Below are 57,474 nucleotides of genomic sequence, written 5' to 3'. Positions count from 1 at the left end.
GTACATCACCACCATGCTGCCGGTCGAGGAATACACCGAAGGTCACTTCATCTTCATGGCCACTGCCAAAGGCACCGTGAAGAAGACCCCGCTGGAATCCTTCAGCCGTCAACGCAGCGTCGGCCTGATCGCGCTGGAGCTGGACGAAGGTGACGTACTGATTTCTGCCGCCATTACCGATGGCGAACGCGAAGTCATGCTGTTCTCCGACGGCGGCAAGGTCACTCGGTTCAAGGAAACCGACGTTCGCGCCATGGGCCGTACCGCTCGCGGTGTCCGCGGCATGCGTCTGCCGGAAGGCCAGAAGCTGATTTCCATGCTGATCCCGGAAGAAGGCAGCGAGATCCTCACCGCTTCGGCCCGTGGTTTCGGCAAGCGCACGGCGATCTCCGAGTTCCCTGAGTACAAGCGTGGCGGTCAGGGCGTTATCGCCATGGTCAGCAACGACCGTAACGGCCGTCTGGTCGGCGCGGTCCAGGTGCTTGATGGCGAGGAAATCATGCTGATTTCCGATCAGGGCACCCTGGTGCGTACCCGTGTCGACGAAGTCTCCAGTCTGGGTCGTAACACCCAGGGTGTAACCCTGATCAAACTCGCCAGTGATGAAACGCTGGTCGGTCTGGAGCGGGTTCAGGAGCCGTCGGAAGTCGAGGGCGAAGAGCTTGAGGGTGAAGAGGGTGCGGTGTTCGACGGCGAAGTCGTGATCGACGACGTTGTTGAAGATCAGCAACTCGACGCCGCTGCTGACGAAGAGCCACAAGAGTAAGTGGACAAACAGGGGGCGGATGAAAATTCGCCCCCTTGTTGTTTGTCCGGACGAAAAATTCGAAATCGGTGGAGATCCCCTTGTGGGAGCGAGCCTGCTCGCGATGCAGGCGCTGCGGTACCTCTAAAACACCGCGGTGATGCATTCGCGAGCAGGCTCGCTCCCACAGATGTTTTGCTTTATCAGGGATCTGTGTCGATTGATGTTGTGATTTATTGCGTGATTACCACCAAATCAGAGCGAGATTGGATGTGAGCAAGAGAGCCTATAACTTCTGTGCCGGTCCTGCGGCACTTCCCGAAGCTGTCCTGCAGCGCGCCCAGGGTGAACTCCTTGATTGGCACGGCAAGGGCCTGTCGGTCATGGAAATGAGCCATCGCAGTGATGAGTTCGTGTCCATCGCCACCAAGGCCGAGCAGGATCTGCGTGATCTGCTGAATATCCCTTCGAACTATAAAGTGCTGTTTCTGCAAGGCGGCGCCAGCCAGCAATTTGCTCAGATCCCTCTGAACCTGTTGCCGGAAGGTGGCACGGCCGACTATATCGACACCGGTATCTGGTCGCAGAAAGCCATCGAAGAAGCTTCGCGCTACGGAAACGTCAACGTTGCCGCTACCGCCAAGCCTTACGACTATTTCGCCATTCCCGGTCAGAACGAATGGAGCCTGTCGAAAGACGCGGCCTACGTTCACTACGCGCCGAACGAAACCATTGGCGGTCTGGAATTCAATTGGGTTCCGGAAACCGGTGACGTTCCGCTGGTCGCCGACATGTCCTCGGACATCCTCTCGCGTCCGATCGATGTTTCGCGCTTCGGCATGATCTACGCCGGCGCACAGAAAAACATCGGCCCGAGCGGCATCGTCGTCAACATCGTTCGTGAAGACCTGTTGGGTCACGCCCGTTCCCTGTGCCCGACCATGCTCAACTACAAGGTCGCGGCCGATAACGGTTCGATGTACAACACCCCGCCAACCTTGGCCTGGTATCTGTCCGGTCTGGTATTCGAGTGGCTGAAAGAGCAGGGTGGTGTTGAAGCCATCGGCAAGCTCAACGAAGTGAAGCAGCGCACGCTGTACGACTTCATTGACGCCAGCGGTTTGTACAGCAACCCGATCAACAAGTCGGATCGCTCGTGGATGAACGTGCCGTTCCGCCTGGCTGACGATCGTCTCGACAAGCCATTCCTGGTCGGTGCCGAGGAGCGTGGCCTGCTGAACCTCAAGGGTCACCGTTCCGTGGGTGGCATGCGTGCCTCCATCTATAACGCCGTCGACATCGTTGCGGTCAACGCACTGGTTTCGTACATGGCAGAGTTCGAGAAGGAACACGGCTAATGTCTGAGCAAGAACTCAAGGCACTGCGCGTTCGCATTGATGCCCTGGACACCAAAGTCCTGGAGCTGATCAGCGAGCGCGCACGCTGCGCCCAGGAAGTTGCGCGAGTAAAGATGGCCTCGCTGGCCGAAGGCGAAGTGCCGGTGTTCTATCGTCCTGAGCGTGAAGCTCAGGTGCTCAAGCGCGTGATGGAGCGCAACCAGGGGCCGCTGGGCAACGAAGAGATGGCGCGCTTGTTCCGCGAAATCATGTCCTCGTGCCTGGCCCTCGAACAGCCGCTGAAAGTGGCTTATCTCGGTCCTGAAGGCACCTTCACCCAAGCCGCAGCCATGAAACACTTCGGTCACGCCGTGATCAGCAAGCCGATGGCTGCAATCGACGAAGTGTTCCGTGAAGTGGCGGCCGGTGCGGTGAATTTTGGCGTGGTTCCGGTAGAAAACTCCACCGAAGGCGCGGTCAACCACACACTCGACAGCTTCCTCGAACACGACATGGTCATCTGTGGCGAAGTCGAGTTGCGGATTCACCACCACTTGCTGGTGGGTGAAAACACCAAGACCGACAGCATCAGCCGCATCTACTCCCACGCCCAGTCCCTGGCCCAGTGCCGCAAGTGGCTGGACGCGCACTACCCGAATGTCGAGCGCGTGGCGGTTTCGAGCAACGCCGAAGCGGCCAAGCGGGTCAAGGGTGAGTGGAACTCGGCGGCGATTGCCGGCGACATGGCGGCAGGCCTGTACGGGCTGACCCGTCTGGCCGAAAAAATCGAGGATCGCCCGGACAACTCCACGCGCTTCCTGATGATCGGCAGCCAGGAAGTGCCGCCGACCGGCGACGACAAGACCTCGATCATCGTCTCCATGAGCAACAAGCCCGGTGCGCTCCACGAGTTGCTGGTGCCGTTCCACGACAACGGCATCGACCTGACGCGAATCGAGACGCGTCCTTCGCGCAGCGGTAAATGGACCTACGTGTTCTTCATCGACTTCGTCGGCCACCACCGTGATCCGTTGATCAAAGGTGTATTGGAAAAGATCAGTCAGGAAGCAGTAGCACTCAAAGTGCTGGGTTCCTACCCGAAAGCAGTTCTTTAAGGGGTAGCAAATGAGTGGTGACTTCCTCGCTCTGGCACAGCCGGGCGTGCAACAACTTTCGCCTTATGTTCCGGGCAAGCCCGTGGACGAACTGGCGCGCGAGCTGAACATCGATCCGGCCAAAATCATCAAGCTGGCCAGCAATGAAAACCCGTTGGGCGCCAGTCCGAAGGCGCTGGCGGCCATTCGCGAAGAACTGGCCGAGCTGACCCGTTATCCGGACGGCAACGGTTTCGCGCTCAAAACCTTGCTGGCCGATCAGTGCCGCGTCGAGCTGAATCAGGTGACGCTGGGCAACGGTTCCAACGACATTCTGGAGCTGGTGGCGCGCGCTTATCTGGCGCCCGGCCTGAACGCAGTGTTCAGCGAGCATGCCTTTGCGGTCTATCCGATCGTCACGCAAGCCGTCGGCGCTACGGCCAAAGTGATCCCGGCCAAAAACTGGGGTCATGATCTGTCGGCCATGCTGGCCGCGATCGATGCCGATACCCGTGTGGTGTTCATCGCCAACCCGAACAACCCGACCGGAACCTGGTTCGGTGCCGAAGCGCTGGACGAATTCCTGCAGGACGTGCCGGAACACGTGCTGGTGGTGCTGGACGAGGCCTACATCGAATACGCCGAAGGTGGCGACTTGCCGGATGGCCTGGACTTCCTGGCGGCGTACCCGAACCTGCTGGTCTCGCGCACGTTCTCCAAGGCTTATGGCCTGGCAGCGCTGCGGGTTGGTTACGGCTTGTCCACCGCCGTGGTCGCCGATGTGCTGAACCGCGTACGTCAGCCGTTCAACGTGAACAGCCTGGCCCTGGCCGCTGCGTGCGCTGCACTGCAAGACACCGATTACCTGGCTGAAAGCCGCCGCCTGAACGAATCCGGCATGCAGCAACTGGAAGCGGGTTTCCGTGAGCTGGGGCTGAGCTGGATTCCGTCCAAGGGCAACTTCATCTGCGTCGATATGGGGCAGGTGGCTGCGCCGATCTTCCAGGGGTTGCTGCGCGAAGGCGTGATCGTGCGTCCGGTGGCCAACTACGGCATGCCGAACCATCTGCGCATCACCATCGGTTTGCCGGCTGAAAACAGCCGCTTCCTTGAGGCGCTGACCAAGGTTCTGGCACGTGGTTGATGTCACTGCACTGCAATCTGCTGAACCTATGATCGGTCGCCTGGTGGTGGTCGGTCTGGGGTTGATCGGCGGTTCGTTTGCCAAGGGACTGCGTGAAAGTGGCCTGTGTCGCGAAGTGGTCGGGGTCGATCTCGACCCGCAATCGCGCAAGCTGGCGGTTGAGCTGGGCGTGGTGGATCGTTGCGAAGAAGACCTGGCGGTTGCTTGCCAGGGCGCGGACGTGATTCAACTCGCCGTGCCGATTCTCGCCATGGAAAAAATGCTTGGCCGATTGGCCGGCATGGACCTGGGGCAAGCGATTCTGACCGACGTCGGCAGTGCCAAAGGTAATGTGGTGCGTGCCGCGACCGAAGCGTTTGGCGGTATGCCGGCGCGATTCGTGCCGGGCCATCCGATTGCCGGTTCCGAGCAGAGCGGGGTGGAAGCCTCCAATGCCGAACTGTTCCGTCGCCATAAAGTGATATTGACGCCGCTGGATCAAACCGATCCGGCTGCGCTGGCCGTGGTCGACCGTTTGTGGCGCGAATTGGGTGCCGATGTCGAGCACATGCAGGTCGAGCGTCACGACGAAGTGTTGGCGGCGACCAGCCATTTGCCGCACTTGTTGGCGTTCGGTCTGGTCGATTCACTGGCCAAACGCAATGAAAACCTTGAGATCTTCCGTTACGCTGCCGGCGGTTTCCGCGACTTCACAAGAATCGCGGGTAGCGACCCGGTCATGTGGCACGACATCTTCCTCGCCAACCGCGAAGCTGTCCTGCGCACACTCGATACATTTCGCAGCGACCTCGACGCCTTGCGCGACGCGGTCGATGCAGGGGATGGGCACCAATTGTTGGGCGTTTTCACTCGCGCCCGGGTTGCCCGCGAACATTTCAGTAAAATCCTGGCACGCCGGGCTTATGTGGACGCTATGAACTCCAACGACCTGATTTTCCTGGCACAACCTGGTGGCCGCCTGACTGGGCGGATTCGCGTACCGGGCGATAAATCGATTTCCCACCGTTCGATCATGCTCGGCTCCCTGGCCGAAGGCGTCACTGAAGTGGAAGGTTTCCTTGAGGGCGAAGACGCTCTGGCAACCTTGCAAGCCTTCCGTGACATGGGCGTTGTGATCGAAGGTCCGCACCATGGTCGCGTGACCATTCACGGCGTCGGCCTGCATGGCCTGAAGCCTGCGCCGGGCCCGATCTATCTGGGCAACTCCGGCACCTCGATGCGCCTGCTGTCGGGCCTGCTGGCTGCGCAGGACTTCGACAGCACGCTGACCGGCGATGCTTCGCTGTCCAAGCGTCCGATGAATCGCGTGGCCAATCCGCTGCGTGAAATGGGCGCCGTGATCGAGACCGCCGCCGAAGGTCGTCCGCCGATGATCATCCGTGGCGGCAACAAGCTCAAAGGCCTGACTTACACCATGCCGATGGCCAGTGCTCAGGTTAAATCCTGCCTGCTGCTGGCCGGCCTGTACGCCGAAGGCAAGACCACCGTCACCGAGCCGGCTCCGACTCGCGATCACACCGAGCGCATGCTGCGTGGCTTCGGCTACCCGGTCACTGTCAATGGTGCTACCGCGTCGGTCGAGTCCGGCCACAAGCTGACGGCGACTCACATTGAAGTACCGGGCGATATCTCGTCTTCTGCCTTCTTCCTAGTCGCCGCGTCGATCGCCGAAGGTTCGGAGTTGGTGCTTGAGCACGTCGGCATCAACCCGACCCGTACCGGCGTGATCGACATTCTACGTCTGATGGGCGCTGACATCACCCTGGAAAACCAGCGTGAAGTCGGCGGCGAGCCTGTGGCTGATCTGCGCGTACGTGCAGCTAAACTCAAAGGTATCGAGATTCCCGAGGCGCTGGTTCCGCTGGCCATCGACGAGTTCCCGGTGCTGTTCGTGGCCGCGGCCTGTGCCGAAGGGCGCACCGTGTTGCGCGGCGCCGAAGAGCTGCGAGTCAAGGAGTCGGACCGTATCCAGGTCATGGCTGATGGCTTGTTGGCGCTGGGCGTCAAATGCGAACCGACCCCGGACGGCATCATCATCGACGGCGGCCTGATTGGCGGCGGCGAAGTGCATGGTCACGGCGATCACCGGATTGCCATGGCCTTCAGCGTGGCTTCGCTGCGCGCCACCGCACCGATCCGCATCCATGACTGTGCCAACGTCGCGACGTCGTTCCCGAACTTCCTCGCGCTGTGCGCGCAGGTCGGTATCCGTGTTGCACAAGAGGCTCAGTCGTGAATATCAAGCCACCGGTCATCACCATCGACGGGCCTAGCGGCTCGGGCAAGGGCACCATCGCCGGGATTCTGGCCAAGCGATTGGGCTGGTGCCTGCTGGATTCCGGTGCGCTGTACCGTCTGCTGGCCTTCGCTGCACGTAACCATGGTGTCGATCTGACCAATGAAGAGTCGCTCAAGCTGCTGGCCGCTCATCTGGACGTGCAGTTCGTCGGAGCGACCGAAGGTCATCCACAGCGAATCATCCTCGAAGGTGACGATGTCACCGACGATTTGCGCAATGAACAGGTTGGCGCCTGGGCTTCCCAGGTGGCTGCCTTGCCGGCCGTTCGTGATGCCTTGCTTCAGCGCCAGCGGGCGTTTCAGGAGCCTCCGGGTCTGGTCGCCGATGGTCGCGACATGGGCACGGTGGTTTTTCCGGATGCGCCGCTGAAGATATTCCTCACTGCCAGTGCCGAGGAGCGTGCGCGCCGTCGATACTTGCAGTTGAAGGGCAAAGTCGATGGTGTTAGTCTGTCGAGTCTGCTAGATGAGATACGTGCACGCGATGAGCGTGACACCCAGCGAGCGGTAGCCCCGCTCAAGCCGGCGGCTGACGCCATACAGCTGGATTCCACGGAATTATCCATCGATCAGGTGTTGGAACGCATCATGAGCGAGATCGCACTCCGCGATATCGCCGGGTGACCAAGAGACTTCGCAGGGGACCAGTCATAGTCCTGCGCTGTTTCTTTAAATGAACGTAACCCACGTCGTCTGGGATGTGGAGATGGGCGTATTCTTCGCCCTTATCATCAGGAATTAAAATGAGCGAAAGCTTTGCGGAACTCTTTGAAGAAAGCCTAAAAACCCTGAACCTTCAGGCAGGCTCCATCATCACCGGTGTTATCGTTGATATCGATTACCAAGCTCGCTGGGTAACCGTTCACGCTGGCCTGAAGTCTGAAGCACTCATCCCGCTTGAGCAGTTCTACAACGATGCTGGCGAACTGACTATCAACGTCGGTGACGAAGTTCACGTTGCTCTGGACTCGGTTGAAGACGGCTTTGGCGAAACCAAGCTGTCCCGTGAAAAAGCCAAGCGCGCTGAATGCTGGATTGTTCTGGAAGCAGCCTTCGCAGCCGAAGAAGTGGTCAAGGGCGTTATCAACGGTAAGGTTAAAGGCGGCTTCACTGTCGACGTTAACGGCATCCGTGCGTTCCTGCCAGGTTCTCTGGTTGACGTCCGTCCTGTGCGCGACACCACGCACCTGGAAGGCAAAGAGCTGGAATTCAAGGTCATCAAGCTTGACCAGAAACGCAACAACGTTGTCGTTTCCCGTCGTAGCGTCCTCGAAGCCGAGAACTCCGCCGAGCGTGAAGCTCTGCTGGAATCCCTGCAGGAAGGCCAACAAGTCAAAGGTATCGTCAAGAACCTCACCGATTACGGCGCATTCGTCGATCTGGGTGGCGTCGATGGCCTGCTGCACATTACCGACATGGCTTGGAAGCGTATCAAGCATCCTTCCGAAATCGTCAACGTTGGCGACGAGATCGATGTCAAGGTTCTGAAGTACGATCGCGAACGCAATCGTGTTTCCCTGGGCCTCAAGCAACTGGGCGAAGATCCATGGGTTGCTATCAAAGCCCGTTACCCAGAAAGCACTCGCGTTACCGCTCGTGTAACCAACCTGACCGACTACGGCTGCTTCGCTGAGCTGGAAGAAGGCGTTGAAGGCCTGGTACACGTTTCCGAAATGGACTGGACCAACAAGAACATCCACCCTTCGAAAGTCGTACAAGTCGGCGACGAAGTGGAAGTTATGGTTCTGGACATCGACGAAGAGCGTCGTCGTATCTCCCTCGGCATCAAGCAGTGCAAATCTAACCCATGGGAAGATTTCTCTGGCCAGTTCAACAAGGGCGATAAAATCTCCGGCACCATCAAGTCGATCACCGATTTCGGTATCTTCATTGGTCTGGACGGCGGCATCGACGGTCTGGTTCACCTGTCCGACATCTCCTGGAACGAAGTGGGCGAAGAAGCCGTTCGCCGCTTCAAGAAGGGCGACGAGCTGGACACCGTTATCCTGTCGGTTGACCCAGAGCGCGAGCGTATCTCCCTGGGTATCAAGCAACTGGAAAGCGATCCGTTCTCCGAGTACGTTCAAGAGAACGACAAAGGCGCAATCGTTAAAGGCATCGTGAAAGAAGTTGACGCTAAAGGCGCCATCATCACTCTGGCTGACGATATCGAAGCGACTCTGAAAGCCTCCGAAATCAGCCGTGACCGCGTTGAAGACGCGCGCAACGTTCTGAAAGAAGGCCAGGAAGTAGAAGCCAAGATCATCAGCGTTGACCGCAAGAGCCGTGTAATCCAGCTCTCCATCAAGTCGAAAGACGATGCTGAAGAGAAAGAAGCAATCCAAAGCCTGCGCGACAAGCCAGCTTCGGATACCGCTGCTCCTGGTCCTACCACTCTGGGCGACCTGTTGCGTGCACAAATGGAAAAACAGAACTAAGTTCTGTCAGACCATAGAAAAAGGGCGACTTCGGTCGCCCTTTTTTGTGGGCGCGTTTTGACAAGCCTGACGTCGAAGGCCATACCAAACCCATCCCGTAGGAGTTGCGGAAGGCTGCGATCTCCTGATCTTCCAATCTTCCGCTTCATCACCAATCACACCCAACGCTGAACCATTCCCCCTCAATAACTGTCCCTTTCTTTAACAGGATCAAACGCTTAATTGCAGCTAATCTATAGCCTGAAGCAAATGCCAGTCGGGCAAAGCGTCCGGCATAAGGAAGTGAATGAACAAGCTCATTGTCACATTGGTTTTACTGACATTGGCGGGCTGTGCCACAGGTGCCAAAACTCACGCAGTACGCGGGGTCAGTGGTATTGAGGTTGATTGTTCAGGCTTGGGCTCAGGATGGGAGAAGTGCCAGAAGCGCGCAGCCAAGGAGTGCAGGGGAGCAGGTTACAAGGTGTTGGCAAGATCCGATGATGCGAATGATGAAGGCGAATACCCATTCGGCTTTAACCCCGCGGGCCTGGTAACGCGCACTATGTTGGTCATTTGCAGATAAAAATGGCGCGAGATTCACAATTCATTGCCCTGGAACTGGGCAGCGCAACGCTGGCGATGGCGTGGGAAAACTCGGACTGTTCAAAATCATCCGGTCATGCTAAAACCTTGGTAGCGATTTTCCTAGCTGCTTGAAAAAGAAGGGAAAAATATGACGAAGTCGGAGTTGATCGAACGAATTGTCACCCATCAAGGGCTGCTCTCATCAAAGGATGTGGAGCTAGCCATCAAGACCATGCTTGAACAAATGTCCCAATGCTTGGCCACCGGGGATCGGATTGAGATTCGTGGGTTCGGTAGTTTTTCATTGCATTACCGGGCGCCGCGGGTCGGGCGTAACCCTAAGACAGGGCAGTCTGTGAGCCTTGACGGGAAATTCGTTCCGCATTTCAAGCCGGGGAAAGAGCTGAGAGATCGGGTGAATGAGGAAGAAGACGATGTCATCTAAAATTAGGACTGAGGTTTAGGTGAGTAAGCTAAAAAAAGTAGTCAGTCTGACACTGATATTTCTACTGCTTTTCTTTGTAGTCATATTTATGTTGGAAAATAACGAAAAAATAGCACTTGTTCTTTTGGGGTGGTCTACTCCACCACTATCGCTTTCTATATATATAGTTATAGCGGTGCTAGTGGGGTTGGGGCTGGGTGTTTTGCTGGGCTGGCTTAACCGCACCCGAAAACCCAAGAAGATCTGAGGTGGAAGAAATGCTATTGAAATCCAGTTGTTTATAACTGTTGATTCTGATTTTAGGGTGGCCAGATTTGTTCGCAGGTTGATAATAATTTGTAGTGACGAATTGAATCAATCTCAATGCTGAATAGCAGCTAAAACAATTAATTTTAAGAGCGGTCAAGTATGCGAAGTGATGAGAGTGGTGAAATTCGTGCTAACGAAATCGACCTGGCAAGAGTCGTCAATGTAATTTGGTTGCAAAAGTGGCTGATTTTCATCATTACGCTAGTAGTTGCATCAATTTTTGCGCTTTATGCATTTTTAGCTACACCTACTTACGAGGCAAAGTTTTACATATCGCCTCCCACGCTGGATGATGTCGCCAATTTGAATTATGGTCGCAACGGTGAGCTAAAACCATTCACGGTTGATGACGTTTATAAGGTTTTTTTGAGAAATCTTCAATCACAAACTTTGCGGCAGTCATTTTATCGCGAAGTGTATTTGCCAAATTTCAAAGTCAGCAATTCTGCCGAATCCGCTCCTGAATCCTACGACCGGTTTTCTAATCGCGTGAGCGTCGCTTCTCTTGATAAAGATCCAATGGGGCGCTGGTCTTTATCCATTCAGGATAGTAGCCCTGAAATCGTAACCAGTTGGGTGAGTTTGTACGCAGCCAGGGCAGAGAAGCTAGCTCAGCGCGAAGTTGTCAGTAACGCTACCAAGGAAGCATCCGTAATAGCGCGTAACCTGAAGCTGCAAATCAACTCGTTACGAGAGGCCGGGAAACAATTACGGGAAGATACAATATTTCGATTGAGTGAGGCGCTGGCAGTTGCCAAGGCTACTGGATTAGAAAAGTCAGTTGTGTTTGTGGGCGAGCGCTCTTCAGAACTGGCGGGAGATATGGTGGGCGGTTCTGCCTATATGCGGGGCACCAAAGCGCTTGAGGCGGAATTGGAAAACCTGAAAGCTCGGGGATCAAACGATCCATTTATTCCTGGTCTTCGACAGTTGCAAACCAGCTACGAATTTTATAAGGGCATCGAATTAGATGAGTATAAGGTTTCTGTATACCGTCAAGACGGTGACGTTCAAGAGCCAGTTAGTCCTATAAAACCTAAAAAAATAATGCTTATTGTCTTAGGTATCATGCTGGGTGGACTGCTCGGGATAGTGGTAGCGCTGGCACGTGGGTATCGTACCGAGCGATTCATCAAGTAGAGCCGAGAGCTTTTTTGGGTGAGGTAAGTACGATTAGAGGTACTTACCAAGCCACAGCTTTAAGACAATGTATTATTGGATTTAATTATAGCTTGTGCATCGATAGTATGTATCTATTTCATATCCGTCCGTTTGCATTCGCTAAACTAGCTAATGATACCGACAGGAGCTTTGTGCAGGCTATGGGGTGCCATCAGATTCTCGGGCAGGCTCAAAAACGTGCTGGCGAAAGCCTATAACCGGTAACCATACGGTCAATTCCATGAAGCCAAAACGTTTCATTGCAGGCATAATGCGGGCTTTAGGCGGGCTTGGCTGAGGCTTGGGATGCAGAGCTCCCACAGCCGCTTCTGCTGAAGGCGCTAAAGTCATCAGTACACGGACTTTTTTGCATGATTTACGATAAAGCGCAATTTGCTGTACATGGAATTCTAAACAGCATGGCGCACGTCGGTAGGGTGTTGCGCATTCTGCTGGGGTCTAGCGGCACAGACGGCTTGGCGTCGTCATCTGTAGCGACCCCGCTCTCATTGGGAGCTTTTTATTGAGTGCGAGGATGTATTTCATGAGGCGAGCTTGGCCTTGCGCTTTCGTCTCTGCAGAAACGAGACCTACCAAACCATTTTTCAAATTATTGCTCACCGTTGAGCTGGAGCCAGATTGATGTCGCAGCAAATGAAGACCAGTATCGCAAAGTTTAAGAACAAGGAAGCCCTGATTGGTATCGTCGGTTTAGGCTACGTCGGCCTGCCGTTAATGCTGCGTTACAACGCCATCGGTTTTCGCGTACTAGGGATTGATATTGATGCGAGCAAGGTTTCGAAGCTGAATGCTGGCGAGAGCTATATTGAACATATCGCAGAAGATAAAATCAAAAGTGCGCTAACTTCTGGGTTTGAGGCGACCACTGAATTCAGTCGCGCAGCTGAGTGTGATGCTTTAATACTTTGTGTTCCGACTCCGCTCAATAAGTACCGTGAACCGGATATGAGCTTTGTGATCAACACCACAGATGCTTTGAAAGGATATATGCGTGCGGGCCAGGTGATCTCGCTGGAAAGCACTACGTATCCGGGCACAACTCAAGAAGAGCTCTTGCCCCGAGTGCAAGAAAGTGGCTTGGTGGTGGGAACAGACATCTTTCTTGTTTACTCGCCGGAGCGTGAAGATCCAGGTAATCCTGATTTCGAAACCCGTACGATCCCCAAAATCATTGGCGGAGACACCTCGGCTTGCCTCGAGGTCGGAATAGCACTGTATGAGCAAGCCATTGATCAGGTTGTATCGGTAAGTTCGACCAAGGCAGCTGAAATGACGAAGCTGCTAGAGAATATTCACCGTGCGGTGAATATTGGTCTTGTCAACGAGATGAAGATCGTCGCTGACCGAATGGGTATAGATATTTTTGAGGTGGTGGACGCTGCTGCGACCAAGCCTTTTGGTTTCACGCCGTATTATCCAGGTCCAGGCCTCGGCGGGCATTGCATACCCATTGATCCGTTCTATCTGACTTGGAAAGCCCGGGAGTACGGTCTCCATACACGTTTTATTGAGTTGTCTGGTGAAGTCAATCAGGCCATGCCGGAGTACGTACTAGGAAAATTGATGGATGGGCTGAATGATTCAGGGAAAGCGTTGAAGGGCAGCAAAATTCTTGTTTTGGGTATTGCCTACAAGAAAAATGTCGACGATATGCGTGAGTCTCCGTCCGTAGAAATCATGGAGTTAATTGAGGCAAAAGGTGGGGTGGTTGCTTATTGCGATCCTCACGTGCCTGTATTCCCCAAAATGCGTGAACATCATTTTGATCTGAGCAGCGAAATCCTGTCTGCGGATAATATTGCAAGTTTTGATGCGTTAGTACTCGCTACGGATCATGATAAGTTTGATTATGAACTTATCAAGCAACACGCTAAGTTAATAGTTGATAGCCGTGGTAAGTACAGAGCGCCGGCAAGTCATATTATCAAGGCTTAAGATTGTTTGGTTGCGTCCTATTCGAGATATTATTGCATTCAAGAGGTCTCATGAAAAATTTTGCTCTAATCGGTGCTGCAGGTTATATTGCTCCACGCCACATGCGTGCGATCAAGGATACAGGTAACTCCCTGGTGTCTGCCTATGATATAAACGACTCTGTGGGTATCATTGATAGCATCTCACCGCAAAGCGAATTCTTTACCCAATTTGAACGCTTTGTAGAGCATGCGCACCAATTGAAGCGCGACCCCGCGACTGCACTGGATTACGTTGCGGTTTGCTCACCTAACTACTTGCATCATTCGCACATTGCAGCCGGATTACGTCTTGGTTGTGACGTTATCTGTGAAAAGCCACTTGTTCCAACGTCGGCGATTCTGGATGAGCTTGCGCGTGTAGAAAAGGAAACGGGTAAACGTGTCTACAATATTTTGCAGTTGCGCCATCATAAGGCGATTCTTGATCTAAAAGAGAAGGTCGCGCAGGAAAATAACACTGATAAGTATGACGTCGAGTTGACATACATTACGTCGCGCGGAAATTGGTATTCTGAAAGTTGGAAGGGTGATCCGCGTAAATCCTTTGGTTTAGCAACTAATATCGGCGTTCACTTCTACGACATGTTGCACTTTATTTTCGGAAAGTTGCAGCGCAATGTCGTTCATTTTACGTCGGAGCATAAAGCTGCGGGTTATTTGGAGTATGAGAAAGCCCGCGTTAAATGGTTCTTGTCAATCGATGCGAATGATCTTCCTCCAGCGGTAAAGGGTAAGAAACCCACTTATCGCTCCATTACAGTAGACGGGACGGAGATGGAATTTTCGGAAGGGTTTACCGATCTGCATACCGTCAGTTATCAGGAGATTCTGGCTGGACGTGGCTATGGCATTGAAGATGCCAGACATTGTGTAGAGACGGTTGAATATATTCGTGCAGCTCCGCAGGAGCCGGCCGCCCCGGGAGAGGGGCACCCGATTCTAACTCAGTTGATCAATTGATTTGACATGGCTGGGCGGCGCTCGACGCCGCCCAGATATTAGTGCCTGCGCTTGAGTCACGAGCTGTGAATCTAAATTTATCAAATACAGAAGTGGCGCAAGCAAAGCAGTCGTTAGAGAACGACCGGCCGGCAAAATTTCGTAACGATATTCAAGGCCTAAGGGCCATCGCGGCTCTGGCGGTCATCCTCTATCACCTCAACAGAAACTGGCTTCCAGCCGGATTCTTGGGTGTAGATGTGTTTTGCGTTGTTTCTGGATTCATCGTTACCACAATCGCTTTTGAGCGCGGAAGAATCCGCTTTTTTCGATCATTCTATCTCGGACGAATACGCAGAATCGTTCCGGTCTATCTGGTGCTTTTGCTGTTTTCCTGTCTTGCTGCGTCGGTGCTGCTCGTCCCAGCGGATTTTAAGTATTTTCAGGAAAGCCTAGAGTCAGCGTTACTCTTTCTTAGCAACTCTTACTTTTCAAACTTCGGAAGTTATTTGGTCGCCTGTTTCTTGCTAGTCGAAGCAGACCATTTTCCAGGAACAATCGCAATTTTACCGTGTGTGGCGACAGTTCTACTCATCGTGGGGTACAAAAGCAGTGTAGATAGCTGGCTATCTAATCCTGTCTTGGTTTGGATTGCAAGAGTGTGGCAATGGCAGAGTCAAAGAGATGCATTCCTGAAAGTTCTTGCTGAATTCGCAAAGACGCTATTTGCCCAAGGCAAGCGTGTCATTGTACTAGCCCAATTGCCGATGTTTGAAGAAAATGTACAACGAATGCAGCGCTTTGCGTTACTAGGTATGGAAATAGCACCTGAGCAAAGTGCGAATTGGGTATCAGGAAACAGTAAGGTTGCTGAACGGCGATCGGGAACTGATAATGTCTTTTTCGTAGGTCTCTCGCAGATACCTTTTTTTCAGCATGCTCCTTATGGACATGGTGTGCTTATCTATCAGGACAATCATCATTTGAATGAGCGGGGAGCTCGTCGCTATGGCGAACTGGCTGCTCCGGTCCTGGCGAAACTAATTTTCCCGCTACATTGATCGCGGAGGAGCTACATGCAGCATACTCAACATCCCAGCGCAATCGTCGACCCAGGTGCGCAGATTGGTGAAGGTTCAAGGATCTGGCATTTCGTCCATGTCTGTGCCGGCGCGAAGATAGGGAAAGGTGTTTCGCTGGGTCAGAATGTATTTGTCGGTAACAAAGTTGTAATTGGTGACAATTGCAAAATTCAGAACAATGTCTCGGTCTACGATAACGTCATCCTTGAAGAGGGTGTGTTTTGTGGGCCTAGCATGGTGTTTACCAACGTCTACAACCCCCGATCACTGATTGAGCGCAAGAGCGAATATCGGGACACGTTGGTTCGTCGCGGTGCAACCCTGGGGGCCAACTGCACGATTGTATGCGGCATCACTATTGGTGAGTTCGCTTTCATCGGAGCAGGCGCAGTGGTGAATAAAGACGTTCCCGCTTATGCGCTTATGGTGGGCGTGCCTGCTCGTCAGATCGGCTGGATGAGTGAGTACGGTGAACAACTGGAGCTTTCCCTAGCAGGCAATGGAGAAGTCTCCTGTGCTCATTCAAATGCCCGCTACGTACTGACTGATGGCCTTGTTATCAAGATAGGAAACTGACCGTGATTGAATTCATTGACTTGAAAGCTCAACAACTGAGAATAAAAGACAAACTGAACGATGCGATTCAGCGTGTACTTACACATGGTCAGTATATTCTTGGGCCTGAAGTTGCAGAGTTGGAATCCCGGCTCGCAAATTTCGTTGGTGCGAAGTTTTGCATCACTTGTGCTAATGGCACCGATGCGCTCCAGATTGTGCAGATGGCTCTCGGCGTCGGCCCCGGCGACGAGGTTATCACTCCAGGCTTTACATATATCGCGACAGCCGAAACGGTAGCTCTCTTGGGGGCTAAGCCGGTGTATGTTGATGTAAATCCGCAAACTTATAATTTGGATCCTGAGTTGCTCGAAGCGGCAATCACTCCCCGCACCAAGGCGATCATCCCAGTTTCATTGTATGGTCAATGTGCGGATTTTGATGCAATCAATGCCATCGCGCAGCGTCATGGCATTCCGGTAATTGAGGATGCTGCTCAGAGTTTTGGTGCAAGTTATAAGGGGCGGCGCTCGTGCAATCTCAGCGCTGTCGCATGTACCAGTTTCTTTCCGAGCAAACCCTTGGGTTGCTATGGGGATGGCGGTGCTATTTTTACCAATGACGCGGCTTTAGCCGTCGTGATCCGGCAGATAGCCCGGCACGGGCAGGATCGTCGATACCACCACGTTCGTGTGGGCGTAAACAGCCGGCTAGACACTTTGCAGGCAGCGATTTTGCTGGAGAAGCTCGCCATCTTCGAGGAGGAGATTGAGCTTCGTCAGCAAGTAGCTTTGGAATATGACCGCTTGCTTTCTGCCGCTGGGCTGGCGATCCCTTTTGTTGAGCCGACGAATAAAAGCGTTTATGCGCAATATACATTGCAAGTAGAAAATCGTGACGTGTTTCAGCAGCTGCTCACCGCTGCGGGCGTGCCGACAGTTGTACACTATCCGATCCCTTTGAATCGCCAGCCCGCGGTTGCAGATGATAACCAGAGCTTGCCCGTGGGTGACAGAGTTGCGGAGCAAGTAGTCAGTCTGCCCATGCACCCCTACCTGAGCAAGTCACAGCAGGCTTTCATTGTCGAGCAGATCGTGAGCGGTTCGCTGTGATCACAAGGTTTTTTCCAAAATCTGCATTTGCACGAAATGTCCTCACCTTAATGACAGGGACGACATTAGCGCAGGCGATTCCTGTAATGATCAGCCCAATTCTGACTCGACTTTACACTCCGCAGGAGTTCGGGGTATTCGCATTCTATCTGGCTCTAGTCTCGGTGTTGTCAGTGTTAGCAACTGGTCGATACGAACTAGCTATTATGGTGCCCAGGAAGGAGCGAGGCGCTGCTGCTGTTACCGTGATAGCACTGTGCGCCTCGATTCTAACGGGCGGGATATTGTTCTTGGTAGTTGCACTGTTTGGCCGCGAAATTGCCAATCTGTTCAATATGTCCGAGCATTATCAGCTATTTTACTGGATGCCGTTGAGTGTCGTTTTATTGGCGGGTTATCAGGCATTGAATTACTGGTGCAATCGACGCTCCTATTATCGGCCAATGGCAACGGCGCGAATGTCGCAGAGTGTCTCGATGTCGGCTGCTCAAGTGGGCTCAGGGTATGCGGGCGTGGGTGTTTTCGGCTTGGTGGGTGGTGCTATCGCTGGTCACTTTTCAGCCTTCCTCTTTCTGCTGGTGCGAGTACTCAAGAGTGACAAGCAAGCGTTTGGACGCCTGAATTTTTCAATTCTGCGGGCAATGGCGAGGCGATATATCGACTTCCCTAAGTACCTGATCGCGGCGCATAGTTTAAATATGGCATCTTTTCAGGCGCCGATAATCGCTTTGGGTTCAATGTTCGGAAGTAGTGTTTCTGGCTTTTTCATGTTGACCCAGCGCGTGATTGGCGCACCGATGAGCATTGTTGCCAGCGCCATCGGTGATGTGTTCCGGCAGGAAGCAGGTCGCGCTTATTCGGAAACGGGACAGTGTAAAGAAATTTATGAGAAAACTTTTTTACGTTTGTTGTGTATAGCGGTTCCGGCTTTTCCAGTTTTTTTCTTCATTGCACCAGATGTATTTGCCCTGATATTTGGGGAGAGTTGGCGCGTGTCAGGTGAGTATGCGAGAATCTTGACGCCCATGTTTTTTTTGCAGTTTCTCACGACTCCGCTTAGTTCAATGTATATGTTGGCACAGAAACAGCGTCTGGACTTGATCTGGCAGTTTTCTCTTTTTCTACTGATCATCTCCTCTTTCGCCCTGGCGCATCTGCTAGAGAGTATTACGGCAGGACTGTATTTTTATTCTCTAAGTTACAGCATTATGTACGTCATCAACGGCATATTGTCTTATCGCTTGGCGCGTGGGGCAGCTTGAAGATGGAAGTATTCTCATGATGGGAGCAAAAATGCCCAGTCGTTTGGCAACGTTATTGAAAGAGCTTAAAACGAGCCTTTCCTTTACTCCGGTAGCCGACATGGTGAGTGGGGAAGTGTTGATCCGAGGTTTCAAGCTTCGGGATCTACGTCAAGTACGGCAGCTTTATTTTGATTTAAATCCAGTGGGAAGTCTGTCTCTGGCTCGCTTCCTGTGGGGCGCGATCGGTTACCGGCGCCTACTGATAGTCGCCGAAGAGAGCCGAACCAAATCTTTGGTAGGGTTGGACTTGTTTTACTTCAATAGCAGGGATCTGCAAGAATCAACTGTGCATGAGGGATTTGTCGGTGTTGTACCTGATTACAGGGGAAAAGGCCTTGCCACAGAAATGCGCATCACGGCTAAAAAACACTTCCAACGAAATGGTCTGGACGGAATTTCTACAAGAATTTCTCAGCATAATCAACCATCGCTTATATCGGCGTTGAAGTTGGGTTTCGAGATAGTTGAAACCCGTCATTCGGCCACAGATGGCGATAATTATTACATGGTGTGTAAGTTGGAGGATTTCAAGTGACATCGACGCGCGAAAGGTATCGTCAACTCTGTGCGTTGGAGACTTCCATCCCTTTGTTCAGTCAGGCATGGTGGCTCGACGCGGTGGCGCCAGATGCGTGGGATGTCGTGCTGTGCGAGAAGAAGGGAAATATACTCGCTAGCATGCCTTTCGTAATGAAGAAAAAGCTCGGTCTGAACTTGTTAGCCATGCCCATGTTGACTCAGCATCTAGGACCTTGGATAAGACCTACTACGGGTAAGATGTCCAAGCGACTGGGGTACGAGAAAGATGTTCTGACGGAGCTCGCCTCTCTTATTCTTGCGCGCCGGTTTGATCACTTCGATTCCAATTGGCCTTACACTCGGAGCAATTGGCTGCCTTTTTACTGGGCCGGGTTTAAGCAGAGTACCCGATACACTTACGCTTTAGACGATCTAAATTGCCACGATACATTGTGGTCGCAATTCCAAGAAAATATCCGAGGAGATATACGCAAGGCGGAAAGTCGGTTTACATTAAAAGTTCGAACAGATCTGACAGCTGAAGACTTTTTTAAACTGAACAACCTTGTATTTGAGCGCCAAGGTTTGGCCATTCCTTATTCTTTGGAACTGGTGAAGCGTATCGATGCCGCCTGCTCTGAACGTAACTCGCGGGCTATCCTCATCGCTGAAGACGAACAGGGGCGCAGGCATGCTGGAGTCTACATAGTCTGGGATGAGCACAGCGCCTACTATCTCATGGGCGGTGGTGACCCGGAGTTAAGAAATAGTGGTGCAACCAGTTTGTGCATGTGGGAAGCGATCAAGTTGGCTTCTACGGTCACCACTCGTTTTGACTTCGAAGGTTCAATGCTGGAGCCGGTAGAGCGGTTTTTCCGAGCTTTTGGTGCGAGCCAAATTCCTTACTTCACCGTGACCAAAACTCCTTCCAAGTTGCTCAAGAGCTATTTTTTCCTCAATGATCTGCGAGGTCGTAGCTGATGGCGAATAACGGATGGCCGAATACCGCGATATTCGGATGGCTGCAGACTCTGCTGTTCGAACGTTATGGCGTGCATTTCGATCTCCTGTTGATAGACGGTGCTGGGCTGCGTATGTCCGTGGCCTTGCAAAGTGGCTGCATAGAGTTTCCTGTCGACTCCGCCGCATTCAATCGACGTGATTCTGATTTGCCTTGCGCGCTTTGGTTTGCACGTACCGAGGGATGGCACCCTGTGTACCAGGATGTCCTCCCTGCACCGGGTCTGAAGTCGATACCGGGTGTACTGATCGAGGAAAGCGGCTCGGGCTACAAGGTTCACTACGATCTGTTCGGGTTCGTATATTGGATGCTGGCTCGCTGCGAGGAACTGTCGCCGGCAAAACTCGATGAGCATGGGCGTTTTCCTGCATCACAGTCCCATTCTGTGAAACATGGCTATCTTGATCGGCCTTTGGTCGATGAATGGCTTGCGCTGCTGGGAGAAGTGATTTCAAGGCAATGGCCTAACCTGAATTTGAAAACACCCGTGTTTTCGATGAAGGTGTCACATGATGTGGATGAGCCCAGTCGGTACGCATTCCGCTCGTTCAAAGGCTTAGTCCGTGCAGCGGGTGGTGATCTGCTCAAGCGGGGTGACTTCCTTGCAGCCCTGCGTGCGCCCTTGGTTAAATTGGGCAGTCGCAAAAGGATTAGTACAAGGGATCCTAGCAACACCTTCGATTGGTTGATGACTGAGTCCGAACGACACGGTCTAACTAGCGCGTTCTATTTCATATGTGGGCGTACCGATCCGGCCAAGGATGGAGATTACGAGATCGAGCATCCTGCCATCCGCGCGTTGTTGCGCACGATTCATGAGCGTGGACACGAGATCGGCTTGCATCCGAGTTACAATACCTTCCTTTCAGAGGAGGGCGTGGCACAAGAGGCACAGCGCCTGAAGAACGTATGTCGCGAAGAAGGCATCGACCAACATCTTATGGGTGGTCGCATGCATTATTTGCGCTGGCGACATCCAATTACTCTAGAGGCTTGGGAGAAGGCCGGAATGGCTTACGACAGCACGTTTGGCTATGCCGAGCTCCCTGGATTCCGCTGTGGCACATGCCACGAGTACACAGCGTTTGATCCGTTTGCACAGAAGATGCTAAAGCTGCGAATACGGCCTTTGATTGTCATGGATGTGACTTTGATTAGCTCCAGCTACATGGGGCTGGAACCGGGTGAGGAAGCTAGAGCATTAGTGGAAAAATTGAAATCTGCATGTCGGGCTGTCGGTGGGACATTTACACTACTTTGGCATAACTCCAATTTCCTTCGTGTTGAAGAGCGTGCGTTCTACTCCACAATATTGGAGCGAGTCTAGCGTGAATTACGTTGCCCCAAACCTGGCCATATCTAAGTGGAATCATACCGTTCCGCGTGCGCGTGTATTGCTCATCTTTTCAGTGCTGCTTTATGTTGCCGCACTGACGTTGGGGCATGAACGCTACCTTGCGGTAGAACATATCTTCTGGGGGTTTAATCAACCTTATTATGATCCGCTAGCACTGTTTGTTATGGTGGTATTTGCGATTGTCCCGGCGTCGGTTATGCCCCTTTATTTCAATAGGCCATCAACGCTGTTTATTTATGCTCTAACCTTCTTCGTCTATATGCCAGCATTGGTGATTGCGATGTTGAATCGTGTGGATGCACTAGATGCATATTTCTGGCTGTTTTTCAATTTTTGCCTGGGGCTAGTAATTTGCTCGATTCTAGTTCGCTCGGCTGGAGGAGCATCGCTGGAAGAAAAGGCTCCGTCGCGCTTCTTGATTAATTTCAATTTGTGTGGTGCGGTGGTTTGCTTCATCGTTCTCTTCTTCACCTATCGAGATATTTTGTCGTTTTCAGGGCTTAATGAAGTCTATTTACAGAGGGAGAGGGGCGCTGCAACGTCTCTATTTATAGGTTATTGTCAGGTCTATCTGGCTTATTTTTTCTCCCCAGTGCTTTTCGTTTCCGGTGTCCTTTATAAGCGAACCCTGTTGGCATTGTTGGGCTTTTCAGGATTCATCTTTATTTACATGATTACCGCAGAGCGTACTGTTGTACTTTTGCCGTTCATCCTGTTGGTGGTTGCCGTAGCCTTCAAGATGCGCGGCTTTGGCGCTCGTAACGGGTATGGTCTTTTCCTTGCCGGGGCCGTATTTATAGCGCTGATTTCCCTGCTGTTCGAACAATCGCAGATTATCAGTCAGCTCGGAATTTACTTCTTCATGAGGTTGATCGCTATCCCCGGTCTTTTCGTGAGTCAGTACTACGATCTTTTTTCTGTTCAAGGCTTTACACACTGGTCACACGTCTCTGTAATTGGCAATCTTTTCGAAGTGCCCAGTGCCTATGCCACAGATGAAAAGTGGCCTGCACTTGGAAAAATCCTGGCAGAGCGGGTGCTTGGCATCCAAAGCCAATCCAATGCTGGTTTTGTGGCAACCGATGGAGTCGCTGCCTTTGGCAGTATAGGTGTACTTATTATTTGCTTGCTCTATAGCGTTTGGCTGCTGGTACTTGATCACGTTGCGCGAGGATGGAACCTTCTGTTCCTGATGACTGTTCTTTTCCCGTTGGCGTTCATCACGACCAACGGTTCTCTGTTTACCGTTCTAACGTCTTTTGGCGGGGCGCTGTGGATTGTCCTGCTCTGGATTGATAAATACAGATTCCGTTTAATGCGGGGGGCAAGCGAATGATTGGATACATATTCTCGCGTATTGTGAAGAAGGCGAGGGGCGCTGCGATCATCGACTCCTCTATACCGGCAACTTCAAAAGTCGAGTCGGGTTGTACGCTCATCTCAAGCGAGTTCGGCGAGCATTCGTTCTGCGGGTATGACTGTTCGTTTATCCGAGTGACAGTAGGACGCTTCTGTTCGATCGCTAACCGCGTGATTGTGGGCGGGGCCCGTCACCCTATCGAATATGTCTCAACCAGCCCTGTGTTTTTGTCGCACAAGGAAAGTATCAAAACGAAATTTTCAAAGCATGATTACAGTTGGGAGCCCAAGACTTCCATCGGTCACGATGTCTGGATTGGAGAAGGAGTGTATGTCAAAGGAGGGGTCACCGTCGGCGTCGGTGCGGTGATTGGTATGGGGAGCGTAGTGACTAAAGATATTCCGCCTTACGCTATCTATGCAGGCAATCCGGCTCGACTGATTCGGTTTAGATTCTCAGAAGCTGTAATTGATGCGCTCCTGAAAAGTAGATGGTGGGAACTTTCCGACGAAGAATTGCGAGAAGTCGCGCCCGATTTCAATGACCCTGAAGCGTTTCTGCGAGGACAAGGGTTATTATGAGAATCGCTCATTTATGCCTGTCTTGCTTCTATATTGACAATTATCGATACCAAGAAAATGAACTTGTCCGTGAACATGTTGGAGCAGGACATGAGGTCCTGGTTGTCGCTTCCACCGAGACTTATGTCGATAACCTTTCTCTAGGATATACGTCACCGGGCGAATATGTTGGAAGTGATGGTGCGAAGGTGATCAGGCTTCCATATGCCGGTGCACTACCTTTCTTCTTGAAGAAAAAGCTGCGAATGCACTCGGGTGTTGATGCCATACTGAAAGAATTCCTGCCAGACGTTATCGTGTTTCATGGTTTGTGCGGTTGGGAACTACTGTCCGCTGTGCGCTACAAGCGTGCCAACCCAAGCGTCCGGCTTTATGTAGACAGTCATGAGGATTTCAACAATAGCGCTACCGGGTTTTTGTCAAGTATTTTGCACCGCTTTTACTATCGTCCGATCATTCGCCGGTCTCTGCCCTGGATGGACAAGGTCCTTTGCATCTCATTGGAAACCATGGAATTCTGTAAGGCAATGTATGGGTTACCTTCGGAAATCTTAGAATTTTTTCCGTTGGGTGGGTATATTGCCGACGACGCTTCTTATCAGGAATTCCGTTGCTCAGCCCGGCTTGAGTACGGGATTGACGAGCTTCAGACAGTGTTTCTTCAGTCAGGAAAATTCGACGCAAAGAAAAAACTTGCGGACAGCCTCAGGGCCTTCTCGCGGGTCAAAGCTGATCATTTTTCCTTTCTCATCGTAGGACAGGTTCACGAGTCGATACAGTCAGAGATAAATCAGCTAGTGTCTGCTGATTCCCGCATTCGTTATCTGGGCTGGAAAACAGCTGATGAGTTGTACCAGTTGCTTTGCGCCTCCGATGTGTACATTCAGCCAGGAAGTCAGTCTGCAACGATGCAAATGAGTTTGTGCGCGCGTTGCGCTGTCATGATTGCTGACGTTCCGAGTCATCAGCCATTCGTCCATGGCAATGGCTGGAAGGTAAAATCCGCTGCGGACCAACTGGCTGCGTTTGAACAGATAGAAAGTAACCCCGATTTGCTGCAAGGGATGTCTATTCGATCTTTTGAGATCGCATCCGAGCTTTTAGACTATCGACGTATGGCGAAACGCCTGCTGATTTAATACGGAATTTTTATGGCGAATTATCAGATTTGTACGCAGTGCATCATGGACACGAGTGATCCTAGAATCGTCTTTGACGATCATGGGGTCTGCGAGTACTGCAACAATTTCAAGACTGCCATTGCGCCGAACTGGCATACGGACCAGCGTGGCGAGGCTGAGTTAATGGCATTGGCTGATAAGATCAAAGCCCATGGCAAAGGCAAAGACTTCGATTGCATCATTGGCTTGAGCGGTGGACTGGATAGCTCCTACGCTGCATATGTGGCGAAAGTCAAGATGGGTTTGCGCCCACTTCTTTTTCATGTTGACGCAGGGTGGAATACCGATCAAGCGGTAGGCAACATCGAAAAGCTGGTAGACGGTCTGGGACTTGATCTTTACACGGACGTCATCAATTGGGAGGAGATGAAAGATCTTCAAACGGCTTTTTTCCGTTCCCAGATTGCTGACCAGGATTTGCCGCAAGACGCAGCTTTTTTCTCGGGTCTATACAAATTTGCTCGTGAAAACCGCATCAAATACGTATTGACCGGTGCGAACTTTTCCACGGAGTGTTGCCGTGAGCCAGAGGAGTGGGGCGGCTATCCTGGCATCGATAAAACTCTGTTCAAGGATATTCATCGTCGATTCGGCAAGCGAAAACTCAGCAGTTTTCCACTGACTGACATTCTGATTTACAAAATTTTGTACCAGCGCCTCCTGGGCATGGAGGTCGTCAAGCCTCTCAACCTCGTTCCTTACATCAAAAAGGATGCGGAGGCGACACTTGAGAGCCTGTTCGGCTGGAAAAAATTTCAGCACAAGCACCATGAGTCCCGTTTCACGCGCTTTTACGAAGACTATTGGATGCCTCGAAAATTTGGCTATGAGAAGCGTCGTGCACACTTCTCCAGCCTGGTCATGACTGGCCAGATGACCCGTGATGGGGCGCTTGAGCGTATCTCCAAACCCGAACTGGATGAGCAGTTCCTGAAGGGCGAGTTTGAGTACGTCGCCAACAAGCTGGATCTGTCTGTCGAGCAACTCCAGGAGATTTTCGAGGGCGAGAACAAGACCTACCATGACTATCGCAATAAGCGCTTCCTCATTGGCGTAGGTTCGCGTGTAATGAGCGCCTTGGGGTTGGAGAGAAGACTTTTCAGATGATCACTATCATCGATTACGGACTGGGTAACATCCAGGCGTTTGTCAACGTTTACAAGCGATTGAATATCCCGGTGACGGTTGCCACGCAACCGGCAGATCTGTTGACGGCGACGCGTTTGATCCTTCCAGGTGTCGGTGCGTTCGATCACGCGATGGAGCGTCTGGATGCATCAGGTATGCGTCCGACGCTGGAAAAGCTTGTGCGCGAGCAAAAGATTCCGGTACTTGGGATATGCGTGGGTATGCAAATCCTGGCTTCTGCCAGTGACGAAGGTCGACTCCCAGGGCTTGGATGGGTCAGAGGACGAGTGAGAGCATTCGCTGACGTTCCTGAGCTCAAGGGAATCCCTTTACCGCATATGGGTTGGAATGACATACAGCCTCGGCCTGACGTGCCCTTGTTCAAGGGTCTGGAAGAGGATGCGAGATTTTATTTTCTGCATTCATTCTTTTTCGATTGCGAAGACGGGGCTGGAGGCATTGCGTCCGCTTCCTACGGGCAAGATTTTGTCTGTGCAGTCGCTGAGGGTAATGTCTATGGCGTTCAGTTCCATCCCGAAAAGAGTCACCATTTTGGGGCGGCTCTTCTGAAAAACTTCGCGGAATTTTAAGATGCTCAGGCCCAGAATCATTCCATGTTTGTTGATTCAGGATAGTGGTCTGGTGAAAACCGTCCGCTTCAAAGACCCCAAATATGTCGGGGATCCTATCAACGCGGTAAAGATCTTCAATGAGAAAGAGGCGGATGAACTGATCGTCTTGGACATCGACGCCTCGGTTAAAGGCGTTGAGCCCAATTACAAGCAGATCGCCAATCTAGCCGCCGAGTGCCGAATGCCCTTGTGTTACGGCGGGGGTATACGCACGGCTGAACAGGCAAAAAGGATCATCAGTCTAGGTGTCGAGAAGGTCGCTATCAGTTCGGCTGCCTTGGCAGATCCAATGTTGATTACCCGGATAGCTGAAGAAATCGGGCGCCAGAGTGTCGTTGTGGTTTTAGACCATAAACATCGGCTGCTGAGCAAAAGCCAGGATGTCTGGACCCACAACGGTACCCGCAATACCAAACGCAGCGTTCTGGAAGTTGCGATGGAAATGCAGGAGCTAGGCGCTGGTGAGATTGTTATCAACTCAATCGACAACGACGGTCGGATGAAGGGTTATGACGTCGCTCTGGCTGCGAAGCTGCGCGAGACAGTATCGATACCCATCACCGTGCTTGGCGGTGGGGGATCTCTGGAAGACATGCGCGACGTCGTCGCCCAATGCGGCGTGGTTGGCGTTTCGGCCGGCAGTTTCTTCGTTTTCAAAGGCCCTTACAGAGCCGTACTCATTAGTTACCCTAGCGATCAGCAGAAGGCTGATGTCGTCTATTCAGCTCTGCAACCGAGCTGATCTCGCTTGCTCCGGATTCAGGACTCATTATGTTCAGTGGAAAAAAACTTCTCATCTCTGGTGGCACCGGTTCCTTTGGAAACGCCGTACTGAAGCGCTTTCTCGATACGGATATTGCTGAAATCAGAATATTCAGTCGCGACGAGAAAAAGCAAGACGACATGCGCAAGCGCTACGCCAATAGCAAGCTGAAATTTTATATTGGCGATGTGCGTGACTATCAGAGCATTCTGAATGCGACGCGAGGAGTCGATTACATATTCCATGCTGCTGCATTGAAGCAGGTGCCATCCTGCGAATTCCACCCGATGGAGGCGGTCAAGACAAATGTTATCGGCACCGACAATGTCTTGGAAGCGGCCATTCAGAATGGTGTCAGCCGTGTCGTTTGCTTGAGTACGGACAAAGCGGTCTATCCCATCAATGCGATGGGGATTTCAAAAGCCATGATGGAGAAGGTCATGGTCGCGAAGTCTCGAAATGTCGATGAGACCAAAACCGTTATCTGCGGAACCCGCTATGGCAACGTAATGGCGTCCCGCGGTTCGGTCATTCCTCTGTTCATCGAACAGATCCGTGCGGGCATTGCGCTGTCGATCACCGATCCGAATATGACTCGCTTCATGATGACGCTAGCCGATGCCGTCGATCTGGTGCTCTACGCCTTCGAGAATGGCAACAATGGCGACCTGTTCGTACAAAAAGCACCAGCAGCTACAGTCGAAACCTTGGCTAAGGCATTGACTCAGTTGCTCGGTCAACCGGAACACCCGATCCAGGTTATTGGCACTCGACACGGCGAAAAACTTTACGAGGCTCTTCTTAGCCGCGAGGAAATGGCCTGTGCCGAAGATATGGGCGAATACTTCCGTATTCCGCCTGATCTTCGTGATCTGAATTACAGCAAATTTGTTGAACAGGGCGAGGAAAAAATTTCTCGTACTGAAGATTACAATTCGCATAACACTGAGCGACTTGATGTCGCAGGTATGCAAAAGTTGTTGCTCAAACTTGAGTTTATCCAGGCAATCCAGCGTGGTGAATATGCTACGCCGGAGGAATGATCATGAAGGTTCTGATTACCGGTATAAACGGATTTATAGGTAAAAATCTCGAGGCTCATTTGCGCGAGCGAAGCGACGTCGAGATTTTGCGTTTCAGCAGGGATGATGGTGGTGAATTGCTCAAGCAGCTAGCTGCTCAGGCCGATTGCGTCTTCCATTTGGCCGGGGTTAACCGTCCACAGGATCCAGCAGAATTCAAAAGCGGCAACAGCGACTTGACGCAGTTGCTCTGTGATGCGGTCGCGGCCAGCGGGCGCAAGCCAAAAATTGTTTACACATCTTCAACTCAGGCTGATCGTGACAATCCCTACGGTGTGAGCAAACTGGCGGCAGAGCAAGCCCTAAACGAGCTAGCCGACAGGCATTCTGTTGATCTGCATGTATTCCGCCTTCCCAACGTCTTTGGGAAGTGGGCAAAGCCAAATTACAACTCTGCCGTGGCGACTTTTTGTCACAATATTGCTCGTAATTTGCCCATATCCATTCATGACAGGAATGCTGCGCTTACGCTGGTGTATGTCGATGACGTGATACGGCATTTCATGGAAATCATGGACGGTAAGGCTGCACCTGATAGCAATGCGAAGGTTGATCCGGTGTACTCCAGCACTGTTGGTGAAGTCGCTGATCAGATCACTGCTTTTCGTGAAAGTCGCTCGACATTGATCAGTGAGGCAGTGGGCACAGGGCTGACCCGAGCTTTGTACTCGACCTACCTGAGCTATTTGCCGCCTGAATCTTTTACCTACGAGGTGCCCAAATATGGCGATCCTCGTGGCGTGTTCGTGGAAATGTTGAAAACGCCGGACGCCGGTCAGTTCTCTTACTTTACCGCTCACCCTGGGATTACTCGGGGTGGCCATTATCATCATTCCAAGACTGAAAAGTTTCTTGTCATAAAGGGAAGCGCGCTTTTTCGCTTTCGCCATATTATGTCAGGCGAATTTTATGAGTTGAAAACGACAGGTGAACAACCGGTGATTGTTGAAACCGTCCCGGGCTGGACGCATGACATCACCAATATCGGAGATGATGAGTTGATTGTCATGCTGTGGGCCAATGAGATTTTCGATCGTGAGCGTCCAGATACATTCGCGCTGCCATTGAGCTCTTGAGCCAATCGATAAGGTAAAGGATTGTCATGAAAAAATTGAAAGTAGTTACTGTCGTTGGCACGCGTCCTGAAATCATCCGTCTATCACGAGTTATCTCGGCCCTGGATGAGCACTGTGACCATGTTCTGGTCCACACAGGGCAGAATTACGATTACGAGTTGAATGAAATCTTCTTTCAGGACCTCGGCATTCGTAAACCGGATCATTTTCTTAACGCGGCTGGCGCAACCGGTGCGGAAACTATCGGTAATGTGATCATCTCGGTAGACCGGGTCCTTGGTGAAATCTCGCCTGAGGCCCTCCTTGTCTTGGGAGACACCAACAGCTGCATGGCGGTGATTCCAGCTAAACGCCGTAAAATTCCAACGTTCCACATGGAAGCGGGCAACCGGTGTTTCGATATGCGGGTGCCGGAAGAGATCAACCGTCGCATTGTCGATCACACCGCGGATATCAATCTGACTTACAGCACCATTGCTCGGGATTACCTCCTGCGCGAAGGGCTCTCGCCGGACATGATCATCAAAACCGGCAGTCCGATGTTCGAAGTGCTCACTCATTACCGTGCTGGTATTGATGCCTCGGACGTACTTGAGCGACTCGGTTTGAAGGCGGGACAATTTTTTGTCGTCAGTGCGCATCGAGAAGAAAACATCGACAGCGACCAAAATTTTCTGAAGTTGGTTGAGGTTTTGAACACGGTGGCGCAGGACTATAATCTTCCAGTGATTGTTTCCACGCATCCACGCACGCAAAAAAGGGTAGATGCCCTCGGTATCGTTTTCCACGCTAATGTTCGGTTGCTGAAACCGCTCGGCTTCATGGATTACAACAAGCTGCAGCTTTCGTCGAAGGCCGCACTGTCCGACAGCGGCACTATCAATGAAGAATCATCAATTCTTAATTTCCCCGCGTTGAACCTGCGAGAGGCGCACGAACGCCCTGAAGGCATGGAAGAGGCTGCGGTCATGATGGTCGGGCTGGAAACCGAACGAGTCCTTCAGGCACTTCAGTTGCTTGAAAGCCAAGCGCGTGATGAAGAGCGTACTTTGCGGCTTGTCGCGGACTACAGCATGCCGAATGTATCGGAGAAAGTGGTGCGGATTATCCATAGTTATCGCGATTACGTCATGCGTACGGTCTGGAGAAGGTACTAATACGGATGGCTACTCGGGTTCTGTTAATGACGCAATGGTTTGACCCTGAACCTACCTTCAAGGGCCTGGTTTTTGCTCGAGAGTTGGTGGCTCAGGGTTTTGAGGTCGAGGTGGTCACCGGATTTCCTAATTATCCAGGAGGGAAGGTCTATGCCGGCTACAAAATCAAGCCGTTGCAGCGTGAAGTTATTGATGGCGTTCAGATAACGCGCGTTCCCCTTTACCCGAGTCATGGGCAAAGTGGCGTAGGTCGGGTACTTAACTACATCAGTTTTGCAGCCAGTCTTCTTTTTTACAGTCTTTTCCGCGCAAAAAAGCCGGATGTGATATACGCCTATCATCCTCCGTTAACGGTCGGTATCGCCGCGGCTCTAGTTCGTTTCTTCCGGCGTGTTCCGGTGGTTTATGACATTCAGGACATGTGGCCAGACACACTCAGAGCGACAGGGATGTTCTCCAACGAGAAGATTCTTAAGGTGGTATCTCGAGTTTGCGATTGGGTATACGGCAGCGTAAATCAAATTGTTGTGCTGTCGCCGGGTTTTAAGCGTTTGTTGGTTGAGCGCGGCGTGCCTTCGCAAAAAATCGACGTAATCTTTAACTGGTGCGCTGAGGATATGATGCGGGCGTCTTCCAGTCTTCCACCACCCAATTTTCCAGACTCTTCGAAATTCAGAATTCTGTTTGCTGGGAATATGGGCAAAGCGCAGTCGCTGGACACTGTCATCACAGCGGCTCAGTTACTTCAAGAGCAAGCTAATCAGGTGGCGTTCGTTTTTCTCGGTGGGGGAGTGGAAGTTTCCCGGCTGGAGGCCCTCGCAAAAAGCAAAGGGCTCGATAATGTCGTCTTCCTCCCGGGTGTTCCTATGCAGGAAGTTGGAGTTTATCTGTCCAGCGCCGACGCCTTGCTCGTCCACTTGAAAAAGGACCCATTGTTTTCCATCACCATTCCGTCGAAAACCCAAGCCTACATGGCAGCAGGCAAACCGATTGTGATGGCCGTAGATGGCGACGCCGCTGATCTGGTGCGCGATGCCGGATGTGGTGTTGCCAGTGAGTCTGACAATCCCCAAGCGCTGGCCGATGCCGTGCTTTCGTTGCTACGGATGACTGTCGAAGAGCGTGAGCAAATGGCAGAGAATGGCCGAGTGTTTTATCAGAAGGAGCTTTCGTTGCGCGTCGGTGTCGAGCGTTTCGGTGAGCACTTCAAACGGTTGGCGAAGTGATTCTCCGCGCTAGTTTATCCCAACGAAAAAATCAGCTTGTTGCAAGGACCTCCGATGTCTAAACGCTTATTCGATATTGTGGCTGCCGCGATGGGATTGATCGTGTTGTCTCCCGTAATAGCTGTAGTTGCATACTTGATTCGCAAGCGATTGGGATCGCCGGTCCTGTTTCGTCAAGTCCGGCCAGGTCTCGATGGTAAACCGTTTGAGATGGTCAAGTTCCGGACAATGCGAGATGCGGTGGATGCCGACGGTAAACCGTTACCTGATTCTGAGCGCATGACGGATTTTGGCCGGTTTCTGCGCTCCAGCAGTCTGGATGAGTTGCCCGAGCTCTGGAATGTAATCAAGGGAGAGATGAGCCTGGTCGGGCCGCGACCTTTGTTGATGGAGTACTTGCCTCTTTACGATGCAGAGCAACTACGTCGACATGAAGTGCGGCCGGGTGTAACCGGTTGGGCTCAAATAAACGGTCGTAATGCTTTGTCTTGGGATGAGAAGTTCAAACTTGATGTTTGGTATGTGAACCATCAATCCTTCTGGCTTGATCTAAAGATCATTCTACTTACCATCAAGAAGGTATTGATCAAGGACGGTATCAGCGCTGAAGGTGAAGTGACGATGTCGAAATTCACCGGTTCGAAAAAATGAAGAGGCTGGCAATCATTGGGGCAAGTGGCCACGGTAAAGTCGTCGCGGACACTGCCGAATGTTGTGGTTGGCAGGTCATTGAATTTTTTGACGACGCTTGGCCCCAAGTGTCGTCCATCGGCGGCTGGCCTGTTATAGGGAAAACTGACGACTTGCTCGGCCGGGTGGCTGAGTATGAGGGAGTTTTGGTGGCCATCGGCAATAACAGTGTCCGCCAAAACAAACTGCAACAGTTGAAAAGTGCAGGCGCTCATCTACCCGTTCTTGTCCATCCTTCAGCAGTGATAAGCCGCTACGCCAATATCGGACCGGGGACTGTGGTTTTCGCGTCCGCCGTGGTCAACGCATATGCCGTGATAGGTGAAGGCGCTATCCTGAACACGGGTTGCAGTGTCGATCACGACTGCGTTCTGGGAAGTTGCGTGCACATAAGCCCGGGCGCCCGATTGGCAGGCACCGTGAGCGTAGGCGACGGGAGCTGGATTGGTATCGGGGCATGCGTCAGACAGATGATCACTATTGGTGCTAACGTGGTGATCGGTGCTGGCGCAGCAGTGGTCTGCAATATCTCTGATAACATGAGTGCTACTGGAGTGCCCGCTCGAGCGGTTGTCCGATTTTGAGCGTCTGGCAGACGGCCACTCTTGGCTGTTCGATTGTCAAATAATTATGGATGGCAGGTAAAAACCGTGTTGAATACCCCCTTTTCTCCGTGGCCTTCGTTCACTGCAGAAGAAGCTGACGCTGTTCGCGACGTAATCCTTTCCAATAAAGTCAATTATTGGACCGGGCAGGAATGCCGTGAATTTGAGAAGGAATTTTCCGCGTGGGCCGGTACCGAGTACTCCGTGGCCCTTGCCAATGGCACTGTGGCACTTGATCTTGCTTTGCAAGCTTTGGGAATCGGTCCTGGAGATGAAGTCATTGTCACGCCCCGCACGTTCCTTGCTTCAGTATCCAGTGTCGTCAATGCCGGTGCGATACCGGTCTTTGCCGAGGTCGACCGCGACACACAAAACATTACGGCTGAAACAATCCAGGCAGTACTCACCCCCCGTACCCGGGGCGTAATCTGCGTGCATCTGGCCGGGTGGCCATGTGATATGGATCCAATCATGGATCTTGCCGCTCTTCATGATCTCAAGGTAATCGAAGACTGTGCCCAGGCACATGGTGCGAAGTACAAGGGACGTCCCGTGGGCTCCATTGGTCATATCGGCGCCTGGTCGTTTTGTCAGGACAAGATCATGACCACCGGAGGCGAGGGCGGGATGGTCACGACGAATGACCGAAGCCTCTGGTTAAAAATGTGGTCGTTCAAGGATCATGGCAAAAGCTGGGAGGCCATCTACGAGCGCGAGCATCAACCGGGTTTCCGTTGGTTGCATGAAAGCTTTGGTACGAACTGGCGGATGCTGGAAGTGCAAGGTGTCATTGGTCGGATTCAGCTTCGGCGCATGGCCGAGTGGCGTGCCAGCCGAATCAATTATGCAGAACGTATTTGGTCGCATGCTCGCGAGCTTAAAGGCTTGCGCGTTCCAGTGGTTCCCGAAAGCTGCGCTCACGCTGCTTATAAATGTTATGTGTTCGTAGATCCGCAGCAGTTGAAGGCAGACTGGAGCCGTGACCGTATTCTGTCCGAGATTTCCGCACTTGGCGTTCCATGTTTTTCGGGTTCTTGCTCTGAGGTTTACCTCGAAAAAGCATTCGACGATACGGGCTGGCGTCCAGAGGTGCGACTGCCTGTCGCGAAAGAGCTGGGTGAGACGAGTTTGATGTTCCTGGTACATCCGACGCTGACTGAGACTGAAATCGAAAAGACCTGCGAAGTGATTCGAAGGGTCATGCAACAAGCCGTCAAACCCTAGGCCGATTACGGCCCTGTGATATGGGAGGCCGGGGCTTCATGCTGGCTTGGGAGAAGCGGTAACAGTGCGATAAACCGCTTCATCTCCTGAGTCTCGATTCTGACCTCTCCCTATCTCGTAAATCCAGCCGAAAATATCGGGCCAGATGACAGTTACGCGCGAGAGGTCACTGAAGGGCCTTGAGTTATAGTCCGTATTTTTGGGATATCTCGTCGATGGCGTTATGGTTGTCGTTACCGGTTATAGCAAGCGTTTCGTTGGTGCTCACGGGTGCCTTGCGTCGTTATGCGCTGGCTCGGAGCCTGATGGATATTCCCAACGGTCGTAGTTCGCATTCCATGCCTACGCCTCGCGCTGGTGGTTTGGCAATTGCGTTCAGTTTTCTCATGGCGCTACCGGTTTTCGGCTTTCTTGGAGTCCTCGACTGGAACTTTGTTTTTGCGTTACTGGGGGCTGGGGCTGGAATTTCGCTGCTAGGTTGGTTGGATGACTATAGTCACGTCCCCGTGCGGTGGCGGTTACTAGGCCATTTCGCGGGTGCCGCCTGGGCCTTGTTTTGGCTCGGTGGTCTACCCTTGCTGAATGTATTTGATATCTCGTTGGATCTCGGTTGGCTCGGGCATATTTTGGCCGCAATCTACCTCGTGTGGATGCTGAATTTGTACAACTTCATGGATGGCATAGATGGTATCGCGGGTGTTGAGGCGGTGACTGTCTGCCTTTGTGCATGTCTGCTTTACTGGGTAAGCGGGTTTCAGAGCCTGATGTGGGTTCCGGCGATGCTGGCCATGGCAACTGCCGGATTCCTGATCTGGAACTTTCCCCCCGCGCGCATTTTCATGGGGGATGCCGGAAGCGGATTTCTAGGCATGGTGTTTGGTGTGATCTCGATCCAGGCGGCTTGGGTTTCGCAGCAGCTGTTCTGGGCCTGGTTAATATTGTTGGGCGTTTTCATCGTTGATGCGACCTTCACTCTGTTCCGCCGCCTGATTCGTGGCGATAAGGTCTATGAAGCTCATCGCAGCCATGCATATCAATTTGCTGCGCGTAGAGTCAACAAGCATCTGCCGGTCACTCTCGCGGTGGGAGCAATCAATATTGCATGGTTGTTACCCATTGCCCTTTGCGTTGCCTTTTTCGACTTGGACGGGGCGCTTGGCCTGCTCATTGCTTACACCCCTCTTCTAGTTCTCGCTGTAAAATTCCATGCGGGTGAAATCGAAGAAAAACAGACAATCAGCAGCTGATTCAGGTTTTTTAAAGTGACGAGTGCGTCAGGAGACGTACACTCGTTACATACGGTCAATAGGGGAGCGGTTCGAGGTGTACGACGGAGTTATGGATAAGTTACGCACATTTTTGCTAGGCCTCCCACGCCGCCAGAAACGACTCATTCAGGTTTCGGCAGATGTCCTTTTAGTATGGGCAGCATTGTGGCTGGCGTTTTTGGTACGCCTCGGCATTGATGATATGGTCAATCCACTTATTGCACATACGTGGCTGTTTCTGAGTGCGCCAATAGTCGCCATCCCTTTGTTTATTCGCTTCGGCATGTACCGTGCGGTGATGCGTTATTTCGGGAATGATGCGCTGATCGCAATTATCAAGGCAGTCAGCTTGTCGTCTTTGATTCTTGGCGTAATCGTCTACTGGTACAGCAACCATCAGAATATCGTCCCTCGCTCCATCATTTTTAACTACTGGTGGTTGAGTCTGATAATGGTCGGTGGGTTGCGTCTGGCCATGCGTCAATATTTTCTGGGTGACTGGTTTGCCGCTGCACAGCATGTGCCCTTCACGAATCGGGACGACGGCCTGCCTAGAGTCGCCATTTTTGGTGCTGGCGCTGCTGGGAACCAGCTTGTTGCAGCGTTGCGTATGGGCCGAATCATGCGCCCGGTAGCCTTTATTGACGACGATAAAAGCATTGCTGACCGTGTCATTTCCGGACTCCAGGTTTACAAGCCCAAGCACATCCAGCAGATGATCGATGAAACCGGCGCGCAAGAAATTCTATTGGCAATTCCTTCTGCAACACGCGGCCGTCGCCGCGAAATTCTCGGTTTCCTTGAAGGTTTCCCGCTTCACGTTCGAAGCGTCCCGGGTTTCATGGACCTGGCCAGTGGTAGGGTCAAAGTCGACGACATTCAGGAAGTAGACATCGCTGATCTTTTGGGCCGTGATGCTGTTCCGGCTCAGGAAGACTTGCTTGAGCATTGCATCAAGGGCCAGTCGGTTCTGGTGACGGGGGCCGGAGGGTCCATTGGGTCCGAGTTGTGCCGTCAGATTCTGTCTCTGCATCCGACCACGCTTTTGCTCTTTGAGCACAGTGAGTTCAATCTTTACAGCATCTTGTCCGAACTTGAGCAGCGGATCGCCCGAGAATCCCTGTCGATTCGACTTTTGCCGATTCTTGGCTCTGTACGTAATCAGGATAAGTTGCTGGATGTGATGAAAACCTGGCGTGTGGATACGGTTTATCACGCGGCAGCTTACAAGCACGTGCCGATGGTCGAACACAACATCGCCGAAGGTGTGCTTAATAATGTAATCGGTACGCTTAATACCGCCCAAGCAGCGCTGAAGGCGGGTGTAGACAACTTTGTATTGATCTCCACAGACAAGGCGGTGCGTCCTACCAACGTTATGGGTAGCACTAAACGCCTCGCCGAGTTGACGCTGCAGGCGCTAAGTCAAGAACTCGCCCCGGTGTTGTTTGGCGACAAGACCAATGTTTCCCGGGTCAACAAGACGCGATTTACCATGGTGCGTTTCGGTAATGTCCTGGGGTCCTCCGGCTCGGTCATTCCGTTATTTCACAAACAGATCAAATCTGGTGGTCCGCTGACCGTTACCCATCCAAAAATCACTCGTTATTTCATGACTATTCCTGAGGCTGCCCAGCTTGTAATCCAGGCTGGGTCAATGGGGCTGGGTGGTGATGTGTTCGTGCTGGACATGGGGGAACCGGTAAAAATTGTCGAGCTGGCCGAAAAGATGATTCATCTCTCCGGCTTGAGTGTACGGTCGGAAAAGAACGTTCATGGCGACATCTCCATCGAGTTTACCGGTCTGCGTCCTGGTGAAAAGCTCTATGAAGAGTTGCTGATCGGTGACAATGTAGCCGCCACTCAGCATCCGATGATCATGAGCGCTAATGAAGATCATCTGGCTTGGGATGTACTCAAGGTCAAGCTGACGGAATTGCTCAACGCTGTGGAGCAGGATGACTACGCGCGCGTCCGCCAACTCCTGCGCGACACCGTCAGCGGCTACACCCCCGACGGAGAAATCGTTGACTGGATCTACCAACAACGACGCCTCGAACCCTAATTGTTTCACATCCCGTAACAGACACACTTTTGACAGCTCCACTACATCGCCTAAGTTTGGGGAGCAGCTTCGGAAAAGCTGCTTTCTCAATCGATGTCATGGAGCTTCAATTATGCGTACTGGCTATTTCTACTCTCTGGTTTTTGCCCTGCTCACCAGCGCCTCTATTGCAGCTATTGCTGCGCCAACGGTCACTTCAGATTCTACCACCCCTTCTCTCGTGCGGGACGTGGTCCAGCCGATGCAAACTGGCAAGGTCGATCTGAACAGTGCCGATGCGACGACCTTGCAACGTGAACTTGCTGGAGTGGGTGAAGCGAAAGCAAAAGCGATTGTTGCTTATCGGGACAGTAATGGTCCGTTTGCATCTCTGGATGAGTTACTGGAAGTAAAGGGAATCGGAAAAGCGATTCTGGAGAGAAATCGCGAGAAACTTGAAGTCAATTAAGCGCGCGGATGTGCGTTAATGGCCGGTCGTTGACCGGCCTTCTAACAGTAGGAAAGTGTTGAGCCGAGGGCTGCATCGCTGCAGCCTGCAGGTGTTCATCAAATAAAGCTGGGTACTCGCGGGAGTTATCGAAGTTTATACCGTGACGTTAATGCGGTTTGCCTGAAACGATGGAAAAAGTCGTCGAAGCAAAGCTACCGCAATACCAAGCGCCAACCCAAACAATATCCCGGCTCCAACGATTTTTGTTTTCTTTGGATAAACAGCTGACTGTGGTTCCAACGCTGCTTTATCAATATGCACGAGCTCAAATTGATCGAAACTGATATTCAGATTTTTTAATCGAGTGAGGTCTGCACGAATATCTCCGATACCGTCCAAAAACAATTCGGCGTTTTCACGCTCCATCAAGGCTCCAACCTTGCGGTTAACGGCGAGAAGGCTGAGCTCCTTCTGAATTTCATCAATGCGCGGTTCAGTGAAATCATCCGAGCGACGGGAAACCAAAGTGGAACGCTCCGCTTCCAAAGCCGACTGTCCCATAAAGTACAGCGGGATCTGCTGATTGGTTACTTCCGTGCGTATCATGTTTCCTTCGCGTGTTTGCCCCATATCAGCTAAAGACGAAGGCGTAGTAGGTTTGACAATGCCAAGTTGTTTCGCAATCACTATGGCTTCATCGAGCTCTTTAATCCGGTTTTGTCTGCGGCTTTGCAGTTGTTGACGCAGGGCTTTGAGTTCATCTTGAAGCGTCTGCTTTTTAATATTATCTTTTTCCAAGAGGCCCGCGATACTGGAGCTTGTAGTTGCTGCATAAGCTGATTTTTTAGAATCAAGATTTTGTTCTATTTTTTCGATTCTATTAGAAACCAAAGTTTTAACGTTTGATTTGATTTTTTCTTTTTCGCTGTTGACTACAAACGCGGTGAAGTCTTTCACGATACCTACACCATCGACACCTTTTGGATATTTAAGTGTGAGGTTAATTGTAGAAGATAGGCTTGCGCTCTTTTTTGGATCAGTTTGTGTCAGCGTGAATGCTCTGCCGTTAAACGATTCGAATGATTGTTCAATAGATTCTCCCGGGGCTTGCAATGGCGTCAAATACTGCGGATAAGCTTTGAAGAAGCTTAGCCGAACATCGTAAGATTCCATTAAAGAGCCAATTCGGTGTAATGCGGCTTCCGGAAGAATTTTATAAACGCCAGATTCATTTAGTTCGTCAAGGTCTGTATTGCTGACCGGTCTAATCGATGTGTTTACTTCGTATTCCGGAGTGGCAAGCGTCACATAGGTAATGGCAGCAACAAATCCGAGTCCAGAAAAAAGCAGGACAATGGCTCGTTGTTTCCATACACTTTTCAGAATTTCCCCTATATCTATTTCAGTTTGTTCAGGGCCACGCGGTATTGTTGCTGGAGTGTTCATAGTGCGCTCAAGAATAAAAGACAATACCTCCAAGAATGCTTGGAGATTATGTCTGAATTGGTTTGGAAATTAACACTCTGTTACGTTTTCTATTTTTACGCATCGGCCGATAAACAGCAAGGGTGGGACGGTCCCAAAACCCTTGGAATAGATGCATCAGCTGGAAATTTTTTTGGCTCTCCGCGCCGGGTTGCGGACCCAGTAAAATTTATTTTTCTCGCGCAATATTGCCCCCTAAGGAACATTTTGTTTCCGAACCTCGTTCACACATCGACTAACCTTATCTCTGTCGTTCTGTGAAGCTTTTATTACCAGAACTCACCTTGATTGACTGTTTTACTGGCTCCACTGCATAAGGTGGATGAGCTGTACTTCCGCTCGGATTCCATGAGGCAGCCATTTGTCAGGATGGAAAATTATGGTTGTCATATTTACTTTAAATTATGCCTATAATGTCCGAAATCCACACTGGAGCGCTGTAGGCCAAGCGCTCAACATCCTTCGCGCATCAATCCAAGGAGCACAGTCATGAATTCCACCCAGACCCAAGGAACCGCCCTCGTCACCGGTGCCTCCTCCGGAATCGGCGCCATCTACGCTGAGCGCTTGGCGGCGCGTGGTTTTGATTTGTTGCTGGTCGCTCGCGACGAGGAACGGTTGCAGGCGGCGGCGAGCAAGTTGCGCGCCGAACATGGTGTGCAGGTCGAAGTACTCAAGGCAGACCTCACACAAAAAGACGATGTTCTGAAGATTGAACAGCGTCTGCGTAGCGATTCAAGTATCAGCCTGCTGCTAAACAACGCCGGTGTCGCGGCCGATGGTCTGTTGGCGAATTCCGACATGGACCAGATGGAAAAACTAATTCAACTAAACGTCACCACCGTCACACGCCTGGCATCGGCAGCGGCTGCCAGCTTCGCCAAAGCAGGCCGGGGTTCGATCATCAATATCGCCTCGGTTGTGGCCTTGTTTCCTGAGCGATTCAATGCGACTTACAGCGCAAGCAAGGCTTATGTGTTAAGCCTGACGCAGTCGTTGAACGCAGAACTGGACGGTACTGGAGTCAAGGTCCAGGCGGTGTTGCCAGGCGTAACACGCACCGAAATTTGGGAACGCTCCGGTATCGACGCTTCCCAGATTCCCGCAGAAATGGTGATGGAAGCAGGTGAAATGGTCGATGCGGCGCTGTCCGGCCTAAATCAGGGGGAGCTGATCACCATTCCATCGTTGCCGAACGCCTCCGACTGGGACGACTTTGTAAAGGCTCGCCTGGTCATGGCGCCGAATCTTTCCAAAAGTACGGCCGCCGCACGTTACAAGTGAGGCGTCTTCAATCGGCTTGAGGTAATTGCGGTATGAGTGATCGTCGAGTGGTTGTAACGGGCATGGGCCTGGTGTCTCCGCTGGGTAGCGGTGTTGAGGCGGTCTGGGAGCGTCTGTTGGCCGGGCGCTCCGGGTTGCGTAATTTGCCTGACGAAGTGGTCGCCGATCTGCCGGCCAAGGTCGGTGGCGCAGTGCTCAGCGTGGCGGAAGATCCCGAGGCGGGGTTTGACCCGGATCGGGCGACGCCGCCCAAAGAGCAGAAGAAGATGGACCGCTTCATTATGTTTGCCATGGAGGCCGCGCGCCAGGCGCTGGAGCAGGCCGGTTGGCAAGCGCTGGACGCCAAGACCCAGGAACGCACCGCGACGATTATCGGCTCGGGCGTGGGTGGCTTCGGTGCGATTGCCGATGCAGTTCGGACCACGGACACCCGCGGCCCGCGACGTTTGTCGCCATTCACCATTCCTTCGTTTCTGGTCAACCTCGCGGCCGGTCATGTGTCGATCAAGCATGGTTTCAAAGGCCCGTTGGGTGCTCCGGTGACGGCGTGCGCGGCTGGGGTCCAAGCGATTGGCGACGCCGCACGGCTGATTCGTTGTGGTGAGGCGGATATCGCCGTGTGCGGTGGCGCGGAGGCTGCGATCGATCGGGTCAGTCTGGCCGGGTTTGCGGCGGCGCGCGCCTTGTCCAGCGGTTACAACGAAACCCCAGAGCGCGCCTCACGGCCGTTCGACAGTGGCCGTGATGGCTTCGTGATGGGCGAGGGGGCGGGTCTTCTGGTGATCGAATCGCTGGAGCATGCCCTTGCCCGTGGCGCTCAACCCTTGGCCGAGCTGGTCGGATATGGCACCAGTGCCGATGCCTATCACCTGACTGCCGGCCCCGAAGATGGCGGCGGTGCGCGCCGGGCGATGTCGCTGGCATTGGCCCAGGCAGGCATCTCTGCAGCGCAGGTGCAGCATCTCAATGCTCACGCGACTTCGACCCCGGTCGGGGATCTGGGCGAGTTGGCCGCCATCAAGTCATTGTTCGGTTCAGACAACAAGATCGCAGTGACGTCGACCAAGTCCGCCACCGGGCATTTGCTGGGTGCGGCGGGCGGGATCGAGGCGATCTTCACGCTGTTGGCAATCCGCGATCAGGTGGTGCCACCTACGCTCAATTTCGAAAACCCGGATCCGGCGGCGCAAGGTGTAGACATCGTCCACGGTCAGGCGCGGCCGATGGCGATCGAGTACGCACTGTCCAACGGCTTCGGGTTTGGCGGGGTCAATGCCAGCGTGCTGTTCAAGCGCTGGCAGGATTAGTCCTGGGGCTGTTTGAGAAATTCGCGTGTCACGTCGAGGATCCGCTGGGCCAATTCTGGGTTCTCGACACTGCGCGATAGCAGCAACGCCCCGACCAGGGCGGACATAATGAAGATGCTGCGGTCGGCGGCATCTTCGCCTTCAAGCGTGCCTTGCACTTGTTCAAGCCTTGCATTGAGCACCCCATCAGAGGTCGGACTGGGCTGCCCACGCAGGCCCAATTCCGATGACATGGTCGGCAGCGGGCAACCCTCATCCGGTGAAGTCTGGTGCCATTCGGACAGATAGGTATCGATGAACGTTTCCAATGGGCGATCCTGAGAGAAGAGCTCGGCGCAGGTGGCGTCGCACTGCTCGGCTGCGGCTTGCAGGGCCTTTTCTACCAGTTCGTCCTTGGACTTGAAATGCGAGTAGAAACCGCCGTGGGTCAAGCCCAATGCTTTCATCAGGGGTTGCAAGCCGGTCGCGCCGATACCGTCGCGGCGAAATCGCGCTGAGGCTTCCTTGATGATGCGTTGATGTGTCTGGGCTTTATGGTCCTGCGAGTAACGCATCTGGAATCTCCGCAACAATGCGCCATCTTAACCAATGAAAATGGGATGGTGACTGTACTTCTACTTCTAAAAAGCATGCAGATGCGTCCATTGTCGTCCTGCCGCGCCGAATGAACTGGCACGAATAGTGATTACTTGTCAGTTGACGATTGTTGAACAATCACGAGGCGATGAGCATGAACAGTGGACTGTCCCTGGCCGACCACATCACGTTGGAGATACGCGCCGACATCATTGGCGGTCGCCTATTGCCTGGCATGGCGTTGGTGGAAAACGATCTGGTGTCTGCCTACAACGCCTCTCGCAACACCATTCGCGAAGCGTTGCACCGGCTGGGGCAGGATGGTCTGACGCGTTACGTGCGCAACAAGGGCGTGATGGTACGCCGGCTGGGCGTGGATGATGTGCGGGATCTGTTCAAGGTTCGGCGCACCCTGGAGTTGCAGGCCATCAACGTCAGCCAGCCACTTCGCGATGACCAGTCCGAGCGGATGCTCGAGGGGCTGGAGGCCACCGAGTTGGCCCGGGAGCGCGAGGACTGGCGCGCCGTCGGCACCCACAGCCTGGCGTTTCATCAACACATCGTTGGGTTGCTGCGCAGCCCATTGTTCGATGAGTTTTTCACCAACGTTGTTGCACAACTGCGTCTGGCGTTCTGCACCGCTCCCGATGAATCACGGTTTCAGGCGCCTTGGCTGGCTCGCGACCGTCAAATTCATGATCTGCTGGCCGAGGGCGACAAAACCGCGGCCGAGGACGCCATGAGCCTTTATCTGGACGATTCCGAACACCTCCTGTTGCAGACGCTTGCACCGATTTCCCGTCACTGATCGAGGATTCTTGCCATGTACAAAGACTATCCGGCGGCCTATCAAGTCAGCAAAGGCTCGGCCTTGCAGGTGGACAAAGCCTTCTACGAACGGATCCGCGACACGAAGGAGGGGCGGACGCTGATCGAGCAATTCGAAGTGCCGATCCGCACCGGTCGGGCCTGGAACGTGCCGGCCGGGCACGTGTTCCGCGTCACTACACCGGTCGGCCCGCAAGTCGGCGACTTCAACGTCTGGAATGCCAACGACCCCCGCGAGCGGCTATGGGCGGCGCGGACCCGGCAGCTGCAGGGCGCGCATGTCAGCACCCACGACCGGCTCTGGTCGAACCTGCCTTTTTTGCGGCCGTTGGTGACCATCACCGACGATAGCCTGGCCGGGTACGGCATCGACGAACATGGCGGTCGTTTGCACGATTTGCTCGGCACTCGCTGCGATCCTTATGTGAACAAAATGCTCACCGGTGAGGACTTCCATCATCACTGCCACTCGAACCTGACGCGCGCCGTGTTGCCCCATGGCCTGACCGAATTTGACGTGCACGACGTGCTGAACATTTTCCAGTGCACGGGCCTGAACCATGACGACATGTACTTCATGAAAGCGTGTCCGGCGCAGAAGGGCGATTACCTGGAGTTCTTTGCCGAGATCGATTTGCTGTGTGCGCTGTCGACCTGTCCGGGCGGTGATCTGTCGCTGGCCATGTGGGGGCCGGATGCGCAGGACCCGCTGAGCGTTTGTCGTCCGCTGGGGGTGGAAATTTATCAGTTGGAGGATTCGTTGCTCAAGGGCTGGAGCCAGCCGGAACGTGCAGCGTACAAAGGGCTGCATGGCTTGCACATCGCCAAGGCGGATTGGGAAAAGTAGAAACGCCAAACCCTGTCATTCATTAAGAATGACAGGGTTTATTTTTCAGCGGTCCTGCGCATCCTTGGCGTCCGCTTCCGCGTTGCGTTCAGCGACGCGTTTACGTTGCTCTTCGGTGAGGTCGACCTTGTTGGCGGTGTCACGCAGCATCATCAAACCACCAACGATCGAGCCGATTGCAACGACCAGAATCAACCAGGCATACCAGGGCATAGGGCTCTCCTTGAGGGCAGGCCGATTGACGGGTTTCGCCAATCGATCGTGCATACCACTTTGAGCGATTTCGTTTCGCAGTGGTTCCATTCTATGCCTGATCTGTCGGTAACGCCTGAGGCCATTTAGAGTCCGGTCAACATCGCATCCGCCGGCGCATCCGCGCGCAACTGCGCCGTGAGCATGAAGTACACGAAGCCCACCGCCATGAAGCCGAGGAAGATCAACCCGATCAACGTGTTGAACCAGACCATCGCCACCAGGCACACCACGGCCAATACCAGCGCAATCAACGGCACCAATGGGTAGCACGGCGCGCGGAAGGTGCGCTCCAGGTTCGGTTCTGTTTTACGCAGCTTGAACAGGCTGAGCATGCTCATGATGTACATCACGATCGCGCCGAACACCGCCATGGTGATCATCGCCGCGGTCAGCGTCATGCCGCCGAGGTTGATCAACCCGTCGCTGTAGATCGCTGCGATGCCAATGACACCGCCGGCAATGATGGCCCGGTGCGGGGTCTGGAAACGCGAGAGTTTGGCCAGTGATGCCGGCAGGTAACCGGCGCGGGCGAGGGCGAAAAACTGCCGCGAGTACCCGAGGATGATCCCGTGGAAACTCGCCACCAGACCGAACAGGCCGATCCAAACCAGCATGTGCAACCAGCCCGAACTTTCGCCGACCACGGTTTTCATGGCTTGTGGCAGTGGGTCGTTGATGTTCGAGAGGGTGCGCCAGTCGCCGACGCCGCCGGCAAAGAACATCACGCCCATGGCCAGCAATACCAGGGTCAGAATGCCGCTGATGTAAGCCTTCGGGATCGTACGTTTCGGGTCCTTGGCTTCCTCGGCCGCCATCGCTGCGCCCTCGATGGCGAGAAAGAACCAGATGGCAAACGGGATCGCCGCGAACATCCCGGCAATCGCCGGCGCCCCAAACACATCGGAACCGGCCCAGCCATTGAGCGCGAAGTTACTGAAGCTGAACGCTGGGGCGACCACGCCCATGAACACCAGCAGTTCCGCTACGGCCAATACGCAGACAATCAATTCAAAGGTTGCGGCCAGTTTCACCCCGAGTATGTTCAGGCCCATGAACACGATGTAAGCCCCGACTGCTGCGTGTTTCGGGTCGAGGGCGGGGAATTGCACATTCAGATAAGCGCCGATTGCCAACGCAATCGCCGGCGGGGCGAAGACGAATTCGATCAGCGTCGCCAGCCCGGCGATCAATCCGCCTTTCTCGCCAAAGGCGCGGCGGCTGTAGGCAAAGGGGCCGCCGGCATGGGGAATCGCCGTCGTCAGCTCGGTGAAACTGAAGATAAAGCAGGTGTACATCGTGGCAACCATGAACGAGGTCACCAGAAAACCGAGTGTGCCGGCCACGCCCCAGCCGTAACTCCAGCCGAAATACTCACCGGAAATCACCAGCCCGACCGCAATGCCCCACAAGTGCAACGTGCCCAGCGTGGGTTTGAGTTGTGTGTTCATGCGTTTGCTCCCTGAACGGTTTGGACAGCTTCGGGGGGAGGGCGTTTGCAGTGGGCGTGCCAGTGTTGTGATGGCAGTCGTAAAGCGTAAAAAGGCGTCGTTGCGGGGATGTTCGGTGGTGGATGGGCACTTTTTGTGCGCCAGTTCGGAGCGTTGTTGCCTGTGATGCCGCCTTCGCGGGCAAGCCTCGCTCCTACAGGAATCGTGGCGCTTGTGACCTTGTAGGAGCGAGGCTTGCCCGCGAAGGGGCCCGCCCGGACATCGCTGTAACGCCGGCATAAACCCACTCTTTACGCTTTCTTTATGCCCAGCCAACCCCCTCGATCTCGCTCCTTTACAGCCTCCCTGCCGACAATCACTCCACACGCGGCAATACGCCGTAACACGGAGAACTTCCATGAGCGTTCTGGACGGGGTGTCACTGCTACTCGCAGTGGGGCTGTTCATTTATCTGTTGGTTGCGCTGTTGCGCGCGGACCGGAACTAGGAGCGGCTATGCACAGTTATGACTATTGGCTGATCCTGGCCTTCTTCGCCGTGGTGCTGATCCCGGCACCGTTTCTCGGGCGGTTCTACTACAAGGTAATGGAAGGTCAGCGCACTTGGCTGACCCCGATCCTGGGACCTGTGGAGCGTGGCTGTTATCGGGTGGCTGGCGTTGATCCGCAGGCCGAACAGAGCTGGCAGAAATACACCCTGGCCTTACTCGCCTTCAACCTTGCGGGTTTCTTGCTGTTGTTCGTGATCCTGTTGTTCCAGGACCACTTGCCTCTGAACCCGCAAAATCTGCCGGGGCAGGAGTGGACGCTGGCGTTCAACACCGCCATCAGTTTCATGACCAACACCAACTGGCAGGCCTACAGCGGTGAAGCATCCCTGAGCTACCTGAGTCAGATGGTCGGCCTCACCGTGCAAAACTTCGTCAGCGCCGCCACCGGCCTGGCGGTATTGGTTGCGCTTTGTCGCGGTATCGGTCGCAAATCGACCAAGACCCTCGGCAACTTCTGGGTCGACATGACCCGCGCCACCCTCTACGGCCTGTTGCCGCTGTGCCTGCTGCTGGCGCTGTATCTGGTCTGGCAGGGCGTGCCGCAAACCTTCGCGCAATACGTGAATGCCGTGACCCTGCAAGGCGTCGATCAGGTGATTCCACTGGGCCCGGCCGCCAGCCAGATTGCGATCAAACAACTGGGCACCAATGGTGGTGGGTTCTTCGGCGTCAACTCGGCGCACCCGTTCGAGAACCCGACGGCGTGGAGCAACCTGTTCGAGATGACCTCGATCATCCTGATCCCGGTCGCCCTGGTCTTCACCTTCGGCCACTACGTGAAGGACCTGCGTCAGAGCCGCGCGATCATCGCCTGCATGCTGGCGCTGTTCCTGATCGGTGGCGCGACCTCGTTGTGGGCCGAATACCAACCCAACCCGACCCTGAACAACGTTGCCGTCGAACAGACCGCGCCGCTGGAAGGCAAGGAAGCGCGGTTCGGCACCACCGCCACCGTGCTGTGGTCGGTGACCACCACGGCGGCGTCCAACGGTTCGGTCAACGGCATGCACGACAGCCTCAATCCGCTGAGCGGCATGGTCGCGCTGGTCAACATGATGGTCGGCGAAGTGATCTTCGGCGGCGTCGGCGCCGGGCTCTACGGCATGTTGCTCAACGTGCTGATCGCGGTGTTCCTCGCCGGCCTGATGATCGGCCGCACACCGGAATACCTCGGCAAGAAACTGCAGGCGAAGGAAGTGCAACTGCTGGTAGTGACCTTGCTGGTGATGCCGGTCGGCGTGTTGGTGCTTGGTGCGATTGCCGCGAGCCTGCCTGGTCCGGTTGCTGCGGTGAGTAACCCCGGTGCCCACGGTTTCAGTCAGTTGCTCTACGCCTACACCTCGGCCAGTGCCAACAACGGTTCGGCGTTCGGCGGCTTCGGTGCCAACACCGCGTTCCACAACCTGATGCTCGGTCTTGGCATGTTGATCGGTCGATTCGGTTACATCCTCCCGGTACTGGCGTTGGCCGGCAGCCTGGCGATGAAGAAAACCGCGCCGATCGGCCAGAACAGCTTCCCGACCCACGGCCCGCTGTTCGTGACTTTGCTGACCGTGACCATTTTGCTGGTGGGTGGTTTGACCTTCCTGCCAACGCTGGCACTGGGTCCGATTGCTGAACACCTGAGCATGGGATTCTGAGGACTACATGATGAATATGCCTGTAACTAAAACCGCCACCGTCAAGGCGCCGGAACAACCAAAAACCGCGATCTCGGCCCTCTGGCGCCCGGCGCTGGTGCAAGCCTTCGTCAAGCTCGACCCACGGCAGTTGCAGCGTGCGCCGGTGATGCTGGTGGTCGAACTGACCGCCGTCCTGACCACCGTGCTGTGCTTCATTCCCGACAGCACCGTGCCGACCTTCGTCGCTGCGCAAATCGCATTGTGGTTGTGGTTCACCGTGCTCTTCGCCAACTTCGCCGAAGCCCTGGCCGAAGGTCGCGGCAAGGCCCGCGCCGACAGCCTCAAGGCCGGCAGCGAAGGCTTGAGCGCACGCCGCAAAACCAGCAACGGCACCTTTCAAGTGGTGCCGGCGACCAGCCTGCGCAAAGGCGATGTGGTGCGCGTCGAAGCCGGGGAAATGATCCCCGGCGACGGCGAGGTCATCGAAGGTATTGCAGCCGTCAACGAAGCGGCGATTACCGGTGAATCCGCGCCGGTGATTCGTGAGTCCGGGGGCGACCGTTCGGCCGTCACCGGCAACACCCGCCTGGTCTCCGACTGGCTGTTGGTGCGCATCACCGCTAACCCGGGCGAGTCGACACTGGACCGCATGATCGCCCTGGTCGAAGGCGCAAAACGCCAGAAAACTCCGAACGAGGTCGCGCTCGACATCCTGCTGATCGGCCTGACCCTGATCTTCCTGCTGGTGGTCGTGACCCTGCAACCGTTCGCCCACTTCGCCAACGGCAGCCTTCCGCTGGTGTTCCTGGTGGCGTTATTGGTCACGCTGATTCCGACCACCATTGGCGGTTTGTTGTCGGCCATCGGTATCGCCGGGATGGACCGTCTGGTGCGCCTGAACGTGATCGCAAAATCCGGTCGCGCCGTGGAAGCGGCGGGGGACGTTCACGTCCTGCTGCTGGACAAGACCGGCACCATCACCTTCGGTAACCGTCGCTGCACCGCTGTTTATGCAGCGCCCGGCGTGACCGCGAAGGAGTTGGCCGAAGGTGCGTTGTTCGCTTCGCTGGCCGATGACACAGCTGAAGGCAAGTCGATCGTTGAGTATCTGCGCGGGACTCATCCGCAACCTGAGCCCTCCGCTGACGTGTTGACCGCTGTGCCGTTCAGCGCCGAAACCCGCTTGTCGGGTGTCGACTATCAAGGCCGCGTTTATCGCAAGGGCGCGGTGGATTCGCTGCTGGCTTTCGTTGGTCTGAAACGCGCCGATCTGGCCCCGGCACTGTCCCGGGAAATTGACAAGATCGCACAGAGCGGCGGCACGCCGTTGCTGGTCTGCGCCGAGGGTAAATTGCTCGGTGCGATCCACCTCAAGGACGTGGTCAAGCCCGGCATCCGCGAGCGTTTCGCCGAGCTGCGCAAACTGGGGATCCGCACGGTCATGGTGACCGGCGACAACCCGCTGACCGCCGCGGCCATTGCCGCCGAAGCGGGCGTCGATGACGTGCTGGCCGAAGCCACGCCAGAGAAAAAACTGGCGCGCATTCGCCACGAACAGAACGACGGTCGCCTGGTCGCCATGTGCGGCGACGGTGCTAACGATGCCCCGGCCCTGGCCCAGGCTGACGTCGGCATGGCGATGAACGACGGCACGCAAGCAGCGCGTGAGGCGGCGAACATGGTCGACCTCGACAGCGACCCGACCAAGTTGCTGGACGTGGTGCAAATCGGCAAGGAATTGCTGGTGACCCGTGGTGCGCTGACGACGTTCTCCATCGCCAACGACGTGGCCAAGTACTTCGCCATCCTGCCGGCGTTGTTTGCCTCGATCTACCCGCAATTGGGCGTGCTCAACGTCATGCACCTGACCAGTCCGCAGAGCGCGATTCTGTCGGCGATCGTGTTCAACGCCTTGATCATCGTGGTGCTGATTCCGCTGGCGCTGCGTGGTGTGCGAGTGCACGCGGCCAGTGCGGCGGCGTTGTTGCGACGCAACCTGCTGATCTATGGATTGGGCGGGATTCTGGTGCCGTTTGTGGGGATCAAGGCGATCGACATGCTATTGACGGCGTTGCATCTGGTTTGAGGCTGAAATCGCCCCCCTCACCCTAACCCTCTCCCGGGGGGGAGAGGGGACTGATCTCGGATGTCTTGCGAAATTTAGCGACCTGAGAGACCGAGTCGAACTCAGGTTTTGAAAGGCACAAAGATCGGCTCCCTTTCCCCCTCTCCCCCGTGGGGAGAGGGCTGGGGTGAGGGGCTGGATTTCCCTGATACCCCACTTCTCCAATTTCGAGGATTCTGAAATGTCCACAATGATACGCCCGGCCCTGAGCCTGCTCGTGCTGATGACCCTGATCACCGGCGTCGCTTACCCCCTGGTCGTGACTGGTGTCGCCCAGGTCGCGTTCCCCGATCAAGCCAATGGCAGCCTGGTGCGCGACGCCGACGGAAAGGTCCGTGGTTCCTCACTGATTGCCCAGGATTTCGTCGGCGATGCCTGGTTCCACCCACGGCCATCCGCCGGCGCGTTTGCCACCGTGTCGAGCAGCGCCAGCAACCTTTCACCGAGCAACCCGGCGCTCGCGACTCGCGTGATTGACGATGCCAACAAACTGCTGGTGCCGGGGCAGGGGCCAGTGCCGTTGGCCATGCTCACCACCTCTGGCAGCGGTCTCGATCCGCACTTGCCACCGGCCGCGATTGCCTATCAACTGGCGCGTGTTGCGGCGGCGCGGAATCTGCCGGTGGCGACCCTCCAGCAATTGATGGATGCGCACATCGAGCAGCCACTCGTTGGCCCGCCGGTGGTTAATGTTCTGGCGTTGAATGCGGCGCTGGAAAACCTGTAGAGCGGTGGCGCTGCCAATCGCTAGCAGGCTAGCTCCCACAGGAGAGTGCATTTCAAAATGTGGGAGCTAGCCTGCTAGCGATGGCGACAGAACAATCACCACATCACTATCTGAATAAAGTGAGCTTCAAACATGAGTGACTCCGGCCGCGCCGACGCGCTGTTAGCAGACCTGCCCCGCGATGGCCGTGGCCGGCTCAAGGTTTTCCTCGGCGCCGCGCCCGGTGTCGGCAAGACTTACGCCATGCTGCAAGCGGCCCACACCCAATTTCGCCAGGGCGTGAAAGTCATCGCCGGCGTGGTCGAAACCCACGGTCGCGCCGAAACCGAAGCGCTGCTCGGCGGCTTGCCGCAACAGCCGTTGGTGCGCTCGGAATACCGTGGCGTGATGCTCGAAGAAATGGACCTCGACGGCCTGCTCGCCGCCCAACCGAAACTGGTGCTGGTGGACGAACTGGCCCACAGCAACGCCCCCGGCAGCCGCCACGCCAAACGCTGGCAAGACATCCAGGAATTACTGGCCGCCGGCATCGACGTGTTCACCACGGTCAACGTCCAGCACCTCGAAAGCCTCAACGATCAAGTGCGCGGAATCACCGGTGTCCAGGTTCGCGAAACCCTGCCGGACTGGGTGCTGCAAGAGGCCTACGAACTGCTGCTGATCGACCTGCCTCCCCGCGAACTGCTTGAGCGTCTGCGCGACGGCAAAGTCTACGTGCCGGAGCAGGCACGGGCGGCCATCGATGCCTTCTTCACCCAGACCAACCTCACCGCCCTGCGCGAACTGGCGATGCAAACCGCCGCCGCTCAAGTCGACAATGACCTGGCCCAGGGTTATCGCCAGCTCGGTCAAGCGGCACCGGCCGTGCGCGGTCGTTTGCTGGTCGGCGTCGATGGCGATGCTCAGGCCGAACGCCTGGTCCGTCACGCCAGTCGTGTTGCCCAGCGGCGGCATCTGCCGTGGAGCCTGGTGCATGTGGACAACGGCAGCGTGCGCGACGAGCAATCGCGCCTGCGCCTGCAAAGTGCCCAGCAACTGGCGGAGCGCCTCGGCGGCGAAGTGGTTTTATTGCGCGCTGGCGAAGTGGCCAAGACGCTGATCCAGCACGCCGCTGAACGTCGCGCCAGTCTGGTATTGGTCGGTCAGTCCCGCAATCGCCTGCGTCGGCGCTTGTTCGGTGGAGGTCTGGCTTCACGCCTGCTGCGCAATGCGCGCGGGCTGGAAATCAACGTGCTCGACAGCGATCACGAACAGCATCAGCCGCGCCAGCGTTCGGCGCAGTCGCTGGTGTGGTTCGATTACGCGTTGGCCCTGGTGGCAACGGTTTTGGCCAGTGCTTTGGCCTGGGCAGTGGCGAGTGTTTTGCCGCTGCCGAATATTTCGCTGGTGTTCCTCGCCGCGGTGTTGCTGGTGGCGGTGCGCAGCAGTCTCGGCCCGGCGCTGGCCTGTGCGGCGCTGTCGTTTCTGACCTATGACTTTTTGTTCATTCCGCCGACTTTCTCTTTCAGCATCCAGCGCGAAGAAGACGTGTTGACCTTGCTGTTCTTCCTGCTGATGGCCGCCCTCACCGGTAACCTCGCGGCGCGGCAACGGCGGCAATTGCAGGCATTGCGCGACACCCAGGAAGAGACCACCGAACTGCTCGACCTGTCGCGCAAACTCACCGCCGCCACTGACCGCCAGGCCGTGGTCAGTGCCGCGGCTCAGCACCTCAACGGCTGGAGCGAATTGCAGCTGTGCCTGCTCAATCGCGACGGCCCGGCAGGCTGGAAGGTCGAAACCGGTGGCCCGCTGGAATTTTCCGAAGCCGAGCGCGCTGCCGCCGATTGGGCCTGGCAACACGACCAGCCGGCGGGCGCGGGCACTGGCACGCTGCCGTTCGGGCGCTGGTGGTGGTGGCCGCTTTCAGTAGAAGACGGACCGTTGGCGCTGCTCGGTGTGTGTGCCAAAGAAGGCCAGACCTTGAGCGGTCAGCGTCGGCGTTTGTTGACGGCGTTGAGTCAGCCGCTGGCTCAGGCACTGGCGCGCGCGCAACTGGCCGAAGACCTCGAAGCGGCTCGCCTGCACGGCGAAACCGAGCAGTTGCGCAGTGCCTTGCTGGCGTCCGTGTCCCACGATTTACGCACGCCGCTGACCTCCATGCGCGGCAGCATCGACAGCCTGCTGGCCCTCGGCGAAGCCATCCCGCAGGAGGATCGACTTGAACTGCTCGAAGGCACCCGCGATGAAGCCGAGCGTCTCGACCGCTACATCCAAAACCTGCTGGACATGACCCGCCTCGGTCACGGCGCGTTGAAGCTGGCGCGGGACTGGGTGTCGCCGGCCGACATCGTCGGTAGCTCACTCAATCGCCTGCGGGCAGTGCTGGCGCCGTTGCAGGTCAGCACCGAAGTGCCGCCCGAATTGCCGCTCCTGTACGTGCATGCCGCGCTGATCGAGCAGGCGCTGGTCAACGTGCTGGAAAACGCCGCACGTTTTTCGCCGCCTCACGGTCGACTGCAATTACGCGCCGGAGCCGATGACAGCGAACTGTTTTTCTCGGTGAGTGACGAGGGGCCAGGGATTCCGGAGGACGAGCGGGCGAAGATTTTCGACATGTTCTACACCGCCGCGCGCGGTGATCGGGGCGGGCAGGGCACCGGACTGGGGCTGGCGATTTGTCAGGGCATGGTCGGCGCACATGGCGGTCGGATCAGCGTCGCCGACGGCATCGAAGGGCGCGGCACCTGCATCACGCTGCACTTGCCCTTGCAGGCGCAGCCAGACGTAGAAAATGAGAGCTGAAAGTGAGCGCAGAAAGTGAAGCCTGATACCCTTTGGACATCTCCATGCCACGACCGGAAACCATGAGCCAGACCGCGACCATTTTGGTCATCGACGACGAACCGCAGATCCGCAAATTCCTGCGCATCAGCCTCGCTTCACAGGGCTACAAAGTGCTGGAGGCCGGCACCGGCAACGAAGGCCTGGCCCAGGCTGCGTTGAACAAACCCGACTTGCTGGTGCTCGACCTCGGCCTGCCGGACATGGACGGCCAGCAGGTGCTGCGCGAGTTTCGCGAATGGTCGACGGTGCCGGTGCTGGTGCTCTCGGTGCGTGCCAGCGAAGGGCAGAAAGTTGAAGCGCTCGATGGCGGTGCCAACGACTACGTGACCAAGCCGTTCGGTATTCAGGAATTCCTTGCCCGGGTGCGGGCCTTGTTGCGTCAGGCACCCGTTGGCGAGGCTCAGCAAGCGGCGCTGACGTTCGGCCCGTTGACCGTGGATCTGGCTTATCGCCGGGTGCTGCTCGATGGCACTGAAGTCGCGTTGACCCGCAAGGAGTATGCGGTGCTGGCGCAACTGGCGCGGCATCCCGGGCGGGTCATCACGCAGCAACAGTTGCTGAAAGATATCTGGGGGCCGACGCATACCGAAGACAGTCATTATCTGCGAATTGTGGTGGGGCATTTGCGGCAGAAGCTGGCGGACGATCCGACTCAGCCTCGGTTTATCGTCACCGAGGCAGGGGTAGGGTATCGATTGTTGAGTGGAGAGGACTCTTTCGGTCAGGTTTCCGAGTCCAAGCCCTGAAGGTGGTTTTTGCATATTTGCCGTTCGTCGGAACTGTCATTTATGTCAGGTATCAGGAAGAGATAGGTAATCGTATCTTCCCTTTACGACGTCACTGACACTGCGGACAAGGGTGGCTTCGGTCAAAAAACTCAACCGGTTTATTGAATTGGAGCAGGTATGAAAAAGCGCAAGCCCTTGGCAATGGATGAGACGGAAGTGCTTATACCGGGAACGGCTCATTCACTGCAGATGTATCCAGATCTAGAACCGGATTCTACGGTGGATACCACTTTTAAGCGTCAGCCTACAGGCGGTAAGAAACCGTACTTCTACGAAGTGGATAATCCGCGAATCGCTGACGTTAATCAGGAGGGTGTTGTCAGAGCGTTACGCTCGGGCAAGGTAACCGTGAAGGTCACTGACGCGGCGGGTCAGTCCAAAAGTTACATCGTGAATATCCCGAACGGGAAAGCCTTTTTCCATTTTGGCACTGCAAGGCTGCGTTCTTTAATTGAGGATGCCAATAGAGAACGAGTGCAGCTTTCAAACCTCGATGATTTGAACGTTCTTTATCAACGCTTTGGAAACCGGTGGCCGTTGAATGGTGGGCAGTTTTGGTCAACGACGGGTTCATCGGAAAAGCCAGAGCCACCACCGCCGGACCCGATGGGGACGGGACACAATTACTACACGAAGGACATGAAAACCGGTGTCGAACAGACTAACGACGGTGGTCATGTCTTTATTGCAATTGCCAGGAATCTGTAAAAATACTCCTCCTTAAAATCATCGAAGGGAGCTGAAAGACAACTCCCTTCGATGTGTCTTGGCCAAGGTGATGCCGCAAACACTTCGGCACATTGCACATCACTGTTTCAGTCCCGCTCACTCTCATACCGATCCAGCGTATCCCGAGCAATCTCCCGCCCCAGCGCGATCAACTCCGGCGCCTTGTAAAACTCGAAAAACCGGCACACCCGTTTCGGCACGTTAATCAGGATATCCGGCGGATACCCGGCGATCTTGTACTGCGCCAACGATGTCTGCATCACCTCAAAACTCTGGTTGATCAGGTCCAGCAAAGATGCCGGTCCCACGTTGTCGATGATGAAAGAACCGGTGGCGGACTTCGGCGCGCCTTCGCGTTCGGGGGCTGCCGCCGGTTGCTGGGCTTCGGGTTCGGCGGATTCGATCCAGGGGTTGATGTCGGCCGCTTCGGCCATCAACGCCTCCTTTTCCAGCAGCAGCAATTGTTCAGCCTGTTTGCGGCGGAACGGCAATTTTGAACCCAGCGAATTGATCAGGCTGTCGAACCGGGTCTTGAACGCAGGCGGACGCTGAATCACCGGCAGTTGATAGTGACGCTGGTTGGTGGAGTTGAGGTTGACCGCGATGATCAGGTCGCAATGGCTCGACACCACGGGCACGATCGGTAAAGGGTTGAGGATGCCGCCGTCCACCAGCATGCGATTGCCCTGCATCACTGGCGTGAATAGGCTGGGAATCGCCGCGGAGGCACGCATGGCCTGGTGCAGGCAGCCTTCCTGGAACCAGATTTCCTGCTGGTTAGTCAGGTCGGTGGCCACCGCCGTGTAAGGGATGCGCAGGTCTTCGATGTTGATCTCGCCGACGATCTTGCGGATCTGCCCGAACACCTTCTCCCCGCGAATCGCGCCCAGGCGAAAACTGACGTCCACCAGACGCAACACGTCGAGGTAGTCCAGGCTTTCGATCCAGTCGCGATAATCGTCGAGTTTGCCCGCGGCGTAGATCCCGCCGACCACGGCGCCCATCGAGCATCCCGCGATGCAGGCGATGTCGTAGCCGCGCCGTTCGATTTCTTCAATGACACCGATATGGGCATAACCCCGGGCTCCACCCGAACCCAACACCAGCGCGACACGCTTTTTCATGAATCGCCCTCGTCTGACAAGGTTCAACAATGCACCCATCAAGGGGCGCGCTTCAATCGCCAAGGTCGCTCGACGGGCCGAGAGCGTCGTTTTTTCGACACTCCATGGCGGCACATGGGTATTCTCGCGAGCGTTTGAAGTTTGCGCGGTGGGGCCAAGGCACTTTTCACGTGCCAGACCGTCTTACCTGCACGACTGTTTTTCTATTTTTGAGGTGTGTTTGATGAAAGCCTGGATCTGTGTGCCTTTGATTGCCCTGGCACTCGCCGGTTGTGCTGGCAAAACCGCTTATCGTGACAGCTGCGGTAGCGGGCTCGATGCCGCGTGGCATGAACTGGACCTGGCCAAGGCCGAGGGTTTCGCCGGCAACGTCAGCTACTCCAAAGCCCTGTCGCTGTTGACGGCGGCCAAGACTCAACAGCAATTCGAAGGCTTCGAAGGCTGCACCAAGAAGGCCGAGAAGGCGCGCTTCTATATTCGTGAGTCACGTGCTGGCCGTTAAGGCATGATCTAGGCTTGGGGAAATTCATTTCAGGGAGCAAAAAATGCCTGCCTTGGTTGATCGGTTGGTGGCTCAAGTTCTGGGTATGGAAGTTCGCTTGCTGGCCTGCCAGGCACGCCTGAGTGCGCGCACTGACCCGGAGGCGTTGCACGACCTGCGCACCACGGTTCGCCGGTTGCGCAGCCTGTTGCGGCCATTGCGCGGGCTTCCTGGGGTCGAGCAACTGGAAGCGGCGTCGTCCCGGGTTGGCGAGCTGACCACGCCCATGCGTGATCGCGAGGTGCTGGCGGCATACTTGCTCAAGCACGATCAACCGGAAGCGGCGCAACGGCGCATGGCACAGATGGCCGCGGCTTATCCGGCAGTCGCGACCAGCCCCGAGGTCACGCAGTTACTGATGATCCTCGACGCCTTTCCGCGTTTCCTGCGCGCTTCCCAGCGTCAGTGTTTGCTCAAGGGCCTGCGCAAACGCATCGAAAAACGCCTGGCCAAACAATGGAAGAAGCTCGATCAGGCCCTGCACGATCCTGCTCATGATCGCCATCGCTTGCGTCTGCTG

The 57,474-nt window shown here is 54.6% G+C and carries 53 protein-coding genes (2 of these 53 cut by a window edge); 48 read left to right on the top strand and 5 right to left on the bottom strand.

Annotated elements, in window-relative coordinates; all coding sequences use genetic code 11:
* From gyrA to ACYZT6_RS18485, 35 genes are all read left to right on the top strand, one after another.
* A protein-coding gene (gyrA, locus tag ACYZT6_RS18655) for a DNA gyrase subunit A (protein WP_461975578.1) crosses the window boundary here: on the top strand, nucleotides 1–766 show its 3' end. 1,889 nt of this gene lie to the left of the window's left edge; 766 of the gene's 2,655 nt are visible here — the last part of the coding sequence; the start codon falls outside the window, past its left edge; the stop codon is at nucleotides 764–766.
* A 251-nt stretch (nucleotides 767–1,017) separates the two neighbouring features.
* Complete coding sequence (gene serC, locus ACYZT6_RS18650) at nucleotides 1,018–2,103, top strand: 3-phosphoserine/phosphohydroxythreonine transaminase (RefSeq protein ID WP_462028147.1); 1,086 nt, start codon at nucleotides 1,018–1,020, stop codon at nucleotides 2,101–2,103.
* Nucleotides 2,103–3,197 (top strand): prephenate dehydratase, encoded by a 1,095-nt coding sequence (pheA, locus tag ACYZT6_RS18645; RefSeq protein WP_028620536.1) that lies wholly within the window; start codon nucleotides 2,103–2,105, stop codon nucleotides 3,195–3,197. The genes serC and pheA overlap by 1 nt, the downstream gene beginning before the upstream one ends.
* 10 nt (nucleotides 3,198–3,207) lie before the next feature.
* Nucleotides 3,208–4,320 (top strand): histidinol-phosphate transaminase, encoded by a 1,113-nt coding sequence (hisC, locus tag ACYZT6_RS18640; RefSeq protein WP_462028146.1) that lies wholly within the window; start codon nucleotides 3,208–3,210, stop codon nucleotides 4,318–4,320.
* A 28-nt stretch (nucleotides 4,321–4,348) separates the two neighbouring features.
* Nucleotides 4,349–6,556, top strand: coding sequence for a bifunctional prephenate dehydrogenase/3-phosphoshikimate 1-carboxyvinyltransferase (locus ACYZT6_RS18635; protein ID WP_462029980.1), 2,208 nt, complete (start codon nucleotides 4,349–4,351; stop codon nucleotides 6,554–6,556).
* Nucleotides 6,553–7,242: a (d)CMP kinase gene (cmk, locus tag ACYZT6_RS18630; protein ID WP_131061367.1), complete on the top strand. Its 690-nt coding sequence runs from the start codon at nucleotides 6,553–6,555 to the stop codon at nucleotides 7,240–7,242. The genes ACYZT6_RS18635 and cmk overlap by 4 nt, the downstream gene beginning before the upstream one ends.
* 119 nt (nucleotides 7,243–7,361) lie before the next feature.
* Complete coding sequence (rpsA, locus tag ACYZT6_RS18625; protein WP_074874771.1) at nucleotides 7,362–9,056, top strand: 30S ribosomal protein S1; 1,695 nt, start codon at nucleotides 7,362–7,364, stop codon at nucleotides 9,054–9,056.
* Between the two features lie 286 nt (nucleotides 9,057–9,342).
* Nucleotides 9,343–9,621, top strand: a complete 279-nt coding sequence (locus ACYZT6_RS18620; RefSeq protein ID WP_462028145.1) for a hypothetical protein — start codon at nucleotides 9,343–9,345, stop codon at nucleotides 9,619–9,621.
* A 150-nt stretch (nucleotides 9,622–9,771) separates the two neighbouring features.
* Nucleotides 9,772–10,068, top strand: a complete 297-nt coding sequence (ihfB, locus tag ACYZT6_RS18615; protein WP_462028144.1) for an integration host factor subunit beta — start codon at nucleotides 9,772–9,774, stop codon at nucleotides 10,066–10,068.
* 408 nt (nucleotides 10,069–10,476) lie between these two features.
* Complete coding sequence (locus ACYZT6_RS18610) at nucleotides 10,477–11,517, top strand: LPS O-antigen chain length determinant protein WzzB (protein ID WP_462028143.1); 1,041 nt, start codon at nucleotides 10,477–10,479, stop codon at nucleotides 11,515–11,517.
* Nucleotides 11,518–12,192: 675 nt separating this feature from the next.
* Nucleotides 12,193–13,494: a UDP-N-acetyl-D-glucosamine 6-dehydrogenase gene (wbpA, locus tag ACYZT6_RS18605; RefSeq protein WP_462029979.1), complete on the top strand. Its 1,302-nt coding sequence runs from the start codon at nucleotides 12,193–12,195 to the stop codon at nucleotides 13,492–13,494.
* A 50-nt stretch (nucleotides 13,495–13,544) separates the two neighbouring features.
* Nucleotides 13,545–14,495: a UDP-N-acetyl-2-amino-2-deoxy-D-glucuronate oxidase gene (gene wbpB, locus ACYZT6_RS18600; protein WP_462028142.1), complete on the top strand. Its 951-nt coding sequence runs from the start codon at nucleotides 13,545–13,547 to the stop codon at nucleotides 14,493–14,495.
* 65 nt (nucleotides 14,496–14,560) lie between these two features.
* Nucleotides 14,561–15,535: an acyltransferase family protein gene (locus ACYZT6_RS18595; protein ID WP_462028141.1), complete on the top strand. Its 975-nt coding sequence runs from the start codon at nucleotides 14,561–14,563 to the stop codon at nucleotides 15,533–15,535.
* Between the two features lie 15 nt (nucleotides 15,536–15,550).
* Nucleotides 15,551–16,132 (top strand): acyltransferase, encoded by a 582-nt coding sequence (locus ACYZT6_RS18590; protein ID WP_462028140.1) that lies wholly within the window; start codon nucleotides 15,551–15,553, stop codon nucleotides 16,130–16,132.
* Nucleotides 16,133–16,134: 2 nt separating this feature from the next.
* On the top strand, nucleotides 16,135–17,223 hold the full coding sequence (locus tag ACYZT6_RS18585; protein ID WP_462028139.1) for a DegT/DnrJ/EryC1/StrS family aminotransferase: 1,089 nt from the start codon (nucleotides 16,135–16,137) through the stop codon (nucleotides 17,221–17,223).
* Nucleotides 17,220–18,485 (top strand): lipopolysaccharide biosynthesis protein, encoded by a 1,266-nt coding sequence (locus tag ACYZT6_RS18580; RefSeq protein WP_462028138.1) that lies wholly within the window; start codon nucleotides 17,220–17,222, stop codon nucleotides 18,483–18,485. The genes ACYZT6_RS18585 and ACYZT6_RS18580 overlap by 4 nt, the downstream gene beginning before the upstream one ends.
* A 16-nt stretch (nucleotides 18,486–18,501) precedes the next feature.
* A complete protein-coding gene (locus ACYZT6_RS18575; protein WP_462028137.1) occupies nucleotides 18,502–19,062 on the top strand; it encodes a GNAT family N-acetyltransferase in 561 nt (186 codons plus the stop codon).
* 53 nt (nucleotides 19,063–19,115) lie between these two features.
* Nucleotides 19,116–20,027 (top strand): GNAT family N-acetyltransferase, encoded by a 912-nt coding sequence (locus tag ACYZT6_RS18570; protein WP_462028136.1) that lies wholly within the window; start codon nucleotides 19,116–19,118, stop codon nucleotides 20,025–20,027.
* Nucleotides 20,027–21,394, top strand: coding sequence for a polysaccharide deacetylase family protein (locus tag ACYZT6_RS18565; RefSeq protein WP_462028135.1), 1,368 nt, complete (start codon nucleotides 20,027–20,029; stop codon nucleotides 21,392–21,394). Before ACYZT6_RS18570 ends, ACYZT6_RS18565 begins: the two co-directional genes overlap by 1 nt.
* Nucleotide 21,395: 1 nt before the next feature.
* The gene (locus tag ACYZT6_RS18560; protein WP_462028134.1) at nucleotides 21,396–22,760 is read left to right on the top strand and encodes a hypothetical protein; all 1,365 of its coding nucleotides are present in this window, start codon (nucleotides 21,396–21,398) and stop codon (nucleotides 22,758–22,760) included.
* Nucleotides 22,757–23,365, top strand: a complete 609-nt coding sequence (locus ACYZT6_RS18555; protein WP_462028133.1) for a CatB-related O-acetyltransferase — start codon at nucleotides 22,757–22,759, stop codon at nucleotides 23,363–23,365. The genes ACYZT6_RS18560 and ACYZT6_RS18555 overlap by 4 nt, the downstream gene beginning before the upstream one ends.
* Complete coding sequence (locus tag ACYZT6_RS18550) at nucleotides 23,362–24,504, top strand: glycosyltransferase family 4 protein (protein ID WP_462028132.1); 1,143 nt, start codon at nucleotides 23,362–23,364, stop codon at nucleotides 24,502–24,504. The genes ACYZT6_RS18555 and ACYZT6_RS18550 overlap by 4 nt, the downstream gene beginning before the upstream one ends.
* 12 nt (nucleotides 24,505–24,516) lie before the next feature.
* Complete coding sequence (locus tag ACYZT6_RS18545) at nucleotides 24,517–25,653, top strand: N-acetyl sugar amidotransferase (protein ID WP_462028131.1); 1,137 nt, start codon at nucleotides 24,517–24,519, stop codon at nucleotides 25,651–25,653.
* On the top strand, nucleotides 25,650–26,264 hold the full coding sequence (gene hisH / locus ACYZT6_RS18540) for an imidazole glycerol phosphate synthase subunit HisH (RefSeq protein ID WP_462028130.1): 615 nt from the start codon (nucleotides 25,650–25,652) through the stop codon (nucleotides 26,262–26,264). The genes ACYZT6_RS18545 and hisH overlap by 4 nt, the downstream gene beginning before the upstream one ends.
* 1 nt (nucleotide 26,265) lies before the next feature.
* Nucleotides 26,266–27,048 carry an AglZ/HisF2 family acetamidino modification protein gene (locus ACYZT6_RS18535; protein WP_462028129.1) on the top strand — a complete coding sequence of 261 codons (783 nt, stop codon included), beginning with the start codon at nucleotides 26,266–26,268 and terminating at the stop codon, nucleotides 27,046–27,048.
* 29 nt (nucleotides 27,049–27,077) lie between these two features.
* Nucleotides 27,078–28,112 (top strand): polysaccharide biosynthesis protein, encoded by a 1,035-nt coding sequence (locus tag ACYZT6_RS18530; protein ID WP_462028128.1) that lies wholly within the window; start codon nucleotides 27,078–27,080, stop codon nucleotides 28,110–28,112.
* Between the two features lie 2 nt (nucleotides 28,113–28,114).
* The gene (wbjC, locus tag ACYZT6_RS18525; protein ID WP_462028127.1) at nucleotides 28,115–29,227 is read left to right on the top strand and encodes a UDP-2-acetamido-2,6-beta-L-arabino-hexul-4-ose reductase; all 1,113 of its coding nucleotides are present in this window, start codon (nucleotides 28,115–28,117) and stop codon (nucleotides 29,225–29,227) included.
* A gap of 26 nt (nucleotides 29,228–29,253) precedes the next feature.
* A complete protein-coding gene (wecB, locus tag ACYZT6_RS18520) occupies nucleotides 29,254–30,384 on the top strand; it encodes a non-hydrolyzing UDP-N-acetylglucosamine 2-epimerase (RefSeq protein ID WP_462028126.1) in 1,131 nt (376 codons plus the stop codon).
* Between the two features lie 5 nt (nucleotides 30,385–30,389).
* Complete coding sequence (locus tag ACYZT6_RS18515) at nucleotides 30,390–31,610, top strand: glycosyltransferase family 4 protein (protein WP_462028125.1); 1,221 nt, start codon at nucleotides 30,390–30,392, stop codon at nucleotides 31,608–31,610.
* A gap of 54 nt (nucleotides 31,611–31,664) precedes the next feature.
* Nucleotides 31,665–32,261 carry a sugar transferase gene (locus tag ACYZT6_RS18510; RefSeq protein WP_462028124.1) on the top strand — a complete coding sequence of 199 codons (597 nt, stop codon included), beginning with the start codon at nucleotides 31,665–31,667 and terminating at the stop codon, nucleotides 32,259–32,261.
* Nucleotides 32,258–32,884: an acetyltransferase gene (locus ACYZT6_RS18505; protein ID WP_462028123.1), complete on the top strand. Its 627-nt coding sequence runs from the start codon at nucleotides 32,258–32,260 to the stop codon at nucleotides 32,882–32,884. Before ACYZT6_RS18510 ends, ACYZT6_RS18505 begins: the two co-directional genes overlap by 4 nt.
* Before the next feature lie 66 nt (nucleotides 32,885–32,950).
* Nucleotides 32,951–34,129, top strand: coding sequence for a DegT/DnrJ/EryC1/StrS family aminotransferase (locus ACYZT6_RS18500; RefSeq protein ID WP_462028122.1), 1,179 nt, complete (start codon nucleotides 32,951–32,953; stop codon nucleotides 34,127–34,129).
* Between the two features lie 215 nt (nucleotides 34,130–34,344).
* Nucleotides 34,345–35,376: an MraY family glycosyltransferase gene (locus ACYZT6_RS18495; protein ID WP_462028121.1), complete on the top strand. Its 1,032-nt coding sequence runs from the start codon at nucleotides 34,345–34,347 to the stop codon at nucleotides 35,374–35,376.
* 91 nt (nucleotides 35,377–35,467) lie between these two features.
* On the top strand, nucleotides 35,468–37,462 hold the full coding sequence (locus ACYZT6_RS18490; RefSeq protein ID WP_462028120.1) for a polysaccharide biosynthesis protein: 1,995 nt from the start codon (nucleotides 35,468–35,470) through the stop codon (nucleotides 37,460–37,462).
* A 112-nt stretch (nucleotides 37,463–37,574) separates the two neighbouring features.
* Nucleotides 37,575–37,910, top strand: a complete 336-nt coding sequence (locus tag ACYZT6_RS18485) for a ComEA family DNA-binding protein (protein ID WP_462028119.1) — start codon at nucleotides 37,575–37,577, stop codon at nucleotides 37,908–37,910.
* Nucleotides 37,911–38,045: 135 nt separating this feature from the next.
* Here the strand turns inward: ACYZT6_RS18485 and ACYZT6_RS18480 are convergent, their stop codons facing one another.
* A complete protein-coding gene (locus tag ACYZT6_RS18480) occupies nucleotides 38,046–39,338 on the bottom strand; it encodes a Wzz/FepE/Etk N-terminal domain-containing protein (RefSeq protein ID WP_462028118.1) in 1,293 nt (430 codons plus the stop codon).
* 528 nt (nucleotides 39,339–39,866) lie between these two features.
* Between ACYZT6_RS18480 and ACYZT6_RS18475 the strand changes: the two genes are divergently transcribed.
* Nucleotides 39,867–40,661, top strand: a complete 795-nt coding sequence (locus ACYZT6_RS18475) for an SDR family NAD(P)-dependent oxidoreductase (RefSeq protein WP_462028117.1) — start codon at nucleotides 39,867–39,869, stop codon at nucleotides 40,659–40,661.
* A gap of 32 nt (nucleotides 40,662–40,693) precedes the next feature.
* A complete protein-coding gene (fabF, locus tag ACYZT6_RS18470; RefSeq protein ID WP_462028116.1) occupies nucleotides 40,694–41,968 on the top strand; it encodes a beta-ketoacyl-ACP synthase II in 1,275 nt (424 codons plus the stop codon).
* On the opposite strand, the gene ACYZT6_RS18465 is transcribed toward fabF, so the two are convergent.
* Nucleotides 41,965–42,522, bottom strand: a complete 558-nt coding sequence (locus ACYZT6_RS18465) for a TetR/AcrR family transcriptional regulator (protein ID WP_462028115.1) — start codon at nucleotides 42,520–42,522, stop codon at nucleotides 41,965–41,967. The genes fabF and ACYZT6_RS18465 overlap by 4 nt on opposite strands.
* A 176-nt stretch (nucleotides 42,523–42,698) precedes the next feature.
* Here ACYZT6_RS18465 and ACYZT6_RS18460 point away from each other — a divergent pair, with 176 nt between their 5' ends.
* A complete protein-coding gene (locus tag ACYZT6_RS18460) occupies nucleotides 42,699–43,352 on the top strand; it encodes a GntR family transcriptional regulator (protein WP_462028114.1) in 654 nt (217 codons plus the stop codon).
* Nucleotides 43,353–43,367: 15 nt separating this feature from the next.
* Entirely contained in the window at nucleotides 43,368–44,219 is an 852-nt protein-coding gene (locus ACYZT6_RS18455) for an urea carboxylase-associated family protein (RefSeq protein WP_462028113.1), read from the top strand.
* 45 nt (nucleotides 44,220–44,264) lie between these two features.
* On the opposite strand, the gene ACYZT6_RS18450 is transcribed toward ACYZT6_RS18455, so the two are convergent.
* Complete coding sequence (locus ACYZT6_RS18450) at nucleotides 44,265–44,432, bottom strand: DUF2897 family protein (RefSeq protein WP_094468421.1); 168 nt, start codon at nucleotides 44,430–44,432, stop codon at nucleotides 44,265–44,267.
* A gap of 125 nt (nucleotides 44,433–44,557) precedes the next feature.
* On the bottom strand, nucleotides 44,558–45,922 hold the full coding sequence (eat, locus tag ACYZT6_RS18445; RefSeq protein ID WP_462028112.1) for an ethanolamine permease: 1,365 nt from the start codon (nucleotides 45,920–45,922) through the stop codon (nucleotides 44,558–44,560).
* A gap of 397 nt (nucleotides 45,923–46,319) precedes the next feature.
* On the opposite strand from eat, the gene kdpF reads away from it, so the two are divergent.
* From kdpF to ACYZT6_RS18410, 7 genes are all read left to right on the top strand, one after another.
* Complete coding sequence (kdpF, locus tag ACYZT6_RS18440; protein ID WP_007899818.1) at nucleotides 46,320–46,409, top strand: K(+)-transporting ATPase subunit F; 90 nt, start codon at nucleotides 46,320–46,322, stop codon at nucleotides 46,407–46,409.
* An 8-nt stretch (nucleotides 46,410–46,417) separates the two neighbouring features.
* Nucleotides 46,418–48,112 (top strand): potassium-transporting ATPase subunit KdpA, encoded by a 1,695-nt coding sequence (gene kdpA / locus ACYZT6_RS18435; protein WP_462028111.1) that lies wholly within the window; start codon nucleotides 46,418–46,420, stop codon nucleotides 48,110–48,112.
* Between the two features lie 10 nt (nucleotides 48,113–48,122).
* Entirely contained in the window at nucleotides 48,123–50,180 is a 2,058-nt protein-coding gene (gene kdpB, locus ACYZT6_RS18430) for a potassium-transporting ATPase subunit KdpB (RefSeq protein WP_462028110.1), read from the top strand.
* Nucleotides 50,181–50,400: 220 nt separating this feature from the next.
* The gene (gene kdpC, locus ACYZT6_RS18425; RefSeq protein WP_462028109.1) at nucleotides 50,401–50,946 is read left to right on the top strand and encodes a potassium-transporting ATPase subunit KdpC; all 546 of its coding nucleotides are present in this window, start codon (nucleotides 50,401–50,403) and stop codon (nucleotides 50,944–50,946) included.
* A 132-nt stretch (nucleotides 50,947–51,078) separates the two neighbouring features.
* Complete coding sequence (locus tag ACYZT6_RS18420) at nucleotides 51,079–53,730, top strand: DUF4118 domain-containing protein (protein ID WP_462028108.1); 2,652 nt, start codon at nucleotides 51,079–51,081, stop codon at nucleotides 53,728–53,730.
* Nucleotides 53,731–53,792: 62 nt separating this feature from the next.
* A complete protein-coding gene (locus ACYZT6_RS18415; protein ID WP_462029978.1) occupies nucleotides 53,793–54,518 on the top strand; it encodes a response regulator in 726 nt (241 codons plus the stop codon).
* Between the two features lie 159 nt (nucleotides 54,519–54,677).
* Nucleotides 54,678–55,268, top strand: coding sequence for an Ig-like domain-containing protein (locus ACYZT6_RS18410; RefSeq protein ID WP_462028107.1), 591 nt, complete (start codon nucleotides 54,678–54,680; stop codon nucleotides 55,266–55,268).
* A 107-nt stretch (nucleotides 55,269–55,375) separates the two neighbouring features.
* Here ACYZT6_RS18410 and ACYZT6_RS18405 read toward each other — a convergent pair whose 3' ends face one another.
* Nucleotides 55,376–56,413 (bottom strand): patatin-like phospholipase family protein, encoded by a 1,038-nt coding sequence (locus tag ACYZT6_RS18405; protein ID WP_462028106.1) that lies wholly within the window; start codon nucleotides 56,411–56,413, stop codon nucleotides 55,376–55,378.
* 223 nt (nucleotides 56,414–56,636) lie between these two features.
* Between ACYZT6_RS18405 and ACYZT6_RS18400 the strand changes: the two genes are divergently transcribed.
* On the top strand, nucleotides 56,637–56,915 hold the full coding sequence (locus ACYZT6_RS18400) for a hypothetical protein (RefSeq protein ID WP_462028105.1): 279 nt from the start codon (nucleotides 56,637–56,639) through the stop codon (nucleotides 56,913–56,915).
* A 43-nt stretch (nucleotides 56,916–56,958) separates the two neighbouring features.
* Nucleotides 56,959–57,474, top strand: the 5' portion of a protein-coding gene (locus ACYZT6_RS18395; RefSeq protein ID WP_462028104.1) for a CHAD domain-containing protein. It continues 252 nt past the right edge of the window; only the first 516 of its 768 coding nucleotides appear in the window; it begins with the start codon at nucleotides 56,959–56,961; its stop codon lies off the right edge, out of view.

It is taken from the genome of Pseudomonas sp. RT6P73 (genome assembly GCF_054897715.1).
This window is presented reverse-complemented; position numbering and strand designations above follow the sequence as displayed.

What these genes read in the sequence shown, in the direction of transcription:
- ACYZT6_RS18480 (WP_462028118.1), bottom strand. Translation starts at nt 39,338, where the DNA reads ATGAACACTCCAGCAACAATACCGCGTGGCCCTGAACAAACTGAAATA.
- rpsA (WP_074874771.1), top strand. Translation starts at nt 7,362, where the DNA reads ATGAGCGAAAGCTTTGCGGAACTCTTTGAAGAAAGCCTAAAAACCCTG.
- ACYZT6_RS18485 (WP_462028119.1), top strand. Translation starts at nt 37,575, where the DNA reads ATGCGTACTGGCTATTTCTACTCTCTGGTTTTTGCCCTGCTCACCAGC.
- ihfB (WP_462028144.1), top strand. Translation starts at nt 9,772, where the DNA reads ATGACGAAGTCGGAGTTGATCGAACGAATTGTCACCCATCAAGGGCTG.
- wbjC (WP_462028127.1), top strand. Translation starts at nt 28,115, where the DNA reads ATGAAGGTTCTGATTACCGGTATAAACGGATTTATAGGTAAAAATCTC.
- ACYZT6_RS18555 (WP_462028133.1), top strand. Translation starts at nt 22,757, where the DNA reads ATGATTGGATACATATTCTCGCGTATTGTGAAGAAGGCGAGGGGCGCT.
- ACYZT6_RS18575 (WP_462028137.1), top strand. Translation starts at nt 18,502, where the DNA reads ATGATGGGAGCAAAAATGCCCAGTCGTTTGGCAACGTTATTGAAAGAG.
- eat (WP_462028112.1), bottom strand. Translation starts at nt 45,922, where the DNA reads ATGAACACACAACTCAAACCCACGCTGGGCACGTTGCACTTGTGGGGC.
- wecB (WP_462028126.1), top strand. Translation starts at nt 29,254, where the DNA reads ATGAAAAAATTGAAAGTAGTTACTGTCGTTGGCACGCGTCCTGAAATC.
- ACYZT6_RS18490 (WP_462028120.1), top strand. Translation starts at nt 35,468, where the DNA reads ATGGATAAGTTACGCACATTTTTGCTAGGCCTCCCACGCCGCCAGAAA.
- ACYZT6_RS18420 (WP_462028108.1), top strand. Translation starts at nt 51,079, where the DNA reads ATGAGTGACTCCGGCCGCGCCGACGCGCTGTTAGCAGACCTGCCCCGC.
- fabF (WP_462028116.1), top strand. Translation starts at nt 40,694, where the DNA reads ATGAGTGATCGTCGAGTGGTTGTAACGGGCATGGGCCTGGTGTCTCCG.
- ACYZT6_RS18405 (WP_462028106.1), bottom strand. Translation starts at nt 56,413, where the DNA reads ATGAAAAAGCGTGTCGCGCTGGTGTTGGGTTCGGGTGGAGCCCGGGGT.
- kdpB (WP_462028110.1), top strand. Translation starts at nt 48,123, where the DNA reads ATGAATATGCCTGTAACTAAAACCGCCACCGTCAAGGCGCCGGAACAA.
- pheA (WP_028620536.1), top strand. Translation starts at nt 2,103, where the DNA reads ATGTCTGAGCAAGAACTCAAGGCACTGCGCGTTCGCATTGATGCCCTG.
- ACYZT6_RS18450 (WP_094468421.1), bottom strand. Translation starts at nt 44,432, where the DNA reads ATGCCCTGGTATGCCTGGTTGATTCTGGTCGTTGCAATCGGCTCGATC.
- kdpC (WP_462028109.1), top strand. Translation starts at nt 50,401, where the DNA reads ATGTCCACAATGATACGCCCGGCCCTGAGCCTGCTCGTGCTGATGACC.
- ACYZT6_RS18635 (WP_462029980.1), top strand. Translation starts at nt 4,349, where the DNA reads ATGATCGGTCGCCTGGTGGTGGTCGGTCTGGGGTTGATCGGCGGTTCG.
- ACYZT6_RS18590 (WP_462028140.1), top strand. Translation starts at nt 15,551, where the DNA reads ATGCAGCATACTCAACATCCCAGCGCAATCGTCGACCCAGGTGCGCAG.
- ACYZT6_RS18455 (WP_462028113.1), top strand. Translation starts at nt 43,368, where the DNA reads ATGTACAAAGACTATCCGGCGGCCTATCAAGTCAGCAAAGGCTCGGCC.
- ACYZT6_RS18465 (WP_462028115.1), bottom strand. Translation starts at nt 42,522, where the DNA reads ATGCGTTACTCGCAGGACCATAAAGCCCAGACACATCAACGCATCATC.
- ACYZT6_RS18515 (WP_462028125.1), top strand. Translation starts at nt 30,390, where the DNA reads ATGGCTACTCGGGTTCTGTTAATGACGCAATGGTTTGACCCTGAACCT.
- ACYZT6_RS18535 (WP_462028129.1), top strand. Translation starts at nt 26,266, where the DNA reads ATGCTCAGGCCCAGAATCATTCCATGTTTGTTGATTCAGGATAGTGGT.
- ACYZT6_RS18475 (WP_462028117.1), top strand. Translation starts at nt 39,867, where the DNA reads ATGAATTCCACCCAGACCCAAGGAACCGCCCTCGTCACCGGTGCCTCC.
- ACYZT6_RS18410 (WP_462028107.1), top strand. Translation starts at nt 54,678, where the DNA reads ATGAAAAAGCGCAAGCCCTTGGCAATGGATGAGACGGAAGTGCTTATA.
- ACYZT6_RS18460 (WP_462028114.1), top strand. Translation starts at nt 42,699, where the DNA reads ATGAACAGTGGACTGTCCCTGGCCGACCACATCACGTTGGAGATACGC.
- hisH (WP_462028130.1), top strand. Translation starts at nt 25,650, where the DNA reads ATGATCACTATCATCGATTACGGACTGGGTAACATCCAGGCGTTTGTC.
- ACYZT6_RS18565 (WP_462028135.1), top strand. Translation starts at nt 20,027, where the DNA reads ATGGCGAATAACGGATGGCCGAATACCGCGATATTCGGATGGCTGCAG.
- ACYZT6_RS18550 (WP_462028132.1), top strand. Translation starts at nt 23,362, where the DNA reads ATGAGAATCGCTCATTTATGCCTGTCTTGCTTCTATATTGACAATTAT.
- ACYZT6_RS18400 (WP_462028105.1), top strand. Translation starts at nt 56,637, where the DNA reads ATGAAAGCCTGGATCTGTGTGCCTTTGATTGCCCTGGCACTCGCCGGT.
- ACYZT6_RS18530 (WP_462028128.1), top strand. Translation starts at nt 27,078, where the DNA reads ATGTTCAGTGGAAAAAAACTTCTCATCTCTGGTGGCACCGGTTCCTTT.
- kdpF (WP_007899818.1), top strand. Translation starts at nt 46,320, where the DNA reads ATGAGCGTTCTGGACGGGGTGTCACTGCTACTCGCAGTGGGGCTGTTC.
- ACYZT6_RS18610 (WP_462028143.1), top strand. Translation starts at nt 10,477, where the DNA reads ATGCGAAGTGATGAGAGTGGTGAAATTCGTGCTAACGAAATCGACCTG.
- ACYZT6_RS18495 (WP_462028121.1), top strand. Translation starts at nt 34,345, where the DNA reads ATGGCGTTATGGTTGTCGTTACCGGTTATAGCAAGCGTTTCGTTGGTG.
- hisC (WP_462028146.1), top strand. Translation starts at nt 3,208, where the DNA reads ATGAGTGGTGACTTCCTCGCTCTGGCACAGCCGGGCGTGCAACAACTT.
- wbpA (WP_462029979.1), top strand. Translation starts at nt 12,193, where the DNA reads ATGAAGACCAGTATCGCAAAGTTTAAGAACAAGGAAGCCCTGATTGGT.
- ACYZT6_RS18545 (WP_462028131.1), top strand. Translation starts at nt 24,517, where the DNA reads ATGGCGAATTATCAGATTTGTACGCAGTGCATCATGGACACGAGTGAT.
- ACYZT6_RS18620 (WP_462028145.1), top strand. Translation starts at nt 9,343, where the DNA reads ATGAACAAGCTCATTGTCACATTGGTTTTACTGACATTGGCGGGCTGT.
- wbpB (WP_462028142.1), top strand. Translation starts at nt 13,545, where the DNA reads ATGAAAAATTTTGCTCTAATCGGTGCTGCAGGTTATATTGCTCCACGC.
- ACYZT6_RS18510 (WP_462028124.1), top strand. Translation starts at nt 31,665, where the DNA reads ATGTCTAAACGCTTATTCGATATTGTGGCTGCCGCGATGGGATTGATC.
- ACYZT6_RS18415 (WP_462029978.1), top strand. Translation starts at nt 53,793, where the DNA reads ATGAGCCAGACCGCGACCATTTTGGTCATCGACGACGAACCGCAGATC.
- ACYZT6_RS18505 (WP_462028123.1), top strand. Translation starts at nt 32,258, where the DNA reads ATGAAGAGGCTGGCAATCATTGGGGCAAGTGGCCACGGTAAAGTCGTC.
- kdpA (WP_462028111.1), top strand. Translation starts at nt 46,418, where the DNA reads ATGCACAGTTATGACTATTGGCTGATCCTGGCCTTCTTCGCCGTGGTG.